Genomic DNA, 51,307 nt, shown 5'->3' with positions numbered 1-51,307 from the left:
GGCATGGCGAATCGACCTGCCCCGGCATTGATGTTGCGTCCCGGCGATCACGAAAAGCTTGAGAGGATGACGCGTTCGCAGTCGATGTCGGCGGGGATGGTGCAGCGGGCGCGGATCGTGCTGCTGGCCTCGGAGGGCCGGCGCAATGCCGAGATCGCGGAGCTGGCTGGTGCGTCGCGTCCGAAGGTGAATTTGTGGCGGTCCAGGTATGAGGACAAGGGCATCGCGGGACTGGTCGATGAGAAGCGTTCTGGCCGGCCGCGCACGATCGATCACGCGGCGATCGTGACGGCGACGTTGATGCCGCCGCCGAAGAGTTTGGGCGTGACCCACTGGTCGTCGCGGTTGCTGGCGGCGCGGTTGAAGGTCTCGGCCTCGACGGTGGTCACCGCGTGGCGTGCCTATGGGATCAAGCCGTGGCGGGCCGAGTCGTTTCGGTTCTCCACCGATCCCGAGCTGGTCGGCAAGGTCACCGACATTTGCGGGCTGTACCTGGCGCCCCCGGAGAACGCGATCGTGCTGTGCGTGGATGAGAAGTCCCAGATTCAGGCGCTGGATCGCACCCAACCGATCTTGCCCATGCAGCCCGGCCTGATCGAGCGGCGCAGCCACGACTACGTCCGGCACGGCACATCGACGCTGTTCGCGGCGCTGGACATCGCCACAGGGCAGGTCACCGCCGCCCTCAAGCCCCGGCACCGAAACCAGGAGTTCCTGGCGTTCCTCAAGCAGGTCGAGCGGGCCTACCGGAACGTGGTCGATGCCGACGGCCAGCCAGTCAAGCTGCACCTGGTAATGGACAACTACGCCGCCCACAAGCACGCCAACGTCAAGGCATGGATGGCTGACAACCCACGGTTCACGGTCCACTTCACGCCCACTCACGCCTCGTGGATGAACCTGGTGGAGGTCTGGTTCGGTATCGTCGAACGCCAGGCCATCCGCCGCGGAGTCTTCACCTCTGTCAAGGACCTCAACGCCAAGATCCGCGCCTTCATAGACGGCTGGAACAACCGTTCCCACCCCTTCATCTGGACGAAAACCGCCGACGAAGTCCTCACGAAAGCCAACCGTGAGAAGACTGCAAATGCGGACCGCTAGTCATATTGGGGCTCGTGTGTAACTGGATCCGTTGGATAAACGTACATATCGAATCCATTGCGCACATCCAGATCCGGTCTCTCGTCTTGCAATCTGTTCATCAGCGCAACCCCTTGGGATCGCCAATTGGCGCTATCGAACCCCTCTCTCCAGTGAGGGGCTATCATCCCTTTGTCATTTAGCATGCGATCGTGGAAGTTTCCTTTCCAGGCCAACTGCCAAGCTTCAAAGTCCCTGACTAGATTGCTCGAAAGTCCAACACGCTCGGTATCAACGAAGCCGGCACGACCCCCTTGCGAAAGCGGAGGCCCGCCCCATAGAAATAAGGGAATACCAGGATGTGGGCTAATAATAAGCCGTTGCTTCATGAATACCTGGTGGCCTATCTGCGCAGATGCGCGTGTTGTTCCGCCAGTTCAGCCTTGACGGAGCGGGAGCGTCACCCAACCAACTTCTCATGCACTACGCATGGCGCACACCGAGGCTGGCCGATGCCCGCCAACGTCGACTGCGAACGCGTCGTTCGCTCAAGCTTCTCGCGATCGCCGAGACGCAGAACCAAAGCCGGGGCAGCACGATTCGCCATGCCTCATGATTTCACAACACCAACCGTGAAATGACTTCCCACGCGCGACACTAGTCGCTCCCATGGCGAGTACCGAAATCGTACGTCAATCCGACTGCACCGTGCCTGACATTACTCGCACTTGAGTTCCTCGCACGCGGCTTCTCTGAAGCAGGCTGACCTGCAACTTCTATCGGCAGCGCTGATTTGAGAGGCAGATAAGGACGGGTGAGGACGCGGCCGGCGAGGTGCACGATCGAATGCCTGTCTTTCTGACCCCGGCCGCGTGGGACACCTGGCTCGCCCCGGGGAAGATCAACAAGGACCAGGCCGGCGATCTGCTCGACCTCCTCGATGTCGAGTCCCGATCGGTCGCGGCAACTTTGCGAACCAGGCCAGTGTCGCGGGCAGTCAACAACGTCCGCACTCTCGATCGGTATGACAGTCGGCTAATCGACCCAGTCAGATAGGGCAGACCGTCAGCGTCCGGTCGGGGTAGGCCGTCGGGTCTGTCGACTACGGTCGCGGTCTATGAGTGCTGTTGAGGATCGGCCCGGCTATTGCCCCAACGGGCACGCTTTCGGCCCGGACAGTCTGCTGGTGGGCTGGCGTCCGCCCCCGGTCGGGCAGGTGGGGCCGGGTTCTCGGACGTACGAGTGCCTGGCGTGCGGGGCGATCATGGACTGGACGCCCACGCTGTCTCCGATATAGACCGGCCCGTAGCGGGGATCTCCGACTTCGCCGGTCAGTCAAGGTCGCGGGCGGCGATGAGGCCGGCGATGAAATCGGCGACTCGGACGGCTTCGGCGTCGGTGAGGTCGTAGGCGATGCCCGCGACGAGCGTGCGCGAGGGCCCGAGGGGTTGCAGGCCGAGGCTCACTCGAGTGGCGGCCGATAGGGCTGCACGGTCGGCGATGTGCGCGGCGGTGCATCCCAGAGCGCCTGCGATGGCGGCGAGCTGCTGCCGGTTCATGGTCGGCGGGTGGGCCGGCCGGCCTCGGGCGGCGGGGACCTGGCCCCTCTCCCAGATGCTTATCTGGCTCCCGCTGACGCCGGCGGCGAGCCCAAGCTTGAGCTGGGTAAGTCCGGTTTCGTGACGTACGGTGCGGATGGCTCGCCCCAGCGATCGTGCTTCGTCTGGGGTCATCGTGTCCCCTCCCCCGCCGCGTCGTCCCAGACCTCGGCTACGACCGACCAGTGCCCGTCCTCGTGGGCGGTCGACACCACGGACACCGCGGCCCCGCCATCGTGGCGGAGGTCGCGCAGGCGGCGGTCGAGGTCGATGTGAGCGTGCAACTCACTGGGGCCGGTGCCGACGATGTACACAGTCAACGGCGCTCCCTGCCACAACAGGAAGCGCCGTCGCGAGCGGGTGCCAGAGGGCCTGTCAGAGCCAGCCCGCGGCCTGCTGCTCGGCGATGAAGCCTGGAATCCACCAAGCGTCTCCCATGCCATTGGCCTGGAGGACGGCGAGGTTGTTGCGGTTCAAGGTCTGCATCGAGCCCTGAAAGCCTGGGATCGAGTTGAGGAACTGGGTAAGGGCGTCCATGACCTGCCCTTTTCAGTGAACAACGACGGGGGGAGGTTAACAGTCCGGCCATGCAAACGGGGGATCTAACTCCCGGGTCATCCCTCGACGTAACTGACGACGGTTTCGATGAGCCGAGCCACTGTGCCGCGGTCGATGTGGTCGCGTGGCCCACCTCGCGTTCGATGCTCGCGAGGTAGACGTCTACACAGTCCGAAATCTGCTCCCGGTCGATGACCGCGTCCGTGCGGTCGATCACGACGCTGCGGACCTCGACCTCGGTTTGGGCCTGCGTCAACGTGGTCATGCCTTCTTCTTCGGGCCGGCGGTAAGGGAGTCGCGGCGCTTGGTCTCTCGACGCAAGGCGCGGCCCTGCTCGAGGAGGATCTCGAACAGCTCGTCGGTGGGGGCTTCGGCGCTGTCGCGGGTAAGCGGGCAACTCTGGAAAAAGTTAAGGCACTCCGAAAAGTTAAACTTCCAGTCTCGTGCGCCAGGCCAATCCCATGTCCGCCGAGGACAGGATCCCAATTTTCGTCTTGCTCGGCAACTTGATTTCTCACGAATGCCCCAGACCCCTTCGTGATCCATCCCGAGTCCCAATCCTGTGTGACTTCTATCTAGACCGCCCAAGTCTGATCGCTACAGACTGATTGCTAGTGCCGCTCGTGACTACCTTCGTTCGACGGAGGCCAATCACGCCCTGCAGGAATCAGACACACGGTTCGCCGCTTCGTTTTCTGGAATTTCTGTCCAAAACAGGCCACTACAAATCAAGCGTGGCCCAAACGACGTTCATCTTGTGTAACCATTGGCCATGCCCAACCCCAAGAGACCATCAACGCCCCATGTTATGCTGGTTTCTTTGTCATTCTACCTGATCCCGTTCCAATACCGGACGGGTCGACATGGACCGCATTAACGAACGAACGCGAGCCCAACTTGGACGGACTAGAGCTCGCACCGCTAGAGGGCCAGCCGACTTTCATAAACAAAGAAGGCCAGAACTTTGTTTCGATGCGCTTCTTGCAGGTTGCGGATCGGTCGAAGTCATCGATGGACGTGGAAAGTTCAATCCTCATGCGAGCAAGCGCCCGCATTCTCTCTTTAACAGAGAAGAATCCAGTGGATTTGCCACAAGAGGACAATCGCTACAGAACGGTGGTTGAGATGATCACTTTCGTGGGCAGCGAAGACGGCTGATATGCGACAGAATCAAAACCTGACCCGCTAACCCGATGTCTAGAAGAACTCTTTAAATTTCACCGGCCTTACCGGATTCTCACCCACCTACCCTGCGAGGAACTCACTTACAAACGGATGCACCCGTTTGCCATCATGACTAGGCGCAAAATTGCAGATAGCGAGCCAGTTCCGTACGGCGTGATGCTACTCGCCATGGAGCCCAACCGAACAGGTTCGGTTGCGGATGAGATTGGAAGCCTCGACTTCGACAGTGTGGCGATTGCTCGCGCCCGCTTGCAAGCAGGGGATCCGTCAACCGCATTCCTCGAAAGAATAGTGGATGCCAACTATGCGTCTACGCAACTCGGCAAAAATACCGAATCAGTACTCCATGTCGCTATTGGGTGCGAGACCCTAATCGACGGATGTCTTGGAATGTGCCTATGGGAGGGAAAAACGTCCGAGCAAGGTGCTGCGGAGGTATTCTCGACCGATCTCACGCCTCGCGTCAAAACTAAACTCCCCGAAATTCTTGGCGGAAATTGGTCTCTAACGATCGGGCCAGTGGGCGGCTGGTACGAGAAGGTGGCGGGTCTTCGTAACCGTGTCGTTCACGCCGGGTATCAACCCGACGATAAAGAGGTCAGTGAATGCCTCCACGCTGCAGAAGGCTTAGGCGGCCACATCCTTGATTGCCTCTACAAGAAGTTCCATTTGTACCCGGCCACCGCCTGGACTTTCCTAGGGACTGCTGGATTCGAGAACCGCGGCGGTGTTACGCGCCGCGCAACTGAATGGCGAGAGCAGAACGATGTCATCGCATCGATCCGCCTGTACTCTAGGTGGCGGACTGGCGTGAGTGAAAAGGTTCAGAGAAGGAAGAAGTCGATCTAGAAGGGCCGTCACGCGCGTTAAGCATGCCTATCGCGGACTTTTTCACTGCGCCGAGGTACGCGAGAAAGAGAACTAACGGAATCTATTTCCCACCAGCCATCTTTGAAGACCGCCGTTGCTTCTGCAGTATTTCCCACAGCCGTTCAGACTTTGCCGGGTCATCGATCATCTCAAGCGCCAGAGTAATGAGGGCTTGAGCATACGCCGTCTCACTCACAATTGGAGTACCGCCCTTGAGCCTCGATGGGTCCTCCAGATGCCACTCAAGTCGACTGCGGGCCAGGCGGCCTACGAACTCCTGCGGCCACTGAAAGTTTTTCCGTACTAACTCCCTCGACACGAACTGTCTCTCCTCTCCGCAGCTCGCTGCCGAGCGGCTGACCTAATAGTGATACCAGCGCGGCAGGCAATTACGCGCATGGGGGTTAGTCGACCGCTGGTGCCCCTTATCCAGGGCCGTACGTCTGCCAGTGCCGCCGAAGCCGCCATGGCAATCACGTCCGGGATGCGAATCCCAAAGTGCGATCGGAAATTCCGTAGCGTGGACGCAGACGGCCCCGCATTTGGAGGCGGCGACCGCCGTCATCCTCGATGACGTCGCCGCACGAGTCAGTTCTCTCGGAAAACTTGAACCCACCCCAACCGAGAGCAAGTATGCGGATTGGGCCCGGGTGCGTGCCGAGGTGACCTGGATGCACCGCACATGCTCGACCTAAGTAATCAGGACACGCTGCCACCGGTCCGACCACTATTGCCGTCGCCTACTAGGTTGACTATCACTACAAATCGCAACTCGACACCGAGTTTGCCACCATAAGGCAGGTCGACATCCCGGCATCCGCGCTGTTCACCGTGTTGAAGTGTCGTCTCAGCGCAGTACGTGTCCGAGCGATCAGCGCGCCGGTCGAGACGAGGGCACGAGCGACGAGCGGGGTCGTGGGGTTGGTGTTCATCGGGGTTCTCCTTCTTCGGTGACCGGGGCGGTGTCTCCGCCCCGGAATCGGTGTGGCCGCGGGGTCCGCTCACGGGAGGACCCCCGGCAGCATCCCGTCGGCGAGTCCCACCACGACGGGGAGCACTCCCAGGCAGACGAACGCCGGAAGGAAGCACAGGCCGAGCGGGCCGGCGACCATGACCGCGGCCCGCTCGGCGCGGGCGGTGGCCGCGGCGTCGGCCTCGGATCGCATTCGATCGGCGGCGTGCTCGAGGGCGGCCCGTACCGACCCGCCGCCGTCCGTCGCCCGGGTCAGTACCGAGGAGATCGGGGCGAGCCGTGCGGCGCCCGGGACCTCACGCCAGGCCTCGGCCGGGGTGGCGCCGAGCCGCATCCGTGCCGCCGCCGCCCGCAGCGGGAGCGCCGAGCCGGGATCGGTGCGGTCGACCGCGTCGGCGACCGCGGCCAGGGCGTCGGGTGCGGGCAGACCTGCCAGGAGCGCGACCGCGAGCAGGTCCAGCAGCTGGGCGAGGGATCCGGTGTCGGCGGGGACGGCACGTCGGCGGGTGATCCGTGCCATCGAGGCCATCGGCAGCGGGAGGAATGGCACTCCGGGCCGATCGCGGCCTCGGACCCGGGGCCTCGAGACGTGGGAGAGGTGGCGGAGGGCGTCCAACCTGCCGGCGGCGCGGGGACGCCACGGCGCCACGCACACGGCGACGGCGAGCAGCAGGACGGTCGCGGTCATCGGGCGGCACCGCCGGCGATGCGGTCGGTCCACAGGAGCCCCGCGGCCAACAGGACCGCCCCGGCCAGGCACAACACGCCCCCGAGTGCGCCGTTGCGGAGGACCCCGAGAGGGTCGGCTCCGAAGCCGGATCCCAGGAGGACGCCCAGCCCGGGGAGCGCGGTGAGGATGACGGCGGTGGCGCGGGGTCCGGCGAGGGTGGCGTCGACGCGGAGGGCCCGCTGGCGCCGCGAGGCGACGTCTGTCCGCAGTCCGTCGACGACGTCGGCCAACACCACCCCGTGTCGCGTGGCGAGGAGCCAGGCACCGGCGAGTTCGCCGGCGACCCGGTCCACTGCCGGCGAGTCACCTCCGACGGGACGGAGGGCTACGGCGACGTCACCGCCCAGGCGGGCGTGGGACCCGGCCGCGGTGAGGATCCCGGCCACCTCCGGGTCGTGTGCCCCCGCGGCGTCGGCAGCCTGCCCGAGGGCGTGACCCGGCCCGGCTCCGGCCCGCAGGGCGGAGGAGATGTCGTCGAGCGCGCGTTCCCACGCCCCCAGCCGCACGAGACGCTGTCGGCGCTCGGCCGCGCGCCCGTGCAGGTCGGCGGCGGTACCGCCCAGCACCGCGGCCGCGCATGCATGGAACGGACCCGCCCCCACCAGCGCGACGGTGCCCGCGGCCAGGGGCCACAGCACCCCGGCCGGCACCCGGGCGAGGGCCGCGCGAAGTCCGGCGGCCCGGGCCCGAACGCCCGGATCCCCGGGCCCGCCGGCGTGGCGGCCCGCCCCCGTACCGTCACGGGCCGGACCGCCCTCGTCCACCAGAGCGCTCAACCGGCGCGCCGCCATCCCGCCCGGCCACGCCAGCAGCGCGGCCGCCAGGAACAGCGCGGCCGTCACGGGACCCGCTCCCCGAGCAGGGCATCCAACCCCGCGCGACCGGGGACCTCTCCGCCGTCGGCGCGCCAGGCCGGGTCCACGACGATCCCGTGCGCCTCGCGTCGCACCACCCCGATCGAGTCGACGACCCGCTGCCCGTCGGGTTGGCGGCGCATGCCCACCACCACACGCAACGACGCCGCCACCTGCGCCGACAGCGCCGCCCGGTCGAGCCCGCCCAGCGCGCCGAGCGCCTCGAGTCGGGCGGGCAGCTCCGTGGGCGAATTGGCGTGGACGGTGCCGGCACTGCCGTCGTGTCCGGTGTTCAGGGCGGCCAGCAGGTCGGCGACCTCGCCGCCGCGCACCTCCCCCACCGCGATCCGGTCCGGACGCATCCGCAGCGCCTGCCGGACCAGGTCGGCCATGGTCACCTCGCCGGCGCCCTCCACGTTGCCGTGCCGCACCACGAGACGCACGACGTGCGGGTGCGCGGGCCGGAGCTCAGGGGAATCCTCCACGCACAGCAGCCTCTCGGCCGCCGGGACCAGCCCCAACAGGGCCGCGAGCATGGTGGTCTTGCCGGAGCCGGTCCCGCCCACCACGAGGTACCCCACCCTGGCGTCGACGAGTCCGCGCAGCAGCGCCTCCGCCGAGGGTGGAACCGTTCCCGCCTCAACCAGCCGGTCGAAGGTCACCTGAGCCGGCCGCGACACCCGTAGCGACAGGCAGGTACCGTCCACGGCAACCGGCGGCAGTACCGCGTGCAACCGCCACGCCATCCCGTCACGGGAGCGCACCACCCCGTCGGCCCAGGGGCGGGCGTCATCGAGCCGCTGACCGGCCCGCCCCGCCAACCGCACCGCCAGGGATCGCAGCTCGGCCTCGGTCGGGACCGAGACCTCCGTCTCCTCCAGTCCACGCCCGCGGTCCACCAGCGCCGGCCCCGGCCCGTCGACCACCACGTCGGTGACCCCGGGACTCGCCAGGAGCGCCTCGAGCGGCCCGGCCCCGGCCAGGTGTTCACGGACCAGCCGGGCGGTCCGCAGCAGGTCGAGGTGCCCGTGGAGGACCCCCGACTCGGCCCGCACCGCGCGGACCACCTCGTCGGGCTCGGGTTCGACCCCCAGCCCGGCCAGTCGCGCACGCACCCTGTCCACCAGGTCGACCGACGGCGTGGCCGGGCCCGGATCGTCACCGTCCATCGAGACCCACCTGCTCCAGCAACTCGTCGGCGACCGCGGCCAGTCGTCGCACCCGGCCCGCCCGCCCGCGGTGGAGCGCGGTCCCCAGGTCACCGGCGCCCGCGGCGCGGCGCACCGCTGCGATCTCGGGCAGGACGAACCAGCGCCTCGCCCCGGCCGCGTCGGCGACGTCTGCGGCGTGCAGGGGATCGGCGCGTCCGGTCCTGATCACCAGGACCGCCCCGGGCGCCTCGTGCACCGCGTGTCCGGCGGCAACCGCGCCCGACAGGTCGGCCCTGGTGACGACGACGACGAGGTCGGCTCCGGCCGGCGCGGGCCCGCCGTCGGCGAGGCCACCACGATCGCTGACCACGAGTCCCCCGGTTTCCCGGTGGGCCTGCACCGCACCCGGGGCGCCATCACGGACGGGGGCCGGGTCGGCCGCGGCGGGTCGGCGCCTGGACCGCGCCAGGACGCCGAGCCCGGGCAGGGCCTCGGGAACCGCACCCCACAGGGCCTCCGGGTCCGGTCCCCCCAGATCGGCACGCACGTCCTCGACCCGCAGCCCGGGCCGGTCCTCGGCGCCCAGTAGGAGGTCGACGCCGGTGCCCTGCGGGTCCGCCTCGACCAGCAGGGTCCGGATGGACGGGGCGGCCCGCACCGCGAGGGCTGCCGCCAGGGTGCTGGCCCCGCAACCGCCCACGGCGCCGGCCACCTCCACCAGCGGCCCCGACCTCGTCGGTGCCGGCGCGAGCAGCATCCCCACGAGATCGCCCGTACCGGACGGCAGACGGACCACCTCGTCGTCGTCGTCGCCCGGGTCGCGGTCAGATCCGATCCGCACGACGCGTGACCCACCGACCCCCGCCATCGGGTCGGCGCGATCGGTGACCACCACCTCGCCGTGCGCCCCGCCCGCGGGGTCCGTGTCCAGGGCCAGGGCGGCCAGCACGGCGCGCACGTCGGCGTCCAGGTCGGGGTCGGTGACGTCCACCGCGACGGATCGCGTTCTCGTAGTCGTGTTCACGGGGCCCAGCCTCACCCACCGACCCGGCCGACACCGCCGCCGAGAGGGCCCGCGGCGGTCGGGCTGTGGAGGGGGACGGGGCTGTGGAGAACCCGGCTGACTCGTCACCGCCGTCGCACGCAGCATGAGTGGCGGCCGCGTGCGAGACACGTTCGGAAATGCAAGAGACCGCGGCAGGGGGGCGCCGCGGTCTCTTAGAAGTGCCAGTTCTAGGGGGGGATGAACTGACACCTAGGGGGATGCCCATCACGGGCACCGCAAGTATCGCCCATCTGCGGTTGCAGCACAAGAACCGTATCCTCGAGGGCGTGTCCGCCCCACGCCCACCGGGCCCCAGGATGTCGCACCGCCCTCGCCGGGTGGCTGCGTTCTTCGACCTCGACAAGACGATCATCGCGACCTCATCGGTGTTCGCGTTCAACAAGTCCTTTCTCGACGAGGGTCTGTTGTCGCGACGATCGGTGCTCGACCTCGCCTACACGCAGCTCGCGTTCAGCCTGTCGGACGCCGACGACGAACAGATGCGGAAGGTCCGCCAGGCCATGGCGACCGCCACCAAGGGGTGGGAGCCCGAGCAGGTCGAGCGGATCGTCACCGCGGGGCTCACGGAGACCGTCTCCCCCACCGTGTACTCCGAGGCGCAGGATCTGCTCGCCGAGCACCGCGCACTGGGGCACGACCTGGTGATCGTATCCGCCTCGGGCGAGGAGCTGGTGGCGCCGATCGCCCGGATGCTCGGCGTGGACCACTACGCCGGCACGCGCATGAACCGGGACGTCGACGGGCGCTACGGCGGTGAGATCGAGTTCTACTGCCAGGGTCCGGGCAAGGCGGAGGCGATCAGCGCGTTCGCCGAGCGCTACGGCTACGACCTCGAGGCGAGCTACGCCTATTCCGATTCCTCCACCGACCTGCCCATGCTCGAGATGGTGGGTCACCCGACGGTGATCAATCCCGACCGCCCGCTGCGGCGCGAAGCACTGGAGCGGGGGTGGCCGATCCTCACCTTCACCAATCCCACGCCGCTACTGCCCACCCTCGAGCGCGCCACCGGGCCGATCGTCGGGGTCGCGGCCATCGTGGTGGCCGTGGGGTCCGCGGTTGTCTCGTTCGCCCGTGCCGCCCGCCGTGCGGGGCGGTAGCAGGGCCACCGGGCGCGCGCCGCAGTAGGGCGGGCACACCGGGTGCGCCGCCAACACCTCAGCATCGGCCCGCCAGACGATCCGGGGCGATAGCCGAACCGCCTCATGAGTCCTCCGATTCCTTGTGGGATTTCGCCATCGCCCGGGGTCCGTGACAGGCGGCATGCTCAGGGCACGGTGTTGAAGACGCCAGGACCGAGACGGAAGAGAAGTCACGGCCCCCCGCCCGATTCACCGTCATCGACATTCGGAAACCCACGCGACGGATGACGCCCGAGAGGCAAACCAGCCGTGGGTCCGCGCCAGCCGTCACCGACGGTTGTCCCGGACCGGCGACACGGCGGACCACAGGACGCTTGGTACCCGGATCTCTCGATGGACCGCAGTGAGTTGGCGGGTCGGCTACGGCCGACCCGCCATTCGCACGTTCGGGCCCCCGAGGGGAGGGAGGCGTCATCGTGCCTCGCGACTCCACCTCTGGTGACACCGCGATTGCCGGCGCCTCGCCGTGGGCATTGATCGCCACACTCGGCTTCGTCGGGACAACCGTGTCGTTCACCCAGACACTGGTGATCCCCATCCAGAATCATCTGCCGGTCCTGGTCGGAGCCTCGCGGGGTGCGACAGCGTGGGTCCTGACCATCGCGTTGCTCGCCGCGGCCGTCACCACCCCGATCTCCGGACGCCTGGGCGACCTCGTCGGCAAACGCCACGTGTCGCTCGGGTTGATCGTGCTGGCCATCGCGGGGTCGTTGATCGCGGCGTTCTCCGAGGGATTGCCCGCATTGCTCGTCGGCCGCGCCCTCCAGGGGGTCAGCATGGGGATCATCGCCGTGGCCATCTCCATCCTGGGCGACGAGCCGGACCGAGAACACCAGGTCGCCGGGATCGCCGTCATCGGCGCGAGCCTAGGATTCGGAGGCGCGGTCGGGCTGCCCCTCAGTGCGCTGATCGTCCAGGTGGGCGACTGGAAACTGCTCTTCTGGTCGTCGGCCGCGCTGGGCCTGGTGAACGCAGCCCTGGTCTGGAGGGTGGTACCCCACAGTCGGGGCAGCCGGGAACACCTCGACCTCGTCGGTGCCACGGGGCTGGCTGTGGGGCTCACCGGAATCCTGGTCGCGCTGTCCCGGGGAGCGTCGTGGGGGTGGGGGTCGGCGCAGACGCTCGGGATGTTTCTCGGTGGGGTCACGGTCCTCGTCGTCTGGAGTGCCTACGAACTCCGGATCGAGGACCCGATACTGGACCTACGACTGATGTCGCAACCGTCGCTTCTGCTGATCAATCTGGGGACGACGGCGCTCGGCTGCTCGTTCTTCGTCTCGGAGGTCGCGTTTCTTCCCCTGCTCGAGCTACCGGCCGAGTCCGAGGCAGGACTCGGGCTGACGATGTTCGTCGCGAGCATCGCACTCGTCCCCGGCGCGCTGGTCATGATGGCGGTCGCGCCTCTGGCCGCTCGCCTGGTTGTCCGGTTCGGCGGGCATACGGCGACGTGCGCCGGGGCGCTCTCCGTCGCGGCAGCCTACGCCCTGACGCTCCTGTGGCACGACCGCGTGTGGCACATCGTCGTGTTCAATTCCCTGCTCCTGGCCGGCGTAGCCGTCGGCGTCGCCGCCATCCCCACCCTGGTGTTGGCCGCGGTCCCGCAGGACGCGTCAGGCGCGGCCGCCGGCGTGAACGCTCTCATGCGCAGCATCGGGACCAGCGCCGGTGCCACCATCACCGGGATGTTGCTCGCGGCGTACAGCGCGCCGGTCGCCGGTAACGAGATTCCTCAGCAAGCCGGTTTCACCTCGGCATTCGTGCTGGGCTTGGCGACCGCCGTCGCCTGCGCTGCCCTCGTGGGTGTGTCCGGCGGCCTCGCCGGCGAGCGCGCGTCTCCGAGCGCGAGCCGTCACCGAGTCCACTGGAAGCGATCTCGGGCCCCGCCCGGAACCCGATGAATTCGTCGTCACCCCGCGTTTGTCGGCCCCGCGGTGCTCACCAGGTCACGGCGAGTCGGCAGGGATGGGTTCACGCCCCGGCGGCGTCGGCGATCGAGGTGGCCTCGCGCGCGCCGGCCTCGAGGGCTCTACAGCAATGAAGGATCCAATCGGCCACACCCTCGCCGGTCCCCGCCATGTATCCCTTCAGCGCGGCACGGTGCGCCTCCGGGTCCCGGTAGAAGGTCACCTCCGGCACGCCCAGGCAATGGGGGTCGAGGCCTGTGGACACCGCGACCAGTCGGAACGCGGCCCGCGCGACGAGCCCGTCCGCGGACCCGAACGGGCGCAGACCCGAGATTTCCCCGAGGACGACCGCTGCGAGGACGGGCGCCGGCGCGCGGGTGCCGCCGGTGATCAGTTCCGCCAGTCCCTGGAGACGCTCGGCGACGCCCGGCTCGGGGCGCGGGCGCCCCAGGCTCCCGGGATCCACACCCGGCCCGGAGGCAGCGAGGAGATGGAGATGCGCGAGCTCCTGCAGAGGGGATCGGGTCCACACCGCCACGGCGCGGTCGAGAGACTCCCCGGTCAGCTCGCCGGCCACCCGCAACGCAGCGGAGAGCACCTCATCGGTCTCGCCGTCGGCGTCCAGGCGCACGGACGCACCCTCCACGCCGGCGGAGGCACGCGCCCCGCGCAGCACCGATTCGGCGGCGGTGGTGGGCCATCCGCGACGGTTGGCCGGGTGCCGGTGCACCGCCGCGAGCGCGGCCCTGGCCGCGTCCGCCGCCTCAGCCACCCCGGGCAGCACCAGGAGCGGGGCGAGCGGGTCGGGAGCTGTGGAGTTCACGGGTCGAGGGTACCCACCCGGCAGGATCGCCCCGCCCCGCCACCGCACCGACCCACGCCAATCGTCCGACACAGGCAAAATTCAGCTGCCTCAACCGCTGTCGAGCTGGTGTAATCAGCCAATCCGCCGGGTTCGGCGCCCGGCTCGCCCCATCCCCTCTAACCTCGGAGACCCCGTGAACCTCAAGGACCAGCTCGACGCTCTGCTCGACGCGACCGCCTTCGACTCGACGGGGGCCAAGATCGGCGCCGTACGCCAGATCTACGTAGACGACGCCAGCGGCAAGGCCACCTTCGCCACCGTCGCCACCGGGATCTTCTCCGCCGACGCGATCGTCCCCCTCCACGGCGCCCGACTCCTCGACGACGAACTGCACGTCGACCACACCCGCGCCGTCATCCGCGACTCCCCCCGGCCCGACGACACCGACGACGCCCTCACCCCCGAGCAGGAGATCAAGCTGCTCGAGTACTACGGCATCGAGATTCCCCGCCGGGGCGGGGTCGGCGGGACGGAACCTGGGGCCGACCGCCGCACGGCATCGTCTGCTTCTCCGTCTGCTGGGAAGAAGTCGGCCGGACCCGACTCCGGGCCCGCCGCGACCACGCCCGGCCCTCAGCCGGGTTCGCCGGGTTCGAAGCCGCAGCCGAAGGCGGAGGCGAAGGCGGAGGCGAAGGCGGAGGCGAAGGCGGAGGCGAAGGCGGCGAGCACGACCGACCCGCAGCGGACCGCGCCGAGCACACAGGCACCGAAGAGGGAGGTGACGAGCTCGCAGGGTTCGAAGGCAGCGGCCTCGGCGAAGCCCGCCCCCGGCGGCACCGCCGAGAAGCCCGGGACCCCGCCATCGTCGCGCCCCTCGACGGACGACCGGGGGGCCGCCGAGTCAAAGAAGCCGACCCCGCAGACCACGACCCCGCCGGCCACCGGCCAGTCGACGCCCACCGCGGTGCCGCAGAAGAAGAGCGACACGTCCGGGCTCAAGGACGACACCGACGACCGCTCGTGATCGATCGGCTGTGACGCCCCCGGCTCTCCCGTCTGCACACGCGTCACATCGGCCGTATCCCCCGTTCCCGGCGTACCTACCCCCGACGGGTGCGATCCCGAACACGACGCAGGTCATGTGACTACGCTCACACACATCGGTCCGGTCGCTTCCGCCGTGACGATCCCGGCCGTTCGAGAAACCTGATCCCGAGAGAGAGCCGCTCATGACCGCTCCCGAGAACGCCCCGTCCTTCGCTCCCGATCCCGACTTCGCCGCCCGGGCCAATGCGCAGCCCGACCTGTACGACACCGCGTCGAGCGACCGTCTCGCCTTCTGGGAGGAGCAGGCCCGCCGACTCGACTGGGACACCGAGTGGTCCGAGGTCCTGGACTGGTCCGACGCCCCGGTCGCCAAGTGGTTCGTCGGCGGCAAACTCAACGTGGCCCACAACTGCGTCGACCGCCACGTCGACGCCGGCAACGGCGACCGGGTGGCCATCCACTGGATCGGCGAGCCCACCGATGACGCCCGCGACATCACCTACGCCGAACTCAAGGACGAGGTGAGTCGCGCCGCGAATTACCTCAGCTCGCTCGGGCTCGTCGCCGGCGACCGGGTGGCGATCTACATGCCGCTGCTGCCCGAGGTCTACATCGCGATGCTTGCGTGTGCCCGCCTCGGCCTGACCCACTCCGTGGTCTTCGCCGGCTTCTCCCCCAACGCGCTGCGGTCCCGCGTTGATGACGCGGAGGCCAAGCTCGTCATCACCGCCGACGGCCAGTTCCGGCGTGGGAAGCCCGCGCCGCTGAAGGCCGGGGTCGACGACGCGCTCTCCGGGAACGGTGTCGACGCCGAGGGGACCGCCGAATCCGTCCAGAACGTACTCGTGGTCCGCCGCACCGGCATGGACGTCGACTGGATCGAGGGTCGCGACGTCTGGTGGGACGAGGTCATGGCCGAGCAGTCCACCGAGCACCAGCCCGAGGCCTTCGACTCGGAGCACCCGCTGTTCCTGCTCTACACCTCCGGGACCACGGGCAAGCCCAAGGGCATCGTCCACACCACAGGCGGGTACCTCACCCAGGCCGCGTACACCCACCACAACGTGTTCGACCACAAGCCCGGTGAGGACGTCTACTGGTGCACCGCGGACGTCGGCTGGGTCACGGGCCACACCTACGGGGTGTACGCCCCGCTGGCGAACGGCGCCGAGTGCATCGTCTACGAGGGCACCCCCAACTCGCCGGACGAGCACCGCCACTTCCAGATCATCGAGAAGTACGGCGTCACCATCTACTACTCTGCACCGACGCTGATCCGCACCTTCATGAAGTGGGGCAAGGAAATCCCCGCCGCCCATGACCTGTCCTCGATCCGCCTGCTCGGTTCGGTGGGCGAGCCGATCAACCCGGAGGCGTGGCGCTGGTACCGCGAGAACATCGGTGGCGGGAAGGTCCCGATCGTGGACACCTGGTGGCAGACCGAGACCGGCGCGATCATGATCTCCCCGCTCCCCGGCGTGACCGACACCAAGCCCGGTTCCGCCATGCAGCCGCTGCCCGGAATCGATGTCGCCATCGTTGACGGTGACGCCAAGGAGGTCGCGGCCGAGGAGCAGGGTTTCCTCGTCATCACCGAGCCGTGGCCCGCCATGCTCCGCGGGATCTGGGGCGACATGGAGCGCTACCGCGACACCTACTGGTCGCGGTTCGCCGAGGAGGGGTACTACTTCGCCGGTGACGGCGCCAAGTGGGACGCGGACGGCGCGCTGTGGGTCCTCGGCCGCGTCGACGACGTCATGAACATCTCCGGTCACCGCATCTCCACCTCGGAGGTCGAGTCGGCGCTCGTCGGGCACCGGGCGGTCGCAGAGGCGGCCGTCGTCGGCGCCGATGACGAGACCACCGGCCAGGCGATCGTCGCCTACGTGATCCTGCGCGGGAACGTGGACGCGGAGGAGGATCGCCAGAAGCTCATCGACGAACTGCGGGCCGAGGTGTCGCGGGAGATCTCCCCGATCGCCAAGCCCCGCGACATCACGATCGTGCCCGAACTGCCCAAGACCCGCTCCGGCAAGATCATGCGGCGTCTGCTCAAGAACCTGGCCGAGGGCAAGGACGGCGGCGACACCTCGACGCTGTCGGACCCGACGATCATGGACCAGATCCGCGAGAAGGGCACGCGCGGCTGACCGGGTAGCGGGTGAACACCGCCACGTGTCGTGGCACGATGGACGACGGTGCATCCGTCGCCGGACTATGGAGGAACAACCGTGAGCCACGCCCAGGGAACGCACAAGCCGTCCGAGGCCTCGATCCCCCTGCATGACGCTGACTCGATCGGCCGTGGCGACGCCAGTATCGGCACTCTGGTCAAGAACGCCACCACGCAGGTGTCCACGCTGGTCCGCGCCGAGATCGAGCTGGCGAAGACCGAGGTCACCGAGCAGGTGAAGAAGGCCGCTACCGGGTCCGGCTTCTTCGTGGTGGCGCTCGTCCTGCTGCTGATGTCGTTCTTCCCGTTCGTGTTCATGTGGGCCAAGCTCATCTCGATGTGGTTCGGCACCAAGACCTGGGACTGGATGGGTTTCCTCATCGTGTTCGTGGTCCTGGTCCTGCTGGCCGCGGTGTTCGGGTTGCTCGGCTACCGCAAGGTCAAGAAGATCCGGAAGCCGCAGCGCACCATCGACTCGGTGTCGGACCTGAAGCTCGCCATGCCCAAGGGCAACGAGCCCCGGCCCGGCACGGTGCGTGTCACCGAGACGCCCTTGCCCGCCGCGAAGTCCTGAGAACTCCCGCTCACAGGCCGCCCGACCCGTCGATCGTCAGGATCGACGGGTCGTGGCGGCATCGTGACGTTTCGGCCAACGGCATCCGGCTGCACGTCGCCGAGGCGTTGCCTGCAGACACCCCGCCGGGTCGGCTCCCCCCGCTGGTCCTCCTGGTCCACGGGCTCAGTGGCATCTGGTGGACGATGCGCGCGCCCATGGTCGCGCTGGCCGAGGCCGGGTTCCACGCCGTGGCCGTCGACCTCCGGGGACACGGCGACTCCGACAAGCCACCTCGGGGTTACGACGCGTGGACCCTGGCCGCGGACATCACCAACCTGATCAGGTCGCTCGGTCATTCGTCCGCGGTGATCGTCGGCCAGGGCGAGGGCGGATTCGTCGCGTGGACCGCCGCCTACCGCCGGCCCCGAGCGGTGCGGGGCCTCGTCGTCGTCGGCTCCCCCCACCCGGTCGCCACGCGCCGCGCTGCCCTGCTCGACCGCACCCAGCGCCGCGCGCTCGTACCCCGCCTGCTCTCGGACCAGGCACCGCGACTGCCCGAGCGGCGCCTCACCCGCGACGGCGCGGCAGCGGTCGAGGAGATGCTCCGCAGTCGCTCCGGGCCCGCGTGGCCCGGGACCGAGGATTTCCGCGAGTCCGCCGCCCTGCTCAGGCGGGCCATGCTCATCCCGAAGGTCGCCCACCTCTCATTGGAGAGCCGCCGCTGGATGGTGCGCAGTCAGTTCCGGCCGGATGGTCGCGACTTCCGCCGCGCGGTCTCGGGTGTCCTGTCCCAGCCGGTGCTGGGGATCAGCGGCGCCGAGGACAGGTTCATCCTGCCGGCGACCCTCCGCTCGTCCTCGGCGTGGGCACGCGACTTCACCACCGAACTGGTCCCGGGCGCCGGCCACTATCCGGCGATGGAGGCCCCGGACGTCACGTCCCGGCTCATCGTGGACTTCGCTAGGCGCGTCACCCCGCTCTGAGCTCCCGGCCGGCTCTCTGCCGCTCCCGGCCACCGTTCGTCCGGCGCACTGCCTCCGCGGGTCACGGCCGGAGACCCGGTTTTGCTTGCCTCGACTCTCGCTTCGCCCCTGCCCGTGACGCCCCGCAGCGAACAGGGCCGCAGCGCATCCGCCTCGGCTTGCGCTGGCCCGTCGGCTTACGCGTCCTCTTTGCACGCTCTCACTAGACTAGCGCGCGCGGAATGGACCATTTCCGCAGCGTAAGCCGACGAGGCAGCGTATCCGGCGTCAGGTGCGCTGCTGGTGTGCCCAGCCCGACCCAACCCGACCCAGCCGGACCGCACCCGGGCGAACACCTGCCCACCGAGGGCTGGCCGGACTCCGGGTAGGCCCCCCGCCGGTCCGTAGCGGGCGGACGTGCGGTCCGGTCAGCCGACCCCGACGCAGCGTCCCGTCGGGACCGGCTCCTGCGCGTCGACGGCGAGCTGGAGCTGCGGCAGGACCTGCTCCACGGTCAAGGCGTACCCGGTGTCGGCCGCGTCCATCGCGGCGCCGAACACCACGCCGACGATCTGCCCCTGAGGCGTGAGCAGCGGCCCGCCGGAGTTGCCCTCGCGGACCGAGCCGCGCAGGATGTACACCTCGCGCTCGACGGTCTGCTCGCGGTAGATGTCCGGGCCGCGCAGGGTCACGCGCTCGCGGATCCGGGCCGCGTCCGGCCGGTAGGGCCCGTTACCCGGATACCCCACGACGATCGCGTCGTCACCGGTGCGCGCACGGTTCTCGGCGAACGGCAGGACCGGCGCGTCGAGACCGTCCACCCGCAACACGGCGATGTCCACGCGGGGGTCGTAGACCACCACCTCGGCGTCCAATTCCTCGTCACCGGACTCGACGGTCACCGATCCGGTGCCCGCCACGACGTGGGCGTTGGTCATCACGAGCCCCGGCGCGGCGACGAATCCCGACCCCTCCAGCGCGCGACTGCAGGACTCGGCCCGGCCGCGGATCTTCAGCACGGACGGTTGCACGCGGGCCACCACCTCGGCACCGGACAGGACCGGATCGGGCGGCGGCACCTCCTGCATCGGGGTCGTGCCGAAGGGCCCGAGGATGTCCGGGAATCCGGTGGTGCCGAGCACCGAGGTGAACGTGGCGGGGATCCGTTGCAGCTGCTCGGGAGCCACGTCGTCGATCTTGGCCAGTACGGACGACCCCCGCACCGCCTTGCCGAGCCCGGGGCCCTCCTGCGCCGCGATCGGGACGGCGACCAGCCACGCCACCAGCAGCATCGCGGCGGACTGGAAGACGGCCCCCACGGTGCTGTCGAGGAGTCGGGCGCCGGAACCAGAGATGTAGCGCCGGGCGGCGCGGCCGATGGTCACGCCGGCCACCTGCCCGATGACCACCATCACGGCGATGATCGCCAATCCCGCCGACAACCGGCCCAGTGGTGAGTCGATCTCCCGCACGAGGTGCGGGGCGACCAGCAGCCCTGAGGTCGCGCCGATGCCCACGCCGAGAAGCGCGAAACCCGAGGCTGCGGCGCCGTTGATCCAGCCGGAGATCGCCGCGGCGGCGGCGAGCGCGAACAATGCCAGGTCGAGCCACTGCGAGCCCGTCACCGGTACCCCCTCCGTGGATCGTCCGCGGGCAGGTCGAGCGAATCCTCGCCACCGGTGGCCTGTTCCGCGGAACGGACGGCAGGCTGCCCTGCGCCGACCGTGTCACCGGCGGCGCCGGTGCTCACCCCGGGCACACCAGCGGTGCCGGCGCTCACCCCGGGCACACCGGCGACCGTGCGATCGGCCAGCGGGTCCGCGGTCTCGCGGCGGGCCTCTTCGGCCGACATGCGGTGCTGTTCCCCGTTCGCGGACGCGGCCAGGGTCTTCTCGAGGTCCCGGATGTCCGTGGTGTCCCAGTCCAGGTCCCAGCCGGCGGAATGGAACATCGCGGCGAGGATGCCGGCGGTGAAGCCCCACACCACGAGGTCGTCGTGCTGGAACGCCGGTCCGGTCCAGCCGGTGGTGTGGCGGAGCAGGAAGCGGTTGGCGGGGTCGAGCAGCTCGTCGACGGGCACGGTCATGACCCGCGCGGTCTCGCCCGGATCCACCACGTCCACCTCCATGGGCTCCCGCCAGTAGCCGAGAACCGGCGCGACCGAGTAGTTGGACACCGGGATGTACAGCTCGGGCAACACCGCGAGCACATCCACGCCGTCGCGGTCGAGGCCCGTCTCCTCCCACGCCTCCCGAAGCGCGGCCTCCACCGGCCCGCTGTCGGTGTCGTCGACCCCGCCGCCGGGGAACGAGACCTGGCCGGAGTGGTTGCGCAGGGTGGGGGCCCGGTGGGTGAGCAGGACGCGGGCGTCGGCGGGCGGCTGTGGGCCCGGCGCGTCCGGCGATCCGGAGAACAGCACCAGCACGGCGGCGTCGCGGTGCGGACGTCCGACCTCGTTGGGGCCGCGGTCCTCCGGCGGGCGCCGCCTGGGCAGCAGCCCGTCGAAGCTGCCGTCGGTGCACGCCGCCATGAGCGGGTCCATCCAGCCGGGGTGCGGGACGCCGGTGACGTCGCCGGGGCGGGGCACGGGCCGGTCGGCGGATTCGTTCGTCGCGCCCGTTCCGGCGGGGCCGTCAGTCGCGGCGCTCACGCGGTCAACCCCAGGTGCTCGGCGACGGCGTCGAGCACGTCCTGCTCACTGTCCATGGGCTGGACCAGCACGTGCGCGACCGTCCCGTCGGCGCGGACGAACAGCGTCAGGGGCAGGACGGGCGGCGCGCCGAGCACGGTCGGCAGCTCCTCGTCCTGGTCCGAGACCGAGATCAGGTCCTCGATGCCCAGCGCGGCGAGGGTGTCGAACCCCTTGGTCTCGGACGGGTCGGTGTGCGAGAGCACCACCTTCACCTTGTCCCCGAGGGTGGCCTGCGCGTCGCGGATGGCGGGAAGTTCGCGGCGGCACGGTTCGCACCAGTAGGCCCACATGTTGACCACCATCGGCGTGCCGGCCTGGATCTTGCCGAGCGTGGTGGTGGAGCCGTCGTCCATGCAGCGCACCATGAGTCCGGCGACGGGCCCGGAGGTGGTGGCGGGCACGGCACTGTCGCGGCAGGCGGGGAGCCCGGCCCCGGCGCGGACCGCGGGGTCCACGACGGTGCGCGGCTCGTCCGCGGGCGGGGCGCCCACGGCAGGTGCGGTCGGAGCGGCGGTCGGGGCGGCGGTCGGGGCGGCGGTCGGGTCGCCGGACCCGGCGCCGGTGTCACCGAAGGTGGAGAGAAGGGCGACGACGACGCCGATCAGCGCCACGAGGGCGACCAGCGACCACCGGGTGGAGGAGCTCACGCGTGTTCCCCCAGTCCGACCAGTTCCAGCAGGTGATCACGCTCGGGTCCCGCCACGAGGCGGGCGGCGGCGACCGGGTCGAGCGGGCCGGCCTCCCCCGCGGACGGGCAGTCGTCGGCCAGCACACACGCCCCGCAGGCCGCGGTCCGCGCGTGGCACACCCGGCGACCGTGGAAGATGATCCGGTGGCTCGCATCGGTCCAGGAGGCCCGCGGCAGCATGCGCGACACCTCGCGCTCGATGCGGACGGCGTCCGTGGCCTCGGTCCACTTCCAGCGGTTCACCAACCGGATGAAGTGGGTGTCGACCGGCAGCCCCGGGATCCCGAACGCGTTGCCCAGGACCACGTTGGCCGTCTTCCTCCCGAATCCCGGGAGGGTGACCAGGTCCTCGAGCCGCTGCGGCACCTCGCCGTCGTACCTCTCCACGAGCGCCGCGCCCAGGCCCTGGATGCTCCGCGCCTTGTTGCGGTAGAAACCCGTCGGCCGGATGAACTCCTCCAGCTCCTCGCGATCCGCCCCGGCGTAGTCGGCGGCCGTCCGGTAACGCGCGAACAGCGCCGGGGTGACCTCGTTGACCCGCTTGTCCGTGCACTGCGCGGACAGGATGGTGGCGACGCTCAGCTCGAGCGGATCGGTGAAGTCGAGCTCGCAGTAGACGTGCGGGAACGCCTCCTCGAGGGTGCGGAGCATGCGTCTCGCGCGTCGGGTGCGCCCGAGGTCGGTCTCCACCCCCCTCGCGGCCACCCCTCGTCTGCGGCGCTTCACGGCGGGAGCGGGGTCGGGCATGAGTCCACATTACGGCCCGACGCCGCCGGGGCGCCGACACGCCGCCCCGGGCGCGTGTGCATCCTCCGGAACGGGGGTGGATAATCAGACGCATGCAGGGAATCCTCGTCGTCCTGGTGCCGGTCCTCCTCGCCGGATTCGCACTACTCATGGACCGGTTCGAGAACGCGATCCTCGACGAGCCCGAACGGATCGACACCTGAACCACGCCGCCCGATCGCGCGTCGGCACCACCTGCGACGCGGTAACGACTACAGTGGTTTTCGCCACACGCACGCCATGGCGCGGACATGCATGTCCGCGCCCGAACGGAGGGTCACAGACTGTGACGATTGATCGCCGCACGGACCAGTCTGCCGACGACGTCCTCACCCGAGCCGGAATCTTCCAGGGTGTGGAGCCGGCCGCCGTCTCCGCTCTGCGTGCAGATCTCACCAGCGAGGAGTACTCGAAGGGTGACGTGATCATCCGCGAGGGCGAGCAGGGCGACAGCCTGTACATCGTCACCTCCGGCAAGGTGAAGCTCTCCCGCAAGGCCCCCGACGGCCGCGAGAACCTACTGTCGATCCTCGGCCCGTCCGACATGTTCGGCGAGCTCTCCATCTTCGACCCGGGCCCGCGTACGTCCTCGGCCGTGTGTGTCACCGACGTCTCCGTGCAGGCCATGGACCGCTCCGCCCTCAAGCGCTGGATCGCCGAGCGCCCGGAGATCTCCGACCAGCTGCTGCGCGTGCTGGCCCGCCGCCTGCGCCGCACCAACAACAACCTCGCCGACCTCATCTTCACCGACGTCCCCGGCCGCGTCGCCAAGGCCCTGCTGCAGCTGGCGCAGCGCTTCGGTACGCAGGAGGGCGGCAACATCCGCGTGACGCACGACCTCACGCAGGAGGAGATCGCCCAGCTCGTCGGCGCCTCCCGCGAGACCGTGAACAAGGCACTGGCCGAGTTCGCGCACCGCGGCTGGCTGCGGCTCGAGGGCAAGAGCGTCATCATCTCCGACACCGAGCGCCTGGCCCGCCGCGCCCGCTGACACCCTGGCCCCGGCCCCGGCCCCGGCCGCAGCCCCGGCCCCGGCCCCGAAATCCGCTGCTCCGATTCGGGATCTGCTAGTCCAATGCGACCAGCCGATCCCGAATCGGAGTAGCGGATTTGTGGTCTCTCACGCCGCGCGGCCGAGCCCGAGTCGCTCCTGCCGACGCATCTCGGCCTTCACCCGCCGAACGATCACGTCCGGACGCCGCAGGTCATCCCATACCCAGCGGATCACCACGTAACCGGCATCCTCCAGATCGCGCTGTCTGTGGCGTTCGCGGCTCAGTGCCTCCCGTATCCCCTGCGGGCTGCTCCCGTACTTGCCGAAGCCGTCCGCCTCGCCGACGAGCCGCCACTCCCGCCAGTAGAAGTCCACGCGGAACCGCTTACCGCTCCGGCCCGCCAGCCACACCTGCATCTCGGGCTGCGGGAGACCCGCGAACACCAGGATCAGCCGAATCAGTGATTCCAGAACCGATTCCGCCAGCCCGCATGTCAGTTCCGGCAGCGCCCGCGCGCTCCCGACACCCGTGCGCCCTTTCGCCAGACCCGCCTCGACCCGGAGCTCGGAGCGTGACAGCATGCCCCGGCGGATGGCCTGATCGGCAGCAGCCACGCCGCTCTCCAGGCTCACCGTTCGTGCGACGTCGATGATCGTCCTGGCGGGAGAGGTCATCTGAATGCCGTCGACGAGTCTGGTCGCCCCCTCCACGGGCAGAGTGAAACACACGAGCGCCGAACTGCGCCGCGTCCCGCCGCCCACACGCGGCCGGGTGGCGGTGGGTTTGTCCAAGGGGATCCCGTGAAGTGGCAACCCGTAGAGCGCGAGGGCGGAACCATGCGACATCACCGTCCCGGGTTCCACCGCGAGCGCGGCCGCCCGAGTTCGTTCGAGGAACTCCCGCTCCCTGCGGAGGTATTCGGGCCCGCTCCCGGCGGGCGCATCCTCCGGCTCGTGGGCGTAGACGCCGGCCCGCACCCGCCGTAGCGTTCCGGCGCCGATCCGTCTGTTGATCTCATCGTGGTCCAGGCCGCTGCGGGCGAGCTGCGCGAACGTCGCGAGAGAGGGACTGTCGTGGTCGTCTGCTGTGGATGCACCCATGTCGGCAGTCTCGCCCAAGCCGATACGCGCACTCCCGCCGTAACCTGCGATATGCAGGCAGCCTGTGGAGTAATCCTCCCCTGTGGACAACCTCCCTGCTGTCCCCGCGTCCCCACCTGAATCCGCTAGCCGGAATCCGGATCTGCGACTCCGATCCGACTAGCGGATCCCCATTCCGACTAGCCGATTTCGGAGAGGGGGCGGGTCAGGCGTCGAGGCGGTCGAGGTAACGCAGCGCGACCTTGGTGGACTGCTCGGCCACCTTGAGCAGGAACGGCGTCACGTCGCGGTAGATGTGCTGCGTGATCGCCTCGGCCGAGGCGTCGCGGCCCAGCTCGGCGCGGGCGGCCATGATCTGCTCGAGCCGATCTCGCCGGTGCTGACCGAGCACCTGGGCGGCGCGGCCGGTGTTCTCCACGTCGGGCCCGTGCCCGGGGATGCCGGTCACGCCGCCGGCCCGCGCGGCCAGCAGGTCCATGCTGCCCAGGTAGTCGCCGAGATCGCCGTCGGTCGAGTCCAGCACCGTCGAATCCCGGCCGAGGATCGTGTCCCCGAGGACCACGCAGTCCGGCGGAGCAGTGAACCCGGTGCCCGCGGCCCGCACCTCGAGACTGATCGAGTCGGCCGTGTGCCCCGGGGTGCCCAGCACGATGATGTCGAGGCCGGCGGCGTGGATCACCTCGTCGTCGTCCCCGCCCGTCACCAACGGTGCGGCGTCGCGGCAGAACCGATCCTGCACGGCCCGCACCGGTGCGTCGGTGAATTCACGCAGGTGGTCGATCCCGTCGGTGTGGTCGCCGTGACGATGGGTGACGACGACGAGCTCGATCTCCCCCACGATCGCCGCGATCCGCTCGGCGTGCGCGCGGTCGTCGGGCCCGGGGTCCACCACCACGCAGGTAGGCGACCCCGGGGCCCGCAGGATGACGGTGTTGGTCCCCTCGAAGGTCATCTCGGAGGGGTTGTCACAGAGGATGACCCCGGACAGCTCCGTGACCGGCCGGAGGGTTTCGTACGCCGGGAAGCTGATCGGGGCCAGACCTGCGGACATCGCGTCTATCCCTCGACCTCGACCACGAGCTCGACCTCGACGGGCGAGTTCAGCGGCAGCTCGGACACGCCGACCGCCGATCGGGCGTGGACGCCGGCGTCGCCGAAGATCTCCCCGAGGACATCCGAGGCGCCGTTGAGCACGCCCGGCTGTCCGCTGAAGCCGGGTGCCGAGGACACGAACCCGACGACCTTGACGATCTTCACCACCGAGTCGATGCCGACGAGACCGTCGACGGCGGCCAACGCGTTGAGCGCGCAGGTCCGAGCCAGGTCGGCCGCCTGCTCGGCGGTGACCTCGGCCCCCACCTTGCCGGTCGCGGCCAGCGCGCCGTCGACCATGGGCAGCTGCCCGGAGGTGTAGACGAACGCGCCGGTACGCACGGCCGGGACGTAGTTGGCGACCGGCGGAACGACCGTCGGCAGTTCCAGACCCAGCTGGTCGAGCTTGCGGGTCCAGTAACCGGTGGGTTCGGCGTCGGGCATCAGAGCTGGCGCTTCAGGTAGGCGACGTGCTGCTCACCCGTCGGACCGGGCAGTACGGAGACCAGCTCCCAGCCGTCACTGCCCCACTGGTCGAGGATCTGCTTGGTGGCGTGGGTCAGCAGCGGGACCGTCACGTACTCGAACCGGGCTGCTCCAGTGGATTCACTCATGTGCCCCACTCTAGGTAAGTCACGAGCGTCCCGCGCGCGGTGGTGTGAGCGCTTAGTGTGGACCGCATGCCGTCCACGATGAGTCCAGGTACGCGGTCGACACGGGCCACCATCGCCGACCAGCTGTCCACCGGGTGGTCCGACCGGTCCGAGCGTGCTGAGTTGCACTACGTCTCGGGGAAGGGCGGGACCGGCAAGACGACCGTCGCCACGTCCCTGGCGCTCGCGCTGGCCTCGACCGGCAAGCGGGTCCTGCTGGTGGAGGTGGAGGAACGTCAGGGCATCGCCCGGATCTTCGACCGCGCCCCGTTGCCCTACCGCGAGGAGCTCGTGGCCCGCGTCGACGGCGGTGGCAAGGTCTTCGCGCTCGCGATCGACATCGAGGCCGCCATGCTCGACTACCTCGACACCTTCTACCGCCTGGGCGTGGTGGGCAAGGTGATGAAGTCGGTCGGTGCGATCGAGTTCGCGACCACCATCGCGCCCGGGCTCAAGGACGTCCTGCTCACCGGCAAGATCTACGAGGTCGTCGCGCGCGAGCACGCCAAGCGTGAGGTCGTCTACGACGCCGTGGTGGTCGACGCCCCGCCCACGGGCCGGATCGGCAAGTTCCTCGACGTCACCACCGCGATGGCCGACCTCGCCGGCGGGGGCGGCCCCATCCGTCGCCAGGCGGAGGCCGTGTCCGAGCTCGTCCACTCCACCCGCACGGTCGTGCACCTGGTGACGCTGCTGGAGTCGCTTCCGGTGCAGGAGACCATCGAGGCGATCGACGAACTCAAGAGCCACGGGCTCCGGATGGGCCAGGTCATCATCAACCGTGCCGAGACCCGTCACCTCGACGACGAGGCGCTGCGGCGCATCGCCGAGGAGGACATCGACGCGGAGGCGGTCGTGGACGGCCTCGACGCGACCGGCGTGGAGGTCGACGACGAGGGGCTGCAGGGGCTTCTCGTGCAGGCCATCGAGCACGCCCGCGTTGCCCGGGGTCAGCTCCGCGCCGGCGAGACGCTCACCTCCGCCGCCTGCCCCACCCTCGTGTTGCCGGCCCTGCCCAACGGAGTGGAGGTCGCGGACCTCTACGACCTCGCCTCCGCCCTCGTCGACCAGGGAGTCCACTGACATGACACGTCGCCTCGACATCACCGCCATGCTCACCGACCCCGCGACCCGGGTCGTGGTGTGCACGGGCGCCGGCGGCGTCGGCAAGACGACCACCGCCGCGGCGGTCGGTCTGCGGGCCGCCGAACTCGGCCGGGACACGGTCGTGCTGACCATCGACCCGGCCCGGCGACTCGCCCAGGCCCTCGGCATCGACGAGCTGTCCAACGAACCCTCCCCCGTCGACCTCGGCGAGGAGTCGTCCGCCGGGGGCGGGTCACTGCACGCGATGATGCTGGACATGCGCCGCACGTTCGACGAACTCGTGGTGGCCAACACGACGGAGGCCAAGGCCCGGGACATCCTGGACAACCGCTTCTACAAGACGATGGTCACCTCCTTCGCGGGCACGCAGGAGTACATGGCCATGGAGAAGTTGGGGCAGCTCCTCGACGATTCGGCATGGGACCTCGTCGTCGTCGACACCCCTCCGTCCCGCAACGCCCTGGACTTCCTCGACGCACCGCGCCGCCTCGGCGCGTTCCTCGACAGCCGGCTCATGAGACTGCTCTCGACACCCGGCCGGGGCGTCGGACGCCTCGTCACCGGCGCGATGAGCACCGCGATGCGGGGCGTGTCCACGGTCGTGGGGTCCTCCATGCTCAAGGACGCCTCCGAGATGGTGGTGGCGCTGGACTCCACGTTCGGCGGGTTCACCACCCGCGCGGCCCGGACCCAGGCGATCCTGCGCCGCAAGGGCACGGAGTTCCTCGTGGTCTCCTCCGCCGAGCGGCCCGCCCTGCGTGAGGCCGCGTTCTTCGCCGAGCGGCTGGCCGAGGAGAGGATGCCGCTGGCGGGGCTCGTGGTCAACCGCACGCACCCACGTCTCACGGACCTGAGCGCCGAGCAAGCCTGCGCGGCCGCCGATCGTCTGGCCGGCGAGAACTCCGAGGCCGAGGCGGTGCTGCGCATCCACGCCGACCGGGCGGGAACCGCCAAGCAGGAGGTGCGGCTGCTCGAGTCGTTCACCGACACCCATCCGGACGTGCGGATCGTCGGCGTGCCGTCATTGCCGTTCGAGATCTCCAACCTGGAGGCGTTGCGCTCGGTGGGGGACCAACTCTGCGGCTGATCGGAGAGCAGGGGCAGGGCGACGCCGCGGGACAGCGCTCGTCGCGGGCAGGCCGACGCCGCGGGACAGGGCTCTACGCGGTCTCGTCCCGGGCAGAAGGCCAGCGCATCCGCGCTCGGTTGCGCTGCCTCTCTGACCCGCGCTGGCGGAATGTACGCAGATACCGGGGTTGTGCTGCCGGAATTGACCACACAGGCAGCGCAAGCCGAAGGGGCAGCGCATCCGAGCGGGGTTGTGATGCCGGTGTGCTCGCCCCGCAGGAGCCTCGCGGCTCGGTGCCCTCGAGCCCGCGCTACCGCCCGAATGACGAACGCGGCCCACGGCGTCTGCCGCGGGCCGCGCTCGCGATAACCGGACTCCGACGTGTCCTGACCCGGTGGACCTCCGGACTCAGTGGACCTGCGGATTCAGTAGACGGCGGTGTGCCGCTCGATTTGCTGCGCGAAGAAGTCGGCCCAGGAGCGGACCTCGGGGTGCTGCTTGAGCAGTGCGCGCCGCTGACGCTCGGTCATCCCGCCCCAGACACCGAATTCAACGCGGTTGTCCAGTGCATCGGCGCGGCACTGCAGGAGGACCGGGCAGTGGCGGCAGATGGACGCGGCCTTACGCTGCGCGGCCCCGCGGACGAACAACTCGTCCGGGTCGATGTCCTTGCACCGGGCCTGGGCCACCCATTCCTGGCGACCCTCCCCGATGATGATCTCCTCGGAGCCGAGGGGGTTGCCGGCACCAGGGCGGACCCCGTTGTCGGAGGAGCGGGTGGTCCCGGGGAGGGTGGCCGTCATCGAAATACCCCTAGCGTGAGTGGAGTCGTGGACGAGTTCACCGCGCACGTCTCCGGCCTTCTGAGCCCGCCCGGCGCGGCGGGTCCACTGCGTCCGCGGGCGGTCGTACCTGGGATCGGTGTACCGCGATCCCATTCCGGTCCGATTCGTCCCGCGTTCCCCCATATTGTTACCGCAGTCACACAACAGAAGTAAAGAGTCGACACATGATCGCCGCGCGAAGGGTGGCCCACCAGGGGTGGTCACGTACCCTGTGCCTGTGTCGGCTATGAGTTCGCTGGGAAAGCTGGTCGCGACCTGTGTCGCCGCCGGGGTGGTCACGGCGGGGTCGTTGTTCCCGATAGCCGGAGCCGTGGGGCTCGCGTCCAACAAGATGGCCGACTCGTTGGCCGGGACGTCCGCGGACCTCATCAAGGGCGACCTCCCGTCGATCTCGACGGTGACCGACGCCGCGGGCACACCCATCGCATGGCTGTACGACCAGCAGCGCGTTCCGGTCCCCAGCGAGCAGATCTCGCCGCAGATGAAGCTGGCGATCATCGCGATCGAGGACCGCCGGTTCGCCGACCACGCCGGCGTGGACTGGCGCGGCACCGTCCGGGCGGCCCTGACCAACGCCACCTCGGGAGAGGTCGAGCAGGGCGCGTCGACCATCGACCAGCAGCTGGTCAAGAACTATCAGTTCCTCGTCTCCGCCGAGAACGACGCGGAGCGGCGGGCCGCCGTCGAGACCACTCCCGCCCGGAAGATCAAAGAGATCCGGATGGCCCTGACCCTCGACGGGGAACTGAGCAAGGACGAGATCCTCACCAAGTACCTCAACCTGGTCTCGTTCGGCAACGGCACGTTCGGCGTCCAGACCGCCGCGCAGACCTACTTCGGCGTCGACGCCCGGGATCTGAGCGTCCCGCAGGCGGCGATGCTCGCCGGCATGGTGCAGTCCACGAGCCGGTTCAACCCGTACACGAACCCCGGGGACACCCAGCAGCGCCGCGACACCGTCATCGACACGATGGTGCAGACCGGAGCCATCACCCCGGCCGAGGGGCAGGCGTACGCGGCCGAACCCCTCGGGGTGCTCGAGCGCCCCAACCCGCTGCCCCGCGGCTGCATCACGGCCGGTGACAGTGGATTCTTCTGCGACTACGTCCTGCAGTACCTCGAGGAGAACGGCCTGAGCCGCGACATGGTCGAGCAGGGCGGCTACACGATCCGCACCACGCTCGACGAGACCGTCCAGGCCAACGTCCAGCGTGCCGTCGACACCTACGGCAACCCGACCGCCCAGGGCGTGGCCGAGGTGATGAGCGTCGTCCGGCCCGGCAAGGACGCCCACAAGGTCGTCGCGATGGCCTCCAGCCGTCAATACGGGCTCGAACTCGGCGACAGCCAGACCGTGCAGCCGCAGCCGTTCTCCCTGGTCGGCGACGGCGGGGGGTCGGTGTTCAAGATCTTCACCGTGGCCGCGGCCATGGAGAAGGGCATGGGCACCAACACCAGCCTCCCGGTGCCGCGTCGTGTCCAGGTCTCCGGCCTCGGCGCGGGTGGCGCCGCCGGGTGTCCGCCCGCCCAGTACTGCGTGGAGAACGCCGGATCGTATGCGAGCTCACTGTCCGTGACGGATGCCCTGGCCCAGTCCCCCAACACGACCTTCGTGAACCTCATCAAAGACGTCGGCGTGGCCCCCACCGTCGACATGGCGGTCCGGCTCGGGATGCGTTCGTACGACCGCAAGGGCACCGCCGCCGGTGGCGACTCGATCAGCGGATTCGTCAAGAAGAACAACCTCGGGTCGTTCACCCTCGGGCCCACCGCCGTCAACGCGCTGGAGTTGTCCAACGTCGGCGCCACCATCGCGTCCGGAGGCGTGTGGTGTCCGCCCAGTCCGATCGAGTCGATCACCGACCGTACGGGAGCGCCCGTCGAGTTGAACGAGCCGAAGTGCGAGCAGGTGGTCGAGGAGGGGCTGGCGAACACCCTCTCCGTCGCCATGTCCAAGGACGCCGTGAGCGGGGGCACGGCGGCCGGCGCCGCCGCCGGGGCCGGGTGGGGTCAGCCGATGTCCGGCAAGACGGGTACCTCCGAGGCCAACCGGTCCTCCGCGTTCCTGGGCTTCACCAACAACTACTCGGCGGCCGTCTATGCGTTCAACGACGGCACCACCACCACCGAACTGTGCACCAGCCCGCTGCGCCAGTGTTCGTACGGCAACCTCTTCGGCGGTCTCGAGCCGGCCCAGACCTGGTTCTCGGCCTTCTCCCCGATCTCCGACGTCTACGGCCCGCTCCGCCTGCCCGCCCCGGACCCCGCCTACCAGGCCGGGACCAGCGGGACCGCCGCCCCTGACGTCGAGGGCATGAGCCAGTCTGCCGCGACCTCCCTGCTGACCAACGCCGGGTTCGTCGTCAACACCCAGTTCGTCTCCGGTACCGGCCGCCCGTACGGCACGGTCGTCGGCGTCGACGGCGGCACCGGCATCCCCGGATCCCAGCTCACCCTCCGCGTGTCCGACGGTTCGGGCGGCGGCGGGGGCGGCGCCGGGGCGCAGGGCCAGGGCACCTCCGGACCGGGGGCGGCGGTGGGCGACGAGCCCGTCGTGCTCAACGTGCCGGGGCTGGCCCCCATCACGATCTCGCCGCCGCGATGACCCCGCGTGGCGTCGGTAGTCTGGACTGATGCCACGCCCACCACGCAAGACCCAGGGTTCGATGACCTCCCCCGCCCGCGCGGCGGCCGTCCTCGCCGGGGCGGTCGTGGCGGGGACCGTCTACGCCACCGGCTGGGAGCGGAACGCCTTCACGCTGCGCCGCCACACCCTGCCCCTGCTCGCGCCCGGGTCGCAACCCCTGACGATCCTCCACATCTCCGACCTGCACATGATGCCGGGACAGAAGCGCAAGCAGCAGTTCGTCGCCTCGCTGGCGGAGCTGACTCCCGACCTGGTGGTCAACACCGGCGACAACCTCTCCGACGTCCGGGCGGTGCCCTCCGTCGTCCAGGCCCTCGGCCCGCTCCTCGACCGCCCGGGCGCGTTCGTCTTCGGCTCCAACGACTACTACGCGCCCGTGCCCAAGAGCCCGCTCCCGTACATCGGGATCGGTCGTCAGAAGCACTCGGCGGTCCCGCTGCCGTGGCGCGACCTCAAGGCCGCCTTCACCGAGCGGGGCTGGGTCGACGCCACCCACCAGCGTTCGGAGATCGCGGTGGACGGCCGGAGCGTGCTGGTCGCCGGGGTCGACGACCCCCACATCGGACGGGACCGCTACAACGAGATCGCCGGCCCCGCCGGGGCGGCCTTCGACCTGCGGATCGGCCTGGTGCACTCGCCGGAGCCCCGCGTGTTGGACCGGTTCGACGCCGACGGGTACGACCTCGCGCTCGCGGGGCACACCCACGGGGGTCAGCTCTGCCTGCCGACCGGGGCGATCATCACCAACTGCGGGATCGACCGCTCGCGGGTGCAGGGCCTGTCCGCGTGGGGCCGGAACCTGGTGCTGCACGTCTCCGCGGGTCTGGGCACCTCCCCGTACGTACCGGTACGCACGTTCTGTCGCCCCGAGGCCACGCTGCTGGAACTGGTCGCCGTTCCCGGTGGCGGCGGGGAGGGTTCGGAGGTCCCGGTGACCCCGCATCGTGTGAAGGTGCCCCTGCCGGTCTGACCCGGTTTCGCGATTCCGTGGGCGGGGCGCTAGAGTATCCCTCGTTGTCACCGGGGTGTGGCGCAGCTTGGTAGCGTGCTTCGTTCGGGACGAAGAGGTCGTGGGTTCGAATCCCGCCACCCCGACAATGCGAGGGCCCGGATCACATCAGTGATCCGGGCCCTCGGTCATGTGCGGGGTGCGGTGCACCCGCGCCGCGCGTGGCGCCTCTCACGTGGGCCCGCTCTACCGGTGCACAGCGGCGCGGTCTCTCCGTAGAGTCGTCGGCATGACCTCCGAGACCGACGTCCAGAACGCCGCCGCCGCAGGGGACAGTGCACCCGGTGCCGGCCCCGCCGTGCACCCGAACTACGGCCGCATCACCACCACCGGGGCGGGGGACGCGGACCTCGCGGCGTCGCTGCAGAAGGTCCTCGACGGGACCTGGGCCGACGCCCGCGAGTTGACGCGTGAATCCATGACCCCGGACATGCTCAACCCGATCGGGTTGACCATGGAGGAGCACCGCGACCACGTACTCACGCAACTCCAGCGCCTCGCCGACTCCGGAACCCCCAAGCTGGGTTTCCGGGAGGAGGACGGCGGGACCGGTGACACCGGTGGCGCTCTGACGTCCTTCGAGATGCTCGGCCACCTCGACCTGTCCCTGATGGTCAAGGCCGGCGTCCAGTGGGGCCTGTTCGGCGGCGCGATCGCCAACCTGGGTAACGCCGAGACCCGTAAGAAGTACCTTCCGGACGTCATGTCGCTCAACCTGCTCGGTTGCTTCGCGATGACCGAGGTCGGCGGGGGTTCGGACGTGCAGAACCTCGAGACCACGGCGACGTTCGACCGGGAGACCGGCGAGTTCGTCGTCAACACCCCGACGCCCAGCGCGGAGAAGGCCTACATCGGCAACGCCGCCCGCGACGGCCGGATGGCGGCCGTGTTCGCCCAGCTGATCACCACGGCCGACGACGGTTCGGAGCTCCGCCACGGTGTCCACTGCCTGCTGGTGCCGATCCGGGACGAGGCCGGAAACGACCTGCCGGGCGTCCGCACCACCGACCACGGCCCCAAGGGTGGGCTGGCGGGCGTGGACAACGGCCGCATCTGGTTCGACGACGTGCGGGTTCCGCGTGAGGCACTGCTCGACCGCTTCGGCGCCGTCGACGCCGACGGGGAGTACTCCTCCCCCATCGATTCGGTCGGCGCCCGATTCTTCACCATGCTCGGCACGCTCATCCGCGGACGCGTGTCGGTGGGAGCGGCGGCCGGCGCGTCCGCGCGCACCGCGCTGGCGCTGGCCGTGCGGTACTCGCTGGTCCGCCGGCAGTTCGACCACCCGGAAACCGGCAAGGGCATCCCGCTGCTGGAGTACCGCGAGCACCAGCGTCGGCTCATGCCGCGGGTCGCCCGTGCGTACGCCTACGCGTGTGCGCAGAACGCGATCATCCTCGAACTGGACGAGTTCGAGAAGAACCCGGACGCCTTCGACGAGGTCCGTCGCCGCGAGATGGAGACCCACGCCGCGGGCATCAAGGCCTCGGTCACCGCGTTCGCCAACGACGCGATCGTCGAGGCGCGTCTCGCCTGCGGTGGCGCCGGGTACATGGCCGAGAACCTGATCACGGAGATGCGCAAGGACTGCGACGTCTTCTCGACGTTCGAGGGCGACAACATCGTCCTCACGCAGCTGGTGGGCAAGGAGCTGCTCACCTCCTATGCGGCGGAGTTCGGTGACATGGACCAGCGCGAGACCGTCGCGTTCGCCCTGAGCACCGCCGTGGACGTGGTGCAGGAGAAGGCCCGGGCCTCCACGCTGTGGCAGAAGCTCGTCGACGCCGTGACCGACCGCGAGCACACCGACCTGCTCGACCGCGGCAACCAGCTCCAGCTCCTCGTCGACCGCGAGGAGCACCTGTTGGAGACGGTCGCGCGGCGCCTGCGCAAGGCGCAGGGTCAGGACGGTTCGGCGGCGTTCAAGGTGTTCAACTCCGCCCAGGACCACTTGCTGCAGGCGGGCCGCGCCCACATGGATAGCTGGGTGTTCGCCCGGTTCGCGGAGGCCGTGGACGCCTGCGAGGACCCGGAGGCCAAGGAGGTCCTCGGGATGCTGTGCGACCTCTACGTCCTCGACATCGTGGACGCCGACAAGGGCTGGTTCCTCGAGCACAACCGCCTGACCACCGAGCGCACCAAGGCGGCCACCGCGGCCCGTAACCGCCTGTGCACCAAGCTGGCGGGCCGGGCGCGCACCCTGGTCGACGCCTTCGCGATTCCCGAGTTCGTCTTCACCGTGCCCATGCTCACCGACGGTGGCGTGGACACGATCACCGATGAGCCCGCCGAGGAGCACGAGGTCGTGGGCCTGGCCGACTGAGCCGCCGGAGCTCCGCGGATTCCGCGTCGCCGACCCCGCGCCGCCCCTCAGGGCGCGCGGGGTCGGCCGCGGCCGTCGTCCCTAGGGTCGGAGCCGGGGCCGTCCGGCGATGCGGACCGCCAGCAGCGAGAACACCGCGACCGCGGCGAGGACCGCCGCGCCGGTCCACGCGACGGAGGCGGGCCCGGCGAGCAGGACCGCGTCGAGCGCCGCGGTGGCCTGCCCGGTCGTCGTAGCGGAGGTGACGGTGACGACGGCGGACGGCGCACCACCGGCCACCCACACCCACCACGCCACGCCGGCCGACGCAGCGGCGAAGACCGCCGCCGTGATCCGCCCGGGCCAGGGGCCGAGCACCGCGACGAGTGCGCGCCACAGGGCGGAAGAGGCGACGACGACGAGGGCGACGATCGCCACGGCCGCAGCCGCCCCGCCCGCGGAAGGACCGTCCACGGTGGCCAGCGCCCACGCGGACAGGCCGGCGGTGAGCAGGGCGAGCGCGAGTACCGACTCGGCGAACGACGAGCCGGGCCGGCGGACGAGCTGGACGAGCAGCGCCCCGAGGACGGCGGCCGCGGCCACGCCGAGGATCCCGGCGGAGGTGCGCCGCTCGGAGTCGTCGGCGGCCGCGGCGGCCTCCAGACCCGCGTCGCCCTGTTCGGCGGCCAGGGCGCGCCCGGTCTTACCGATGGACTCCTGCGTACGGCCGGCGGAGTCGGCGACGCCGGCCGCCCCGTCGCGGAGGGCCTCGGCTCCGGTCGCGAGCTCTCCCGCGCCGCCGGCGAGTTCGCGGGCACCGCGGGTCGCGGAGTAGATGCCGTCACGCAGTTCGGCGCCCGGGGCGGAGAGCTGGCGGGCGAGTTCGGCCGCGCCGGAATCGAGCTGGTCGAGGTTGCTCAGTGTGTTCTGGTCGAGCCCCTGGGTGGCGAGCTGGTCGCGCAGCCCGGTGAGGGCGTTGCGTGCCTGCACGACCTCAGGGGCGTCGCCTTGGAGGCGCGACAGGGCGTCCTCGATCGCGGTGGAGACCTGCCCCTGGATCACGGCGACCCCGCGGACCGCGCCCACGACCTGACGCACGCCGCCCGCGACCTCCCCGGCGCCGGATCCGGCCTGCCCCATCCCCGCCTGCAGCTGCTCCATCCCGGCGGCCAGTTCGGCGGAGCCGTCGCGCAGCTGCCCGGACCCGTCGGCGAGTTCGGCGGTCCCGGAGCGAAGTTGCTCCGTCCCGGCGACGGTGAACGACGAGTTGGCCGACGCCTCGGCGAGCGCCGATCGCAACGGTCCGCCGGCGCCGGCGGCGGCCTCCTCCCGCTCCGGGGCGGGGCCGACCACCGCCCACAGGGCGGCGAGGACGAGCGGCAGGACGATCAGCACCAGCCCCAGTAGCCGCCGGGCGGGCCCGGTCCCGGATCCGAGACCGGGCCCGCCGGACGGGGGCGCGGAGTCGTCGTCCGCCCGGAGCGCGGCGTCCGGACCGGGTTCCGTCACCGGCAGGGCGTCCGTGGCAGGGCTGTTCTCCGAGGTCTCCGAGGGGGTCGCAGAGGGGCTCATATCGGGAGCGTAACCGCTGATCTGCCCCATTCCCGCAGGTCACCCGGCATGCCCCCGATTCCGTGTCCGAGGCGATTGATAGACTGCTTCCCGAAACCTACGCACCCTCGCCACCACGTCCCGCGCAGGAAGGAGCCATGAGCCCCGTCCTCGCGATCGCTGCTGCAGGTCTGGCCGCACTGCTCGCGTGGCCGCTCACCAGGTGGCTCGGGCGAGGTGCCGGTTGGCCGCTCGCGGTGCTCTATCTGTCGGGTGCGTTCGCGCTGCTGTCGCCCCTCTCGCTGGCCCTGTCCGGGATGCCCACCGCCGTCGTCCGCATTCCCTGGGTGCCCGCCCGCGACTGGACGCTGGATCTGTTCGCGGACCCCACGGGTCTGCTCTTCGCGATGCTCGCGCTGGTGATCGGCGCGATCGTGTTGATCTACTCGTCGTCGTACCTCTCCGGCGGCGACCACGGGCACGGGCGCGCGCACAGTCACGCCCGGCGCCCCCAGCACTACGGCTTCTACCAGCTCATGACCCTGTTCACGGTCTCCATGCTGGGCCTCGTGCTCACGGACTCGATGGTGCTGCTGTACGTGTGCTGGGAGCTCACGTCGCTGGCCTCGTTCGCGCTCATCGCCAATTCGGGCCGCCCCGCCTACGCCGCCGCGCTGCGCACCCTCACGGTGACCGTCGTCGGCGGCCTGGTGCTCCTGGGCGCGCTCGTGGCCATGTGGCTGCGCACCGGCACCACGTCCATCTCGGGGGCCCTCGCCCACGACGTGTGGTTCACCGACCCCGGTTTCACCGCGGCGGTGGCGGTCGCCGTGGCGGTGGCCGCGTTCACCAAGTCCGCCCAGTTCCCGTTCCACTTCTGGCTGCCCGACGCGATGGCGGCGGCGACCCCGGTGAGCGCGTATCTCCACGCCGCGGCCGTGGTCAAGGCCGGGATCTTCCTGTTCATGCGATTCTCCCCGGCCTTCCACGACGTGCCGGTGTGGAACGCGCTGCTGGTCTCCGTGGGCATGGGCACCGCCGTGATGGCGGCCGTGTTCGCGCTGCAGAAGACCGACCTCAAACAGCTCATGGCGTACTCCACCGTGAGCCAGCTGGGCTGGATCACCGCGGCGATCGGCGTCGGGACGCAGGAGGCGCTCGCCGCCGCCGCGTTGCACACCGTCGCCCACGCCCTGTTCAAGTCCGGACTGTTCATGCTGGTCGGCGTGGTCGATCACGAGGCGGGGGCCCGCGATATCCGCGACCTCGGCCCGCTCTGGCGTCGCATGCCGTGGACGTTCGGGGCCACCGTGCTCGGCGCGGGCGCCATGGCGGCCGTCCCGCCCACCCTGGGCTTCGTGTCCAAGGAGTCCATGCTCATCGCGTTCGGCGGCGTCGCCGGCGGCGACACGCTGGCCGTGGCGGCCCTGTTGACCGCCGCCGTGGTGGGGGCGATCCTCACCTTCCTCTACTGCGCCCGCATCGTGCTCGGCGGGTTCCTCGGTGTCTACCGCGACCCGTCCCGGCCGGCGACCGACCCCGGCGGGGTCCACGAGGCCCCGGTGCGGCTCTGGCTGCCCGCGGCCCTGCCCGCCGCGATCGGGTTGCCGCTGGCGCTGGTGGTGTGGGTCTTCGACGTGCCGATGTCGGCGGTCGCCGAGGCCGCGGCCGGGCCGTTCGGCTGGCCCCCGGCCGAGCGCGGGTTCGCCGAGTACCGGAGCCTTCCCGCCGGCGCCGACGAGGCTGACCTCGATTTCGAGGCCCACTTCGTCCTGTGGCACGGGTTGACCCTCGAGGTCGGGCTCACCGCCCTGATCCTGTTCGTCGGCGTGCTGTTGGTCTGGAAGCGCACCCTGCTCGACCGCGCACTGAGCCGCGAACTGCTGCCGTTCACCGGTGCCTCCGTCCTCGAGGGTCTGATGTCGGCGGTCACCCGCGCCGGCCGTGCACTGGTCCGCCCCACCGCGTCGGACTCGCCCGCCCGTCACGCCGGCGCGCTGCTCGCGGTGCTGACCGTCTACGCGGTCGGGATCGGCGGCTGGGCGCTGGCGACCGGCGCCTCGATCCCCCCGCGCGTCGGCGGGCTCGACCGGTCGATCGACGTGCTGCTGCTGATCGTCGTCGTGGTCGGCGTGGTCGGGTTGTGTACCGCACGGTCCCGACTGTCCGCGGCCGTCCTCCTGGGCGCGGTCGGGATCGCCGTGACCATCCAGATCTTCGGCCTCGGGGCGCCCGACGTCGGCCTGACCCAGTTGCTGGTCGAGGCGCTCACGATCATCATGTTCATGCTGGTCCTGCGGCGCCTGCCCCGCGACTTCATCCCCGCCTCACGTCCCAGGAACACCGCGGCCATCGTCCTGGCCCTGCTCACCGGCGTCACGGCGACCATCGGCGCCCTGGTCTTCACGGGTCGTCGGGACCGTTCCCCCATCGGCATGTACCTGCTGGAGAACGGGCCCGAGATCACCGGCGGGAGCAACGTCGTCAACACCATCCTCGTGGAGTTCCGTGCGCTCGACACCTTCGGCGAGGTCGCCGTTCTGGGCGTGGCCGGTATCGCGATCCTCGGCGTCCTGGGTTCGGTTCGGGCCACCGCCCGTGCCGTCGACGCCGAGCCCTACCGCGATCCGCTGCCCGGCAGCGTGCAGAGCACCGGGACCGCCGCGGAGGCGTTGGAGGACGCCGCCCGCAACACCTTGCCGCTCAGGCTGCTCGCGAAGGGGGTCACCCCGATCCTGGCGGTGGTCTCGGTGATGTTGCTCTGGCGTGGACACAACGAGCCCGGTGGCGGGTTCATCGCCGCGCTGGTGGCCGCGTGCGCGTTCGCGCTCGTCTACCTGGCCCGCGAGTCGGACCGTCCCGTGAGCCGGCCCTCCACCCCGGTCGCGCTCATCGGTGGCGGGCTGGTCCTCGCGGGGCTCACCGGGATAGGTGGCTACGCGCTCGGGCAGTTCCTCGAGCCCGCCCACTGGTACGTCGCGGGCCAGCACCTCTCCAGCGCCCTCATCTTCGACCTCGGCGTCTACGCCGGCGTCCTGGGTCTGGTCATGACCGCGTTCAACACGCTCGGCGCGGGCCGCGCCCCCGCCGAGGTCGTCCCCGGCCCGGACGCGCCGGACACCGGACGCCGCCGGGGTCGCAGGACCGACAGTGGCCCCGCGGGCGGTCGCCGAGCCGGCGAGGAGGTCGCCCGGTGACCATCGCGATCATGATCGGCGTCCTCACCGCGGGCGGTGTCTACCTGATGATGCAGCGGGGGATGGTCCGCGTCGTGTTCGGGCTCGCGCTCATCAGTCACGCGGTCAACCTGATGCTGCTCAGCTCCGGGGTCTCGGCCTGGCGGGCCGAACCGCTCGCCGGGGTCAACGGGATCGACGTGTCCGCGGACCCGCTCCCCCAGGCGTTCGTCCTCACCGCCATCGTCATCACGCTCGCGGTCACCGTGTTCATGCTCTCCCTCGCCGTGGTGAGCAGCGACGACGACACCCACAACGTGCCGCCCACCGGCGAGGAGGACGCGCCGTGACCGCCCTGCTGCTGCCCCTGTTGGCAGCGATCCCGGTGATGGCCGCCGCCGTCACGGCCATCCTGCCGTCACGCACCGCCGGCAGGCTCGTGGCGATGGCGGTCCCGGTGGCGACCGCGGTCGCGGGGATACTGCTCCTCGCGCTGCACCGCTCCGAACCCGTGATCGCCGTCGCGGTGGGCGGGTTCGTCCCGGGCGTGGCGATCCCCTTCGTCTCCGATTCCTTCACCGCGATCATGCTGGTGACCACCGGCGTGGTGGCCCTGATGTCCCTGGTGTTCTGCGATCAGACCGGCGAGTTCGGCCGGAGCCGCTACTTCGCCCCGCTGGCCCTGCTGCTGCTCGCCGGGGCGAACGGCGCGCTGCTCACCGGCGACCTGTTCAACCTCTTCGTCTTCGTCGAGGTCATGCTGCTGCCCTCGTACGCGCTCATCGCCATGACGGGCACATGGCGCCGCCTCGGCGTGGGGCGACTGTTCGTCGTGATCAACCTGCTGACCTCCACGCTCCTGCTCGCGGGTGTCGGCTTCGTGTACGCCTCCGCCGGGAGCGTCAACCTCGCCGTCCTCGCGGGTGCGGCGCGCGAGGACGGCCGGGTGGCCGCCGCGCTGGGTGTGGTGCTGATGGCCCTGTGCATCAAGGCCGGTGCCGTACCGGTCCACGGATGGCTGCCCCGCGCCTACCCCGGCACCTCCGCCGGGGTCATGGCACTGTTCTCCGCGCTGCACACCAAGGTCGCCCTGTACGCGGTGATCCGCATCTGGGCCACCGCGTTCGACCTCGACCCGGCCTGGGGCCGCGTCCTGCTGGTGGTGGCCCTGGTGACCGCCCTGTGGGGTGCCGTCGCCTCGGCCTCGCCCGTCGGCACCCGGGAGATCCTCGCGTGGCAGATGGTCTCCGGGGTCGGCGTCATCCTGGCCGCCCTCGCCGTCGCACAGGCCCCCGGCGGTGCCATCGTCTACATGATCCACCACATGGTCACCATCGGTGCGCTGGTGATGCTGTTCGGCGCCGCCGAGCATGTCTACCGCAGCGGGCAGTTCGGCGGCCTGACCGGGCTCTGGTACCGCGAACGCCCACTGGGGGTGCTGCTGGTGCTCGCGATCGCGGCCCTGGTCGGACTGCCCCCCACCTCGGGTCTGATCGGCAAGCTCGAGGTCGTGACCGCGGCCCTCGGCGCGGGCGGCGCGTGGGGGATCGTCACCGTCGTCGTCGTCCTCGTCTCCTCCCTCATCGGGTTGGTCGCCATGCTCCGGTTGTGGCGCGGCACCATGTGGGGCGGTCCTGCGCGCGGCGCCGCCGACGCGGGCGGCGACAGCGCCGGCGGCGACAGCGACGAGAGACAGCGCCGCGACGACGAGAACGACGACGACGAGGCGCGCCCGTCCCCGCGCGTGCCGGCGCGCCTGCTCGTGCCCGGTGGCGCACTCGCGGCCGTGTCGGTGGCGATGTTCCTGGGATACGGGGCGATCGCCCCCGAGGTGGACCGGGCGGTCGCCGGGCTCGTCGACACCGACGCGTACGTCTCGGCCGTGCTCGACGGCCCGGATGCGATGACCGACTCGACGATCGGGGGTCGCCCGTGATCCGTCGCGTGCTCCGGGCCCCGCTCGTCCTGGGTTGGCTCCTGTGGAACGTCGTATTGTCCTCGTGGGCCCTGGCGATAGAGGCCGTCACCCCCGGGCCGATCGGCACGCCGGTTCTGGTGCGCTACCCCATGCGTTCCCGCACCGACCTCGAGGTCACCGCGCTGGCCTGGGCGATCACAGTCACGCCCGGAACGCTGGTGACCGTCATCGGCGACGACGAGATGTGGGTCCACGTGGTGCTCGGCGGACCCCGGGAGGAGATGATCGAGTTGCTCGGTCAGACGGAGAACCGGGTGTTGTCCGTTCTGCGAGGTGATGACGAATGAGCCCGCTGCTCACAGTGCTGCTGGCCGTGTCGACCCTGATCATCCTCGTGAGCATGGTGGTGGCGGCGGTCCGCGCGGTGCGCGGGCCCGGCGACGCCAACCGCGCCGTCATGGCCGATCTGAGCTTCTTCTGTGCGGTGGCACTGTTCGTGCTGTTCGTCATCCGTCAGGGGTCGGCGGTGGCGCTGGACGTGGTGATGCTCGGGTCGCTCATCGGGGTGCTCTCGACCGTCGCCCTGGCGCGGTTACTCTCGCGGGGACAACGGTGACGGCGATGGACGGTTCGATGATCGTGGACCTGCTGGTCGGGGTACCCGCCCTGCTCGGGTCGCTGTGCTTCCTGGTGGCCGCGGTGACCATGTCCCGTGCCGGTGACGCCCTGACCCGGATCAACATCCTGTCCGTGGCGACCGGTCTGGGGATGATGCTGTTCATCCTCGCGGCGTACGTGCACGAGGTGAAGGCCGGGTTCGGGTGGGTGCCGCTGATCATGGCGTTGGTGGCCCTCGGTGCGACGGTGGTGGTGACGACCGTGGCCTCGATGACGCTGGCCCGCGCCGCCTACCGCGCCGATGGCAGGCTCGACCCGCTGACCGCCTACGACGACATCGCCGAGGAATACTGACATGATCGGGCCCGGGGACGCACTCGACACCCACGACCAGAGCCTGCGCGATCCGGCCGATGCCGCCCGCCGTATCGACACCCTGATCGACAGCGGGGATCTGCGGACCGCCTCCGACATGGTCGAGGGGATGCCGCCCTGGCTCATCGTCGACGTCCTCGAACGCAGCGGCGCCAAGGACCGGGCCGTCCTGTTCCGGTTGTTGTCCAAGGGCACCGCGCTCGTGGTCTTCGAGGCGCTCGACCCGCCACTGCAGTCCGAGCTGATCCGGGCCCTTCACACGGACCGCGTCAGCCAGATCTTCACCGACCTCGACCCCGACGACCGCGCCGGGCTGATCGACGAGCTCCCGGCACACGTGGCCACCCGGCTCATGCGGGAACTGGACGACGACGAACAGGCCCTCACCTCCGCGGTCCTCGACTACCCGAGCGGTTCGGTCGGGCGGCGGATGAGCCCGGAGTTCGTCTCCACCCACCCCGACGTCACCGCCGGTGAGACCCTCCAGCGGGTCCGGAAGCGGATCGACGAGGCGGAGACGATCTACGCCATCCCCGTCACCGACGAGCAGCGGCGGCTGGTGGGGATCGTGGGCTTGCGGTCGATCATGCGTGCCGACCCGGCCACGCCCGTCCGCGAGCTGATGAACGACGCAATCACCGCGCGCGCACGCGAGTCCGCCGAGACCGCTGCGCGTCGGTCCGCGGACGAGCGCCTCATCGCGATGCCGGTCGTCGACGACGAGGGCCGGCTGGTCGGGATCCTCACCTTCGACGACGCCCTGCGGGTCCTCGAGGACGCCGAGACCGAGGACACCGCCCGGGCCGGCGGTTCGGAGCCGCTGCGCGCGCCCTACCTCGCGACGCCGGTGCGATCACTGGTGCGCTCACGTGTGGTGTGGCTGCTGGTCCTCGCCCTGGGTGCCGCGCTCACAGTGCAGGTGCTGGAGGTGTTCGAGGGGACCATCGAGCAGGTGGTGGCACTGTCGCTGTTCGTGCCCCTCATCATCGGCACCGGCGGCAACACCGGTAACCAGGCGGCCACCACCGTGACCCGCGCGCTCGCACTGGGTGACGTCCGTCCCCGCGACGGACTGCGCGTCCTGGCCCAGGAGGTGCGGACCGGGTTCACGCTGGGGTTGGTGCTGGGCGGGGTCGGGGCGCTGGCCGCGGGGGTGATCTACGGGACGGATCTGGGCGTCGTGATCGGTCTGACCCTGCTCGTGCTGTGCACCGTGGCGGCGACCGTGGGCGGGCTCATGCCCCTCCTCGCGCAGGCCCTGCGCGCCGACCCGGCCGTGTTCTCCAATCCGTTCATCACGACGTTCGTCGACGCGACCGGTCTGATCGTCTACTTCCTCATCGCCCGGGCGGTCCTGGGCCTGTAGGCCGGAAGCGCTCCGAAACCACGGTCGACGGCGACCCGCGGACGTTAGAGTGACACGTGTCACATCTGGCCCCGCCGCAGTCCCGCCCTCGCCGAAGGTGTCCATGGCCCACGACTTTGCCCCTGCTCCGACGCTTGCCGCCCCTCCGCCCATGTCCGAGCTCGCCTGCTACGGATTGGCCGGACACAGTGCGTCACCGGCCGATCTCATCGCCGAGGCCGCACGCGCCGAGGAACTCGGACTGGGATCGATCCTGCTGTCCGAGCGGTTCGCCCTCAAGGACGCCGCGGTGATGGCGGGCGCGGCGGTGGCGGCGACGCGCCGCATCGGCGTGGGCACCGCCGCGACCAATCACAACACCCGGCACCCGCTGGTCACCGCGACGATGGCCACGACTCTGCACCGGATGTCCGGCGGACGCTACGCGTTCGGCCTGGGGCGCGGCATCCCCCTGCTCTTCGACATCATGGGCCTGCCGCACGTGACGTCGGCGCAGCTCGAGGACGCGATCGGCCTCTTCCGGACGCTGTGGAGCGGCGACGCCGTGATCGGCCACGACGGCCCGGCGGGCACGTACCCGTACCTGATGCAGGATGCGTCGTTCGACGAGGACATCCCCGTGCTGCTCATGGCGATGGGCGACAACCAGCTGCGACTGGCCGGGCGGATCGCCGACGGGGTGGTCCTCCACACCTTCATGTCGGACGCCGCGGTGCAACGCTGCGTGCGCCTGGTACGTGAGTCCGCCGAGCAGGCCGGCCGCGACCCGGCGGAGGTGCGGATCTGGTCGGTGATGGCGACCATCGAGGACTCGCTCGACGAGACCTCGCGGCTGCGAAAGCTGGCCGGGCGGTTGGCGACCTACCTCACCGGCTACGGAGACGTCCTGGTCCGGGTCAACGGGTGGGACCCTGCGGGACTCGAGGCGTTCCGCGCCGACGAGCGGCTGTCCTCGCATGCGGGCGCGCTCGACGCCACCGACGACCTCGACCTGCTGCGGCACGCCCGGGAGGTCCTGCCCGACGAGTGGCTCGCCACGGCTGCGGTCGGCAGCGCCGCCCACTGCGCCGATCGCATCGAAGGCCAGCTCGCCCTCGGCGTCGACTCGGTGGTGCTGCACGGCGCCACTCCCGACGAGCTCGCGCCGGTGCTCGCCGAGTGGCGGGGCCGCCGGGATCCGGGCCGCTTCGCCCACCTCGACCCCAATCCCGGCCGGATCCGCCCGCGCTCCGCGCCCGCACATCCCGCCTCCGCACACCCCGACACCGGTGACCGCCCCGACACCGACACTGACACACGACCCCACGCCAGCGCACGTCTCCGGAAGGACACCCCGTCATGACCAGTCTCGCGTCGAATCCGCAGGTGGTCTGCGCGCCGGAGGAGGTCACCGCCCGGTGGCTGTCCGAGGTGCTCGGGACCGAGGTCCGGTCGGTGCGCACGGAACCCGTCGGCACCGGCCAGATCGGGTGCTGCGTGCTCGCGCACGTCGACGCCGAGGGGCTCCCGCCGACGCTCTTCGTCAAGTTGCCGAACCCCGACGAGGGCATGCGGCCGCTGCTGCACGGCGTGTACCGCACCGAGGTGCTCTTCTATCGCGACCTCGCGCCGACGGTCGCCGTGCGTGTCCCGCGGGCCCGGTTCGCGGCGCTCGGCGAGCGGGAGGGCGAGTTCACGCTCGTCCTCGACGACGTCACCCCGCTCGTGCAGGGCGACCAGCTCGCCGGGCTGACGATCGACCAGGCCCGCGACTGCGCCGTCAACCTCGCCGGGCTCCACGGCCCGCGCTGGTGCGACCCCTCCCTGCTGCAGATCGAGGGCCTGTCGGTGCCGACCGTCGAGGACAACGTCACCCTGCAGGAGCTCGGCGGGCCGGCCCTGGAGGCGTTCCTCTCCGAGCTCGGCGAGAGACTCGACGACGACGAGCGCCGCATCATGGCGGGGATCGCCCCGCTGATCGCCCAGTGGTCCAACGGGCGGGCCGAGCGGTTCGCACTCCTGCACGCCGACTACCGGGCCGACAACATGCTGGTGGACCCGGCTGGGGACCGTCCCTCACTGGCCTGCGATTGGCAGACGCTGGCGGTCGGGTTGCCCGGGCGCGATCTGGGCGGCTTCCTCGCCTCGAGCCTCACCGTGGACGACCGGCGGGCCGCCGAGCGCGACATCGTGGCGGACTACCACCGTGCCCTGCTGGGCCACGGCGTCACCGACTACTCCCCCGAGACCTGCTGGGACGACTACGTCTACGGCCTGCTCCAGACACCTGTTCTGGGGATCTTCGGCTGGATGTACGGCACGCGCACGGACCGCGGCGACGAGATGTTCGCCCAGCTCATGCGGCGGTCCTGCCGGGCCATCGCCGATCACGACGCCCTGGCTGTGGCCCGGGCCGGCTGACCGACCACGAAACACCGAAATCCGCTACCCCGCCCCCGGATTCGCTAGTCCAATCGGAGTAGCGGATCCGTAGGGGGAGTAGCGGATTTCAGTCGGCTACCGGCGGATCACTCCTGCAGCGTGTGGTTGCCGCGGGGGCTCGCCTCGACGCCGGCCTTGACGGCCTCGCAGAGGCCCTGGTCGACAGCGGCCCAGTAGGCGTAGACGCGGTCGAGCAGCTCGGTCTCCGACGGGTCGATGGCCGAGACGTGGCCGGCGATGTTGGCCGCCAGTCGCTCGCGGGCGGCGTCGTCGAGGACCTCGCGGTACAGGATGGAGGCCTGGACCGAGTCGGTGTCCTCGGCGTGCGGGGTCACGTCGCCGCGGTGGATGTCCGAGCCCTTGGTGTCCCAGGCGCCGATGTCGAACGCCTTGGACGCGTCGGCGGTCGGACCACCCAGGGTGTTGGGGTGGTACTCGGCCTGCGCGGGGTGCGGGAACTCGTACTGCATGGCGCCCTCCTTGGAGTAGGAGTTCACCGGCGAGAGCGGACGGTTGACCGGCACCTGCTGGTAGTTGGGTCCGATGCGGTAGCGCTGGATGTCCGGGTAGGCGAAGACGCGGCCGAGCAGCATCTTGTCGGGCGAGAAGCCGATGCCCTTGACGATGTTGGTCGGCGCGAACGCGGCCTGCTCGATCTGCGCGTGGTGGTTCTGCGGGTTGCGGTTCAGCGTCATGGTGCCGACCTTGCGCAGCGGGTAGTCCTTCTGAGACCACGTCTTGGTGAGGTCGAACGGGTTGTACTTGTAGCCGTCCGCCTCGTCGACCGGCATCACCTGGACGTGCAGATCCCAGGACGGGAAGTCGCCGTTCTTGATGGACTCGAACAGGTCCTGCCGGTGGTAGTCGGCGTTCTCGCCGGCCAGCTTGTCGGCCTCGGCCTGCGTGAGGAAGTCGATGCCCTGGTTGGTCTTGAAGTGGAACTTCACCCAGTGGCGGACGCCGGCTGCGTTGATGAACTGGTAGGTGTGCGAGCCGAAGCCGTCCATGTGACGCCAGGTCTTGGGGATGCCGCGATCGCCCATGAGCCAGGTGACCTGGTGGGTCGACTCGGGGCTCAGGGTCCAGAAGTCCCACTGCATGGCGTGATTGCGCAGGCCGGAGGCGTTCTTGCGGCGCTGCGAGTGGATGAAGTCCGGGAACTTGATCGCGTCGCGGATGAAGAAGATGGGCGTGTTGTTGCCGACGAGGTCGTAGTTGCCCTCCTCGGTGTAGAACTTCAGGGCGAAGCCGCGCGGGTCACGCCAGGTGTCGGGTGAGCCCTTCTCACCGGCGACGGTGGAGAAGCGGGCGAGCATCGGGGTCTTGACGCCCTTCTGGAACAGGCCGGCGCAGGTGATGTCCGAGATGTCCTCCGTGGTCTCGAACTCGCCGAAGGCGCCGGAGCCCTTGGCGTGGGGCAGCCGCTCGGGAATGTTCTCCCGGTTGAAGTGGGCGAGCTTCTCGATGAGGTAGAAGTCGTGGATTGGCTGCGGGCCCTGGGGGCCGACCTGCGCGCTGAACTCGTCATGCGGGACGGGCTGGCCACTGTCGGTGGTGGTGTGCGAGTTGGGCTGGAAGTCGCGCACGCCGCGGTCTGCGGGATGAATGGTCACGTCAGGTGCTCCTCGAGATGGGGTGTGGAGTAGAAGGTGCGGAATGGTGGTGTGGTCCAGGTCTCAGTATCAGACAAGCGAGGCCTGCTCTGCCCGGCATTCGGGGCAAGTGCCCCAGTAGTTGACCTCTGCTTCATCGATCTCGAAGCCGTGGTCGCGGTCGGCGGTGAGGCAGGGCGCGTGTCCGACCGTGCATTCGACGTCCTCGATGCGCCCGCACGTCCGGCACACGAGGTGGTGGTGGTTGTCCCCCGTGCGCCGCTCGTACCGTGCCGGCGAGCCGGCGGGTTCGATGCGGCGCATGAGGCCGACGTCGGTGCACACGCGCAGGGCGTCGTAGACGGTCTGTGTGGACACCGCGCCCAGCCGTTCCCGGACGAGGGTCGCGACGTCCTCCGCCGCGATGTGGGGACGACCGGCGACGACGGCGAGGACCGCCAGCCGCGGCGAGGTGACCCTCAGCCCGGCGTCGCGGAGTACGGCTCCCGGATCCTCGATTGCTGTCGTCATGGGCCCCACAGTAGCCCACTTTCTGGAATGAGTCCAGAATAGTATGCATTCCGTTACGAGAAAGGTTCCTGCATCGATGCGATCGGCTTCCGGGCCGGTTCTGCTGCTGCCGACTAGGCTGACCGGCGACCCGAACCCTGGGAATCGCGGAACCGGACGCCCTCGGACCTCGCGACCCCGAACCAGCTGGAGGAACCAATGTCGGAGATCGTCATCGGACCTGTCGTGTGTGGTTATGACGGGTCGCCTGACTCCCGCCGGGCCGTGGAGTGGGCGGCCGCCTGGGCCCGCGACCACGCGGCGTCGCTCGAGGTGATCTCCGCCGATCGGGCCGTCGGGCGCGTGGTGGCCTTCGATGAGACCGCCCGCGCGAATGTCGAGGGCGCGATGCGCGACCAGCTCGCCGAGCTCACCCACGACGTCCCGACCACCTATCGGGTGGTCGCGGACAGCCCCGTCGGCGCACTCGTCGAGGCCGGCGGCGCCGCGTCGGCGATCGTCGTGGGCAGCCGCGGCCTCACCGCGCGCGAGGACTTCGCCATGGGATCGACCTCCGCCGGCGTCGTCGAGCACGCGCCCTGCCCGGTTCTCGTCATCACTCCGCGTACGCCTCTGAGCCCCGCCGCGGGCCCTGTCGTGCTGGCGGCCGACGGCTCGGCGGCGAACGACCCCGCCGTGGCGTTCGCGTTCATCGAGGCCGAGCGCCGGGGCGTCCCCCTGCGCGCCGTGCACTCGGTCGAGGTTCCCCGACTGCCGGGCGCCTCGCTGTTCGATCTCGACCAGCTGGCCGAGAGCGTGCTCGCCGAGGACGAGAAGGAGGTCCTCGACGCTCTCGCCCCGCACGAGGCCCGTCACCCGGACGTCACCGTCGAGCTTATCCTCGTCGTCGGCGAGCCCGCTCTCACGGTCGCCGACGAGGCCGCCGGGGCATCCCTGCTGGTCACCGGGTCGCGCGGCCACGGTGGGTTCGCCGGAATGCTGCTGGGGTCGGTCAGCCGGCGGTTGCTGCAGACGGCCCCGTGCGCGGTCGCGGTCATCCGCCCCACCGACTGACCCACCCGGCTACTCAGGCGGGGCCGATCCGGAGCATGCGGGTGAGGGTCGGCTGCCACATGACCCCCGGGCCGTCTCCCCGGGATGCGATCGTGCCGGTGAGCTCCATCGGTTCGTCCAGCGGGGCGTGACCGATGAAGGTGCGGGAGAGCTCGCGGCCCGTCTCCACGTCCGTCGAGGTCAGGTCGACGGGTCCGATCTTCTGCGCGAGCCCCTGATCGAGCGCCGGACCGGGCGTCGGACCGGCCGCCGAGCCGGGGGCGGGCAGCGAGCGCGGCGGCCCGTAGGCCAGCGTGTGGATCTGCCCGTCGCCGGTGGTGAGCTTGGGCAGCGACGCCGTCCGTGCGAGTGACGTCCATGCGCGGGAGCACGCATCGTCTCCGGCGCCGACGCCGTCCGGCCCCTGGGCCCCGTCGGCCCGCACGTCGATGCGGGTCATCCCGCCCGTGTACGGCGCTCCCGCCGGGACCGCGGGACCGTCCACGGCGAAGGGCGGGTATTCAAAGCCATAGGTGTTGACCAGCACCAGCGCATCCCCGGACGCGATGATCGAGTTCTCGGTGGCCGCGGGGCCGTCGATGAGGACGCCGTCCGGGGCCGCGGAGTCGGGCCGCAGGGTCGTGGCGAACGCGGGCATCCGGCACACCTGCGCCCCGTCCTCACGGCGCAGGACGATCAGCTCGGGGTGGTCGGCGTCGTCGGTGATCGCCACGAGCGAGTCACCGGGCCCGAAGTAGGTGGGCGTCGTGCCGGAACCGTGCGCGAGCAGGCCCGGTTTCCGTCCCGGTCCCACGTCGTAACCGTGTCTCCAGCGCACGCTCGGGGTCCCGTCCACCGAGCTGTCGATCTCGTAGAGGGCCCGGGTGGTGATCACCGACGCGCCGCCGGGCCGGATCGTCAGCCCGTTGGTGATCCTCTCCCCTGCCGGCAGGGTGAGGGAGCGGAGCTCGTCGTCGTCGATCCCGGCCCCGTCGTCGCCCCCGGGCCGCACGGTCCCCACCACCCCGCCGGAGGTGGCGAACCACACCCGCCCGTCGAAGGCGGGCATGAGGCCGGTGATCGCGTCG

Annotated in this window: 47 protein-coding genes, 1 tRNA gene and 1 pseudogene (1 of these 49 running past the window's edge); 27 read left to right on the top strand and 22 right to left on the bottom strand. The window is 70.2% G+C overall.

The window, feature by feature from the left end; all coding sequences use genetic code 11:
• Positions 1 to 3 precede the first annotated feature (3 nt).
• Together AC3DE3_RS11375 and AC3DE3_RS11370 are read left to right on the top strand one after the other, a co-directional pair.
• Positions 4 to 1,101 carry an IS630 family transposase gene (locus AC3DE3_RS11375; protein ID WP_488370049.1) on the top strand — a complete coding sequence of 366 codons (1,098 nt, stop codon included), beginning with the start codon at positions 4 to 6 and terminating at the stop codon, positions 1,099 to 1,101.
• A gap of 783 nt (positions 1,102 to 1,884) precedes the next feature.
• Positions 1,885 to 2,136 (top strand): SOS response-associated peptidase family protein, encoded by a 252-nt coding sequence (locus AC3DE3_RS11370; protein WP_488370048.1) that lies wholly within the window; start codon positions 1,885 to 1,887, stop codon positions 2,134 to 2,136.
• A gap of 275 nt (positions 2,137 to 2,411) precedes the next feature.
• On the opposite strand, the gene AC3DE3_RS11365 is transcribed toward AC3DE3_RS11370, so the two are convergent.
• Genes AC3DE3_RS11365 through AC3DE3_RS11355 form a run of 3 tightly spaced genes read right to left on the bottom strand, consistent with a single transcriptional unit; the run spans position 2,412 to position 3,215 of the window.
• Entirely contained in the window at positions 2,412 to 2,813 is a 402-nt protein-coding gene (locus tag AC3DE3_RS11365; RefSeq protein WP_488370036.1) for a helix-turn-helix domain-containing protein, read from the bottom strand.
• Positions 2,810 to 2,998, bottom strand: coding sequence for a hypothetical protein (locus AC3DE3_RS11360; RefSeq protein WP_488370035.1), 189 nt, complete (start codon positions 2,996 to 2,998; stop codon positions 2,810 to 2,812). The genes AC3DE3_RS11365 and AC3DE3_RS11360 overlap by 4 nt, the downstream gene beginning before the upstream one ends.
• A 55-nt stretch (positions 2,999 to 3,053) precedes the next feature.
• Positions 3,054 to 3,215 (bottom strand): hypothetical protein, encoded by a 162-nt coding sequence (locus AC3DE3_RS11355; protein WP_488370034.1) that lies wholly within the window; start codon positions 3,213 to 3,215, stop codon positions 3,054 to 3,056.
• A 993-nt stretch (positions 3,216 to 4,208) separates the two neighbouring features.
• Here AC3DE3_RS11355 and AC3DE3_RS11350 point away from each other — a divergent pair.
• Entirely contained in the window at positions 4,209 to 4,394 is a 186-nt protein-coding gene (locus AC3DE3_RS11350; protein WP_488370033.1) for a hypothetical protein, read from the top strand.
• A gap of 117 nt (positions 4,395 to 4,511) precedes the next feature.
• A complete protein-coding gene (locus AC3DE3_RS11345) occupies positions 4,512 to 5,270 on the top strand; it encodes a hypothetical protein (protein ID WP_488370032.1) in 759 nt (252 codons plus the stop codon).
• Between the two features lie 779 nt (positions 5,271 to 6,049).
• Here AC3DE3_RS11345 and AC3DE3_RS11340 read toward each other — a convergent pair.
• The 5 genes from AC3DE3_RS11340 to AC3DE3_RS11320 form a co-directional block, all read right to left on the bottom strand.
• Positions 6,050 to 6,223: a hypothetical protein gene (locus AC3DE3_RS11340; RefSeq protein ID WP_488370031.1), complete on the bottom strand. Its 174-nt coding sequence runs from the start codon at positions 6,221 to 6,223 to the stop codon at positions 6,050 to 6,052.
• A 69-nt stretch (positions 6,224 to 6,292) separates the two neighbouring features.
• Entirely contained in the window at positions 6,293 to 6,952 is a 660-nt protein-coding gene (locus AC3DE3_RS11335; RefSeq protein ID WP_260486566.1) for a type II secretion system F family protein, read from the bottom strand.
• Positions 6,949 to 7,836: a type II secretion system F family protein gene (locus AC3DE3_RS11330; RefSeq protein ID WP_488370030.1), complete on the bottom strand. Its 888-nt coding sequence runs from the start codon at positions 7,834 to 7,836 to the stop codon at positions 6,949 to 6,951. The genes AC3DE3_RS11335 and AC3DE3_RS11330 overlap by 4 nt, the downstream gene beginning before the upstream one ends.
• On the bottom strand, positions 7,833 to 9,017 hold the full coding sequence (locus AC3DE3_RS11325; RefSeq protein WP_488370029.1) for a TadA family conjugal transfer-associated ATPase: 1,185 nt from the start codon (positions 9,015 to 9,017) through the stop codon (positions 7,833 to 7,835). The genes AC3DE3_RS11330 and AC3DE3_RS11325 overlap by 4 nt, the downstream gene beginning before the upstream one ends.
• Entirely contained in the window at positions 9,007 to 10,023 is a 1,017-nt protein-coding gene (locus tag AC3DE3_RS11320) for a CpaE-like family protein (protein WP_488370028.1), read from the bottom strand. Before AC3DE3_RS11320 ends, AC3DE3_RS11325 begins: the two co-directional genes overlap by 11 nt.
• Before the next feature lie 338 nt (positions 10,024 to 10,361).
• Here AC3DE3_RS11320 and AC3DE3_RS11315 point away from each other — a divergent pair, with 338 nt between their 5' ends.
• Complete coding sequence (locus AC3DE3_RS11315; protein WP_488370047.1) at positions 10,362 to 11,165, top strand: HAD family hydrolase; 804 nt, start codon at positions 10,362 to 10,364, stop codon at positions 11,163 to 11,165.
• Positions 11,166 to 11,623: 458 nt separating this feature from the next.
• A complete protein-coding gene (locus AC3DE3_RS11310; RefSeq protein ID WP_488370027.1) occupies positions 11,624 to 13,105 on the top strand; it encodes an MFS transporter in 1,482 nt (493 codons plus the stop codon).
• 70 nt (positions 13,106 to 13,175) lie between these two features.
• Here AC3DE3_RS11310 and AC3DE3_RS11305 read toward each other — a convergent pair whose 3' ends face one another.
• Positions 13,176 to 13,934 carry a Fic family protein gene (locus AC3DE3_RS11305; protein ID WP_488370026.1) on the bottom strand — a complete coding sequence of 253 codons (759 nt, stop codon included), beginning with the start codon at positions 13,932 to 13,934 and terminating at the stop codon, positions 13,176 to 13,178.
• Between the two features lie 175 nt (positions 13,935 to 14,109).
• On the opposite strand from AC3DE3_RS11305, the gene AC3DE3_RS11300 reads away from it, so the two are divergent.
• From AC3DE3_RS11300 to AC3DE3_RS11285, 4 genes are all read left to right on the top strand, one after another.
• Positions 14,110 to 14,940: a PRC-barrel domain-containing protein gene (locus AC3DE3_RS11300; protein ID WP_488370025.1), complete on the top strand. Its 831-nt coding sequence runs from the start codon at positions 14,110 to 14,112 to the stop codon at positions 14,938 to 14,940.
• 205 nt (positions 14,941 to 15,145) lie between these two features.
• Positions 15,146 to 17,113, top strand: a complete 1,968-nt coding sequence (acs, locus tag AC3DE3_RS11295) for an acetate--CoA ligase (protein WP_488370024.1) — start codon at positions 15,146 to 15,148, stop codon at positions 17,111 to 17,113.
• 81 nt (positions 17,114 to 17,194) lie between these two features.
• Positions 17,195 to 17,710, top strand: coding sequence for a phage holin family protein (locus AC3DE3_RS11290; protein WP_260486557.1), 516 nt, complete (start codon positions 17,195 to 17,197; stop codon positions 17,708 to 17,710).
• A 107-nt stretch (positions 17,711 to 17,817) separates the two neighbouring features.
• Complete coding sequence (locus AC3DE3_RS11285) at positions 17,818 to 18,675, top strand: alpha/beta fold hydrolase (protein WP_488370023.1); 858 nt, start codon at positions 17,818 to 17,820, stop codon at positions 18,673 to 18,675.
• 407 nt (positions 18,676 to 19,082) lie between these two features.
• Here the strand turns inward: AC3DE3_RS11285 and AC3DE3_RS11280 are convergent, their stop codons facing one another.
• The 4 genes and pseudogenes from AC3DE3_RS11280 to nth all read right to left on the bottom strand — a co-directional run bounded on the left by AC3DE3_RS11280 (position 19,083) and on the right by nth (position 22,781).
• Positions 19,083 to 20,279, bottom strand: a complete 1,197-nt coding sequence (locus AC3DE3_RS11280) for a MarP family serine protease (RefSeq protein ID WP_260486555.1) — start codon at positions 20,277 to 20,279, stop codon at positions 19,083 to 19,085.
• A gap of 242 nt (positions 20,280 to 20,521) precedes the next feature.
• Positions 20,522 to 21,184: pseudogene (locus AC3DE3_RS11275) on the bottom strand (NUDIX hydrolase); the annotation flags it as partial.
• Positions 21,185 to 21,300: 116 nt separating this feature from the next.
• The gene (locus AC3DE3_RS11270) at positions 21,301 to 21,993 is read right to left on the bottom strand and encodes a TlpA family protein disulfide reductase (protein WP_488370022.1); all 693 of its coding nucleotides are present in this window, start codon (positions 21,991 to 21,993) and stop codon (positions 21,301 to 21,303) included.
• Positions 21,990 to 22,781 carry an endonuclease III gene (gene nth, locus AC3DE3_RS11265; RefSeq protein ID WP_260486553.1) on the bottom strand — a complete coding sequence of 264 codons (792 nt, stop codon included), beginning with the start codon at positions 22,779 to 22,781 and terminating at the stop codon, positions 21,990 to 21,992. Before nth ends, AC3DE3_RS11270 begins: the two co-directional genes overlap by 4 nt.
• A 325-nt stretch (positions 22,782 to 23,106) precedes the next feature.
• Between nth and AC3DE3_RS11260 the strand changes: the two genes are divergently transcribed.
• A complete protein-coding gene (locus tag AC3DE3_RS11260; protein WP_312027414.1) occupies positions 23,107 to 23,811 on the top strand; it encodes a Crp/Fnr family transcriptional regulator in 705 nt (234 codons plus the stop codon).
• Between the two features lie 129 nt (positions 23,812 to 23,940).
• Here the strand turns inward: AC3DE3_RS11260 and AC3DE3_RS11255 are convergent, their stop codons facing one another.
• The 4 genes from AC3DE3_RS11255 to AC3DE3_RS11240 form a co-directional block, all read right to left on the bottom strand.
• The gene (locus AC3DE3_RS11255; RefSeq protein WP_488370021.1) at positions 23,941 to 24,915 is read right to left on the bottom strand and encodes a type IV toxin-antitoxin system AbiEi family antitoxin; all 975 of its coding nucleotides are present in this window, start codon (positions 24,913 to 24,915) and stop codon (positions 23,941 to 23,943) included.
• Between the two features lie 205 nt (positions 24,916 to 25,120).
• Positions 25,121 to 25,966 carry an MBL fold metallo-hydrolase gene (locus AC3DE3_RS11250; protein WP_488370020.1) on the bottom strand — a complete coding sequence of 282 codons (846 nt, stop codon included), beginning with the start codon at positions 25,964 to 25,966 and terminating at the stop codon, positions 25,121 to 25,123.
• A 5-nt stretch (positions 25,967 to 25,971) separates the two neighbouring features.
• A complete protein-coding gene (locus AC3DE3_RS11245) occupies positions 25,972 to 26,451 on the bottom strand; it encodes a RidA family protein (RefSeq protein ID WP_488370019.1) in 480 nt (159 codons plus the stop codon).
• The gene (locus AC3DE3_RS11240; RefSeq protein WP_488370018.1) at positions 26,451 to 26,621 is read right to left on the bottom strand and encodes a DUF4177 domain-containing protein; all 171 of its coding nucleotides are present in this window, start codon (positions 26,619 to 26,621) and stop codon (positions 26,451 to 26,453) included. Before AC3DE3_RS11240 ends, AC3DE3_RS11245 begins: the two co-directional genes overlap by 1 nt.
• Positions 26,622 to 26,687: 66 nt before the next feature.
• On the opposite strand from AC3DE3_RS11240, the gene bagA reads away from it, so the two are divergent.
• Positions 26,688 to 27,743: an ATPase BagA gene (bagA, locus tag AC3DE3_RS11235; RefSeq protein ID WP_488370017.1), complete on the top strand. Its 1,056-nt coding sequence runs from the start codon at positions 26,688 to 26,690 to the stop codon at positions 27,741 to 27,743.
• 1 nt (position 27,744) lies between these two features.
• The gene (gene bagB / locus AC3DE3_RS11230) at positions 27,745 to 28,854 is read left to right on the top strand and encodes an ArsA family ATPase (protein WP_260486549.1); all 1,110 of its coding nucleotides are present in this window, start codon (positions 27,745 to 27,747) and stop codon (positions 28,852 to 28,854) included.
• Positions 28,855 to 29,261: 407 nt separating this feature from the next.
• Here the strand turns inward: bagB and AC3DE3_RS11225 are convergent, their stop codons facing one another.
• The gene (locus tag AC3DE3_RS11225) at positions 29,262 to 29,639 is read right to left on the bottom strand and encodes a WhiB family transcriptional regulator (protein ID WP_260486548.1); all 378 of its coding nucleotides are present in this window, start codon (positions 29,637 to 29,639) and stop codon (positions 29,262 to 29,264) included.
• Positions 29,640 to 29,907: 268 nt separating this feature from the next.
• Between AC3DE3_RS11225 and AC3DE3_RS11220 the strand changes: the two genes are divergently transcribed.
• From AC3DE3_RS11220 to AC3DE3_RS11205, 4 genes are all read left to right on the top strand, one after another.
• Positions 29,908 to 32,286: a transglycosylase domain-containing protein gene (locus AC3DE3_RS11220; RefSeq protein WP_488370046.1), complete on the top strand. Its 2,379-nt coding sequence runs from the start codon at positions 29,908 to 29,910 to the stop codon at positions 32,284 to 32,286.
• Between the two features lie 28 nt (positions 32,287 to 32,314).
• The gene (locus AC3DE3_RS11215) at positions 32,315 to 33,298 is read left to right on the top strand and encodes a metallophosphoesterase (RefSeq protein WP_488370016.1); all 984 of its coding nucleotides are present in this window, start codon (positions 32,315 to 32,317) and stop codon (positions 33,296 to 33,298) included.
• A 51-nt stretch (positions 33,299 to 33,349) separates the two neighbouring features.
• Positions 33,350 to 33,423, top strand: a tRNA-Pro gene (locus tag AC3DE3_RS11210).
• Between the two features lie 143 nt (positions 33,424 to 33,566).
• A complete protein-coding gene (locus AC3DE3_RS11205; protein WP_488370015.1) occupies positions 33,567 to 35,660 on the top strand; it encodes an acyl-CoA dehydrogenase family protein in 2,094 nt (697 codons plus the stop codon).
• Positions 35,661 to 35,741: 81 nt separating this feature from the next.
• Here the strand turns inward: AC3DE3_RS11205 and AC3DE3_RS11200 are convergent, their stop codons facing one another.
• A complete protein-coding gene (locus AC3DE3_RS11200) occupies positions 35,742 to 37,211 on the bottom strand; it encodes a hypothetical protein (protein ID WP_488370014.1) in 1,470 nt (489 codons plus the stop codon).
• 137 nt (positions 37,212 to 37,348) lie between these two features.
• Between AC3DE3_RS11200 and mbhE the strand changes: the two genes are divergently transcribed.
• The 9 genes from mbhE (at position 37,349) to AC3DE3_RS11155 (ending at position 47,043) form a co-directional block, all read left to right on the top strand.
• Positions 37,349 to 40,387 carry a hydrogen gas-evolving membrane-bound hydrogenase subunit E gene (mbhE, locus tag AC3DE3_RS11195; RefSeq protein WP_488370013.1) on the top strand — a complete coding sequence of 1,013 codons (3,039 nt, stop codon included), beginning with the start codon at positions 37,349 to 37,351 and terminating at the stop codon, positions 40,385 to 40,387.
• Positions 40,384 to 40,716, top strand: coding sequence for a sodium:proton antiporter (locus AC3DE3_RS11190; protein WP_260486543.1), 333 nt, complete (start codon positions 40,384 to 40,386; stop codon positions 40,714 to 40,716). The genes mbhE and AC3DE3_RS11190 overlap by 4 nt, the downstream gene beginning before the upstream one ends.
• Positions 40,713 to 42,302 carry a proton-conducting transporter transmembrane domain-containing protein gene (locus AC3DE3_RS11185; protein ID WP_488370012.1) on the top strand — a complete coding sequence of 530 codons (1,590 nt, stop codon included), beginning with the start codon at positions 40,713 to 40,715 and terminating at the stop codon, positions 42,300 to 42,302. The genes AC3DE3_RS11190 and AC3DE3_RS11185 overlap by 4 nt, the downstream gene beginning before the upstream one ends.
• On the top strand, positions 42,299 to 42,631 hold the full coding sequence (locus tag AC3DE3_RS11180) for a Na+/H+ antiporter subunit E (RefSeq protein WP_260486541.1): 333 nt from the start codon (positions 42,299 to 42,301) through the stop codon (positions 42,629 to 42,631). Before AC3DE3_RS11185 ends, AC3DE3_RS11180 begins: the two co-directional genes overlap by 4 nt.
• Entirely contained in the window at positions 42,628 to 42,900 is a 273-nt protein-coding gene (locus AC3DE3_RS11175; protein WP_488370011.1) for a monovalent cation/H+ antiporter complex subunit F, read from the top strand. Before AC3DE3_RS11180 ends, AC3DE3_RS11175 begins: the two co-directional genes overlap by 4 nt.
• A gap of 5 nt (positions 42,901 to 42,905) precedes the next feature.
• The gene (locus tag AC3DE3_RS11170; protein WP_260486539.1) at positions 42,906 to 43,256 is read left to right on the top strand and encodes a cation:proton antiporter; all 351 of its coding nucleotides are present in this window, start codon (positions 42,906 to 42,908) and stop codon (positions 43,254 to 43,256) included.
• A 1-nt stretch (position 43,257) separates the two neighbouring features.
• On the top strand, positions 43,258 to 44,643 hold the full coding sequence (gene mgtE / locus AC3DE3_RS11165; protein ID WP_488370010.1) for a magnesium transporter: 1,386 nt from the start codon (positions 43,258 to 43,260) through the stop codon (positions 44,641 to 44,643).
• A gap of 103 nt (positions 44,644 to 44,746) precedes the next feature.
• Positions 44,747 to 45,985: a TIGR03857 family LLM class F420-dependent oxidoreductase gene (locus AC3DE3_RS11160; RefSeq protein WP_488370009.1), complete on the top strand. Its 1,239-nt coding sequence runs from the start codon at positions 44,747 to 44,749 to the stop codon at positions 45,983 to 45,985.
• Positions 45,982 to 47,043, top strand: a complete 1,062-nt coding sequence (locus AC3DE3_RS11155) for a phosphotransferase family protein (RefSeq protein ID WP_488370008.1) — start codon at positions 45,982 to 45,984, stop codon at positions 47,041 to 47,043. Before AC3DE3_RS11160 ends, AC3DE3_RS11155 begins: the two co-directional genes overlap by 4 nt.
• A gap of 107 nt (positions 47,044 to 47,150) precedes the next feature.
• Here AC3DE3_RS11155 and AC3DE3_RS11150 read toward each other — a convergent pair whose 3' ends face one another.
• Positions 47,151 to 48,677, bottom strand: coding sequence for a catalase (locus tag AC3DE3_RS11150; protein ID WP_488370007.1), 1,527 nt, complete (start codon positions 48,675 to 48,677; stop codon positions 47,151 to 47,153).
• A 69-nt stretch (positions 48,678 to 48,746) separates the two neighbouring features.
• On the bottom strand, positions 48,747 to 49,187 hold the full coding sequence (locus AC3DE3_RS11145) for a Fur family transcriptional regulator (RefSeq protein WP_260486534.1): 441 nt from the start codon (positions 49,185 to 49,187) through the stop codon (positions 48,747 to 48,749).
• A 198-nt stretch (positions 49,188 to 49,385) separates the two neighbouring features.
• On the opposite strand from AC3DE3_RS11145, the gene AC3DE3_RS11140 reads away from it, so the two are divergent.
• Positions 49,386 to 50,240, top strand: a complete 855-nt coding sequence (locus AC3DE3_RS11140) for a universal stress protein (RefSeq protein ID WP_488370006.1) — start codon at positions 49,386 to 49,388, stop codon at positions 50,238 to 50,240.
• A gap of 13 nt (positions 50,241 to 50,253) precedes the next feature.
• Here the strand turns inward: AC3DE3_RS11140 and AC3DE3_RS11135 are convergent, their stop codons facing one another.
• A protein-coding gene (locus AC3DE3_RS11135) for a hypothetical protein (RefSeq protein ID WP_488370005.1) crosses the window boundary here: on the bottom strand, positions 50,254 to 51,307 show its 3' portion. It continues 548 nt past the right edge of the window; only the last 1,054 of its 1,602 coding nucleotides appear in the window; the start codon falls outside the window, past its right edge; the stop codon is at positions 50,254 to 50,256.

Source organism: Dietzia sp. IBK-p2-16D, assembly GCF_057773085.1.
This window is presented reverse-complemented; position numbering and strand designations above follow the sequence as displayed.

Bases quoted from the DNA above. Each gene is read 5' to 3' on its own strand.
- AC3DE3_RS11375 (WP_488370049.1), top strand. From the start codon at position 4: ATGGCGAATCGACCTGCCCCGGCATTGATGTTGCGTCCCGGCGATCAC.
- AC3DE3_RS11365 (WP_488370036.1), bottom strand. From the start codon at position 2,813: ATGACCCCAGACGAAGCACGATCGCTGGGGCGAGCCATCCGCACCGTA.
- AC3DE3_RS11355 (WP_488370034.1), bottom strand. From the start codon at position 3,215: ATGGACGCCCTTACCCAGTTCCTCAACTCGATCCCAGGCTTTCAGGGC.
- AC3DE3_RS11350 (WP_488370033.1), top strand. From the start codon at position 4,209: ATGCGCTTCTTGCAGGTTGCGGATCGGTCGAAGTCATCGATGGACGTG.
- AC3DE3_RS11345 (WP_488370032.1), top strand. From the start codon at position 4,512: ATGCACCCGTTTGCCATCATGACTAGGCGCAAAATTGCAGATAGCGAG.
- AC3DE3_RS11340 (WP_488370031.1), bottom strand. From the start codon at position 6,223: ATGAACACCAACCCCACGACCCCGCTCGTCGCTCGTGCCCTCGTCTCG.
- AC3DE3_RS11335 (WP_260486566.1), bottom strand. From the start codon at position 6,952: ATGACCGCGACCGTCCTGCTGCTCGCCGTCGCCGTGTGCGTGGCGCCG.
- AC3DE3_RS11325 (WP_488370029.1), bottom strand. From the start codon at position 9,017: ATGGACGGTGACGATCCGGGCCCGGCCACGCCGTCGGTCGACCTGGTG.
- AC3DE3_RS11315 (WP_488370047.1), top strand. From the start codon at position 10,362: ATGTCGCACCGCCCTCGCCGGGTGGCTGCGTTCTTCGACCTCGACAAG.
- acs (WP_488370024.1), top strand. From the start codon at position 15,146: ATGACCGCTCCCGAGAACGCCCCGTCCTTCGCTCCCGATCCCGACTTC.
- nth (WP_260486553.1), bottom strand. From the start codon at position 22,781: ATGCCCGACCCCGCTCCCGCCGTGAAGCGCCGCAGACGAGGGGTGGCC.
- AC3DE3_RS11255 (WP_488370021.1), bottom strand. From the start codon at position 24,915: ATGGGTGCATCCACAGCAGACGACCACGACAGTCCCTCTCTCGCGACG.
- AC3DE3_RS11250 (WP_488370020.1), bottom strand. From the start codon at position 25,966: ATGTCCGCAGGTCTGGCCCCGATCAGCTTCCCGGCGTACGAAACCCTC.
- AC3DE3_RS11245 (WP_488370019.1), bottom strand. From the start codon at position 26,451: ATGCCCGACGCCGAACCCACCGGTTACTGGACCCGCAAGCTCGACCAG.
- AC3DE3_RS11240 (WP_488370018.1), bottom strand. From the start codon at position 26,621: ATGAGTGAATCCACTGGAGCAGCCCGGTTCGAGTACGTGACGGTCCCG.
- bagA (WP_488370017.1), top strand. From the start codon at position 26,688: ATGCCGTCCACGATGAGTCCAGGTACGCGGTCGACACGGGCCACCATC.
- bagB (WP_260486549.1), top strand. From the start codon at position 27,745: ATGACACGTCGCCTCGACATCACCGCCATGCTCACCGACCCCGCGACC.
- AC3DE3_RS11225 (WP_260486548.1), bottom strand. From the start codon at position 29,639: ATGACGGCCACCCTCCCCGGGACCACCCGCTCCTCCGACAACGGGGTC.
- AC3DE3_RS11220 (WP_488370046.1), top strand. From the start codon at position 29,908: ATGAGTTCGCTGGGAAAGCTGGTCGCGACCTGTGTCGCCGCCGGGGTG.
- AC3DE3_RS11215 (WP_488370016.1), top strand. From the start codon at position 32,315: ATGCCACGCCCACCACGCAAGACCCAGGGTTCGATGACCTCCCCCGCC.
- AC3DE3_RS11205 (WP_488370015.1), top strand. From the start codon at position 33,567: ATGACCTCCGAGACCGACGTCCAGAACGCCGCCGCCGCAGGGGACAGT.
- AC3DE3_RS11200 (WP_488370014.1), bottom strand. From the start codon at position 37,211: ATGAGCCCCTCTGCGACCCCCTCGGAGACCTCGGAGAACAGCCCTGCC.
- mbhE (WP_488370013.1), top strand. From the start codon at position 37,349: ATGAGCCCCGTCCTCGCGATCGCTGCTGCAGGTCTGGCCGCACTGCTC.
- AC3DE3_RS11175 (WP_488370011.1), top strand. From the start codon at position 42,628: ATGAGCCCGCTGCTCACAGTGCTGCTGGCCGTGTCGACCCTGATCATC.
- AC3DE3_RS11170 (WP_260486539.1), top strand. From the start codon at position 42,906: ATGGACGGTTCGATGATCGTGGACCTGCTGGTCGGGGTACCCGCCCTG.
- mgtE (WP_488370010.1), top strand. From the start codon at position 43,258: ATGATCGGGCCCGGGGACGCACTCGACACCCACGACCAGAGCCTGCGC.
- AC3DE3_RS11160 (WP_488370009.1), top strand. From the start codon at position 44,747: ATGGCCCACGACTTTGCCCCTGCTCCGACGCTTGCCGCCCCTCCGCCC.
- AC3DE3_RS11155 (WP_488370008.1), top strand. From the start codon at position 45,982: ATGACCAGTCTCGCGTCGAATCCGCAGGTGGTCTGCGCGCCGGAGGAG.
- AC3DE3_RS11145 (WP_260486534.1), bottom strand. From the start codon at position 49,187: ATGACGACAGCAATCGAGGATCCGGGAGCCGTACTCCGCGACGCCGGG.
- AC3DE3_RS11140 (WP_488370006.1), top strand. From the start codon at position 49,386: ATGTCGGAGATCGTCATCGGACCTGTCGTGTGTGGTTATGACGGGTCG.